We start from the raw sequence: 57,671 nt of genomic DNA, 5'->3' as shown, positions 1-57,671 counted from the left end.
AAGAAACGTGATATTTCTTCCCTGCTGGTTTATCAACACGTTCAAAGGTATGTGCCCCAAAGAAGTCCCTTTGCCCCTGTAACAAGTTCGCTGGCAAAACCTCGCAACGCATAGAGTCATAATAAGACAGCGCTGACGATATAGCGCCGGTTGGAATGCCCATTAGGGCAGAGTTTGCTACTGCTTTACGCCAATTTAATTGATGCTTACATAATTGTTCAGCAAAAAATTCATCAAGCAAGAGATTGTCTAGTTCTGGATTACGCTCAAAGGCTTGTGTAATTGACTGAAGAAATACTGCACGGATAATACAACCAGCACGCCAAATCTTAGCAATACTAGCAAAATCAAGTTGCCAATTATGTTCTTTCTCAGCTAATTTCATTAATTGAAAACCTTGTGCGTAGGCACAAATTTTTGCGCAATAAATAGCGTCATGAAGTTGCTCTATAAATTCAGCTTTTTCTTGGTCAGTGTGATCGTGCGCAACAGGGCCAGATAATACACCTGCCGCTTGCACACGTAAGTTTTTAAATGATGAAATCGAGCGCGCATACACAGCTTGTGCAATTGTTGGCGCTGGGGTGCCTAGTTCTAAACTGCTCATGGCCGTCCATAAACCTGTGCCCTTTTGCCCCGCTTTATCTAAAATTAAATCAACAAGGGGCGTATTTTCTTCAGCCACTTGCTGACGTAATACCTCAACTGAAATTTCCATAAGATAACTATCTAATGGACCTTTATTCCATTGCTCAAAAATATCTGCAATATCTGCACTTGTTAAACCTAAACCATCACGTAACATTTGATAGGCTTCACAAATAATTTGCATATCAGCGTATTCAATACCGTTATGTACCATTTTAACGTAATGACCAGCACCCGCAGGGCCAATATAAGCAGCACACGGTTCACCTTGGTTCACAACTTCGCCAGGTTTTGTACGTTCAATTGGTTTGCCGGTTTCGCCATCAACTTTCGCAGCAATCGCTTGCCAAATAGGTTTGATACGTGTCCACGCATATGGTGAACCACTCGGCATTAGCGCAGGTCCGAATCGAGCCCCTACTTCACCACCTGAAACCGCTGACGAGAATAGAATAAAATTGTTTTTATATTGCTTTTCTCTTGCAACGGTATCTACCCACAAGCTGTTACCGGTATCGATAACAATATCGTCTGGTTGAATACCAGCGCCAATTAAATTTTCACACACTTGATCAACAGGCGCGCCAGCAGGAACTGACAACACGATCAAATGAGGAGGTTTTAAACAAGACAACAATTCCGTATATGAAGAACAGCCAATAACACGAGCTGTTGATAAACCACTTTCTGCTTTGTCTTGTGCAATAGCATCTTCCACTTTGGCGTTATCTAGGTCAAAGGCAGCAATGCTAAAACCATTATCAGCCAAGTTTAGCACTAGGTTTTTTCCCATTACACCTAAGCCAATAAAACCAATGTCACATAAGTTATTGTTCTGTGTCATAAAAGATCCACATAAAAGAAAGGTAAATGCACTAATTCATGGTTAATTTTACTGAATACGTGCCTAATTAAAATGTCATTATCACAACATTTTATCACTAATGATTTTAATTGCCGATATTTTAGTAACAATACGCAATAAAACAAGCGTTAAATCAATATTTATTCTCTTATGTTGATTTATTACTTGTAATTTACGAAAAATGATGTAATTTTACTACATAATTTTATAAGAGGTTTGATTATGACAATTAGAGTAGGAATTAACGGTTTTGGTCGTATCGGCCGATTCGTATTTAGAGAAGCATTCGCAAGAGCAGATGTAGAAGTAGTCGCTATTAATGATCTTATTGATGTTGATTACATTGCGTATATGCTTAAGTATGACTCTACTCATGGTCGTTTTGATGGCTCTGTTGAAGTCTCTGATGGCCATTTGCTTGTTAACGGCAAGCATGTACGTGTAACGGCAGAACGTGACCCACTTAACTTAAAATGGAACGAAGCGGAAGTTGACGTTGTGGTTGAGTCAACAGGCTTGTTTTTAACTGACGAAATGGCGCGTAAACATATTACCGCTGGTGCGAAAAAAGTAGTACTTTCAGCCCCTTCTAAAGATGACACGCCAATGTTTGTTATAGGCGTTAATCACACTGAGTATGCTGGGCAAGACATTGTATCTAACGCTTCATGTACCACCAATTGTTTAGCACCGGTTGCAAAAGTATTAAACGACAATTGGGGCATTAAAGACGGTTTAATGACCACAGTTCACGCCACTACAGCAACACAAAAAACGGTAGATAGCCCTTCAGCTAAAGACTGGCGCGGTGGTCGTGGTGCGGGGCAAAACATTATCCCATCATCAACAGGCGCAGCTAAAGCGGTAGGTAAAGTAATTCCAGCCTTAAACGGTAAATTAACCGGTATGGCGTTTCGTGTTCCAACACCAAACGTTTCTGTAGTTGACTTAACAGTGAATTTAGAAAAGCCAGCAAGTTATCAAGAAATTTGTGAAGCAATGAAAGTCGCGGCTCAAGGTGAACTATCAGGCATTTTAGGTTATACAGAAGATGCTGTTGTTTCAAATGACTTTATTGGTGAACGTTGTACCTCGGTATTTGATGCCACGGCCGGTATCGCATTAACCGATTCATTTGTAAAAGTTGTATCTTGGTACGACAATGAAATTGGTTATTCAAATAAAATACTTGATTTAGCAAGCTATATTTCTACCCAGTAACTTATAGTTACGTATAAAATCGCCGACAAAAAGCCAGATTCATTTCTGGCTTTTTCTTATCTACGCCAAAATAAACCCGCCAAGCAAAATTTTATCGCTATTGAATTTCAAAAGTTACATTTTTGATGAGATTATGAAAGTAAGCTACATTAGGCTTTGTTTAAATTACCCAGCGAAGTATAAATTCATTCAGCACATCATAAGTAAAATATTGTTTCACAACGTTATTCCTGACCTTAAAAATCAAGCATAAAAAAACCAAGCACAAGCTTGGTTTATAATCGTTTAGCAAACACGTTAAACAGGTTTAATTTACATGCGTTAATACTTGTTTAGCTAAACGGGTAATTTCCTGCCAATTAGCATTATTAACAATTTCATCTGACACTAACCAAGAGCCACCACAACACGCAACATTTGGCAGCGCAAGGTAATCACGAACATTATTTAAATTAATGCCCCCTGTTGGACAGAATTTAATATCTGGAAATGGTCCACCTATCGATTGAATTGCTTTTACACCACCAGATGCTTCTGCTGGGAAAAATTTCAAATGATCGTAGCCAGAGTCAATACCATCCATTAATTCAGAAATTGAAGAAATTCCAGGGATCAAGGCAGTATTCCCCTCTTTTCCGGCTTGTAACAAATCTTGTGTTAAGCCAGGGCTAATGGCAAATTTTGCCCCAGCATCTGAAGAGCGTTGCAGTAATTCGCGATTAGTTACTGTTCCTGCACCAACAACAGCCTCAGGTAAATGTTTGGCGATGGTGCTGATCACATCCAATGCTGCTGGGGTACGTAAAGTAACTTCTAACACCTTGATGTCTGCTGCTAATAAAGCTTCTGCAATCGGTAAAGCGTCTTTAACATCTTTGATCACTAGCACAGGTACAATCGGCCCCATGGCAAATAGATCACTTGGCTGAACTTGCCAATTATTTGATAACGTCATAATTCCTCTTAATACTCTTTAGTGCTAGTTGCAATATTTTCTGTGGCTGCTATTTGTCTTAGGTAAGCTGAAGCACCTAATAACCCTGGCTGCTCTTCAGTAACGACGAATGTCGCCATAGGTTGATTAAAGCTTGACATACGCCCTTTAGCTTCAAATCTTGATCTAAAGTCACTGCTTTGAAAATAATTAATAAAACGTGGCACAATACCACCAGCAATATAAACGCCACCATAACTGCCAAGCGTTAATGCCAAGTTACCGGCAAAACTGCCGAGAACACGGCAAAATTGGGCTAAAGTCTCTACACATAAGTCACATGAATTAGCTAATGCCAAGGTGGTAATTTCTTTGGCTGGTAACTGTTCAGCTTTACCGTTTTTAATAAACGTTAAGGCTTGATAAATTTGCTCTAAACCTAAACCTGATAACAATTGCTCGTAAGATACTCGGGCATATTTAGTTAATAAGAAGTTTAAAATTGCCATTTCTTGTTGATCGACAGGGGCAAAATCTACATGGCCGCCTTCACCACTTAAACTCATCCAACCTTGCTCTGTTGCTACTAAATTTGCAACCCCTAACCCCGTTCCTGGACCACAAATTGAAATTGGTTTACCAGCCAGAGTTTGACCTTCACCAATTTGAATTTTTTGCTGTTCACTAAGCTGTGGTATCGCATGGGCAATGGCAGTAAAGTCATTGATCAAAATAAGTTTATGTAACTGTAACTTAGCTTTTAGCGCCTGTTGAGAAAATTGCCAAGGCAAATTAGTCATAACAATTAAGTCATTTTCTACCGGGCAAGCAATGGCTAAACAGGCACTTATTTGGTTATTTTGTAAGTGATGTTTTTCGATAAAGTCAGTTAACACTTCCGCTAAACCGGCATAATCAGCGCAAGCATAAATTTCAATGGCTGAAATATCTCCTTGTTCACCAGCAATGGCTACACGCATATTTGTGCCACCAATATCGGCAATAATGTTCACTTGCTTATTTAACATAGCTACACCTCACCTACACTGTCATTATCAAATAGTGAACAAGCGCCCGTTTCAGCAGAGCTTAAGTTGCGGCGCATAAAGCCAAACAACTCACGCCCCATTCCTTGATGATGACCATTGACATTGAATTTAGCATTAGTACGAGCTGCTAATTCACTTTCATCAACCAGCAGTGTTAGAGCGCCACTTTCTCCGTCAACTAACACCATATCGCCGGTGTTAATTTTGGCAATTAAACCGCCGTCTAATGCTTCTGGACATAAATGAATTGCCGCAGGTACTTTACCTGACGCACCTGACATTCGACCATCAGTTACTAAAGCAACTTTAAAACCTTTATCTTGTAAAACGCCTAGTGGCGGTGTTAATTTATGCAGCTCTGGCATACCACGCGCTTTAGGGCCCTGAAAACGTACCACAGCCACAAAATCTTTTTCTAACTCTCCAGCTTGGAATGCAGCTTCGAGTTCATGTTGATCTTCAAAAACAACCGCCGGTGCTTTAATCACAAAGCTACCTTCACGTAATGATGATGTTTTTAATACAGACACACCTAAATTGCCTTTAAGAACTTTTAAACCACCATCAGTTTTAAATGGCGCTTGCGCGGTCGCAATAACTTCAGGATCACCAGACACTTTTGCGCCTTCAACCCATTTTAATTCGCCGTTTTCTAGTATTGGCTGCTGAGTATAACGGCTTAAGCCACGCCCACAAATGGTTTCAACATCTTCATGTACAAGTCCAGCATCAATTAACTCTTTGAACAATAACGCCATACCACCTGCTTGTTGGAAATGGTTTATATCGGCATGTCCGTTAGGGTAAATGCGTGTTAATAGCGGCACGGCATCTGATAAGTCATTAAAATCTTGGAAGTTAATAATGATGCCCGCAGCTTTTGCAAAGGCGATAATATGCATAGTTAAGTTTGTTGAGCCACCCGTTGCCAATAATGCAACAATGGCATTAACTATCGAGCGTTCATCAACCATTCTACCAACTGGCATATAATTACCAGATTGCTGTGTTAAACGAGTCACTTGACGCGCTGCGGCTTTGGTTAATTCTTCACGTAGTGGCGTATTTGGTGCAACAAATGACGCACCTGGTAAATGTAAGCCCATAACTTCAACAACTAGCTGGTTCGAATTTGCTGTACCAAAGAAGGTACACGTGCCAGCACTATGGTAAGAGGCAGATTCAGCTTCTAATAGTTTATCTTCACCGATTTCGCCTTTGGCAAACTGTTGACGAACCCGTGCTTTTTCTTTATTCGGAATACCTGACGGCATAGGCCCTGCCGGAACAAATACAGTAGGTAAGTGGCCAAAAGTCATACTGGCAATCATCAAACCTGGAACGATTTTATCGCAAATTCCCAGCATTAACGCACCGTCAAACATATTGTGTGATAAACCCACAGCGCTTGCCATGGCTATAACGTCACGGCTCATTAAGCTCAAATCCATTCCTGGTTGGCCTTGTGTTACGCCATCACACATGGCAGGTACACCACCAGCAAATTGGGCAACACCACCGGCTTCTTTAACAGCCGCTTTAATGATATCTGGATAGGTTTGATACGGCTGATGGGCAGACAGCATATCGTTGTACGCAGAGACAATCGCAACATCTGAGTGATTAACTCCACGTAAAGCTGCTTTGTCTTCTTTACCACAGGCGGCAAAGCCATGTGCTAAGTTGCCACATGACAAACTAGCACGATGAACTGTCGTTGATTTTTCTGCTTCAATCTTTGCTAAATAGGCTTTGCGACTGTCTTTACTTCGCTCAATGATCCGCTCGGTGATCTCTTTAATTTCTTGCTTCATAATTTACTCAGCCCAATAAACTTGTGTGTTAATATCATCAGCATGTAAAAATGCTCTAATTGGCATTTCTTGGACGTTTTGCCCGGCAATAGCAGTTGCTAAAACTTGCTTCTTGCTGTTGCCGCTGATATGTAAAATAGTATTTTTACTTTGCGCTAATGCCGCAAAGCTAAAAGTTATACGTTGATGTGGTGCCGTTTTCGGAACAACTTTCATTAATGCAACATTGTCGCTAGATAAGCATTGCTCAATTTCATCACTACATGGAAATAATGACGCGGTATGACCATCTTCACCCATACCTAGTATTAAAACATCTAAAGGCAATAATTGCTGCTCAGCAGCAACATTTAAATCAGATAAGGTTTCAGGCGTTAATTCCTTACCCTGCTTTAAATGAAAAAATTTCGCTTTTAACGCTTCATTTTGCAATAAGTTTTCGTGCACTAACTTAGTATTACTATCGCTAGAGTCAATATCTACCCAGCGCTCGTCTGCTAAGGTAATAGTTATGGCATGCCAAGGTAGTGCCTTTTTTGATAAGGCCTTGAAAAAACCTTTTGGTGTAGAGCCCCCTGACACGGCGATGCTGGCTTTACCTTTCAGCTTTACGGCAGTTGCTAAAATATTAGCAACATTGTCAGCTAACGACTCATCAAGTAATTGACGTTGTTCAAATTCAGTTATCTGATACATTATTCCACCCATTGGCGATCGTCACGCGCGATTAAAGAAATTGAAGCAACAGGCCCCCAAGAACCCGCAGCATACGGTTTTGGCGCTTCATTTGTTGATTGCCAAGCTGAAATAATACCGTCAGCCCATTGCCATGCGGCTTCAACTTCATCACGACGCACGAATAGTGATTGGTTACCGTTAATCACTTCTAGCATAAGTCGTTCATATGCATCTACCACGCGCAAATTGTCATAGGCATCTGAAAAGCTCAAATCCAACTTGTTTTCGTGAATTTGCATTTGTGAAGCAATACCGGGAATTTTATTCATCATTTCTAATTCAACACCTTCATCAGGTTGAAGTCGAATGGTTAATTTATTTGATGGTAAATTAGCATAACTTTCGCTGAAAATGTTATGTGGCTGCTGTTTAAAATGGACCACAATTTCACTGTGTTTTTTCGGCATACGCTTACCGGTGCGCAAATAAAATGGCACGCCTGCCCAGCGCCAGTTGTCAATTTCTGCTTTAATAGCAACAAAGGTTTCGGTGCCACTTTGTTTATTAGCACCTTCTTCATTGGTATAACCTGGTACAGCAATGCCATTTAAATAGCCATCTGCATATTGGCCGCGTACGGTTTTTTCTTTCACATTTTGGCGAGTAATAGGTTTTAGCGCTTTAATTACCTTTAATTTTTCATCTCGTACACTGTCAGCGCTTAAGTCCGCCGGTGGCTCCATTGCCAATAATGATAGCACTTGCAATAAATGGTTTTGTACCATATCGCGCATTTGGCCTGCTTCATCATAAAAGCCCCAACGTCCTTCAATACCAACGCTTTCAGCGACGGTAATTTGCACATGATCAATACTGTTACGATCCCAGTTATTGGTAAATAGTGAGTTAGCAAAACGCAGTACTAATAAATTAAGTACCGTTTCTTTACCTAAGTAATGATCAATGCGATAAATTTGATTTTCATTAAAATAGCGAGAGACTTGATTATTAATGATTTTAGATGATTCTAAGCAGTGGCCAATAGGCTTTTCCATAACCACACGATCATGGTCATTTATCAATTTAACTGATTTTAAACCTTCACTAATATCGCCGTATATTGCGGGCGGCGTAGAAAAATAATAAACACGTGCAGATGATTTATTGGCTAGTGTTTGTGCTAAAGCGCTGTAGGATTTAATATCTTTGAAATCGAGTTGTTGATAAACCAAACGTGTTAAAAGTCTGGTAACAACATCTGAATCTAACGTTTCAGAGATAAAGCTAGTTAAGCCTTCTTTTATTTGCTCAGTAAATTGCTCCAGAGTTATGTCATTTCTGGCAACGCCGATAATGCGGGTATCTTGGCCTAATAGCCCCGCCACCTCTAATTGATATAAAGAAGGCAAAAGTTTACGGCGAGATAAATCGCCTAGGGCACCAAAAATAACAATTTCACTGGCTGCTTGGCAATCGATGTTATTCATATCTTATCTACTCAATTATATTTACTTAGTTTTAGTGTAACTAAACTACATTTATGGCTAATTTAGCTGCTATAGCGTCATCAGTAAAGCACTTTCTGTAATATTACTACATATTTTGTGTTTTATTTAAATTCAGCGACTACAGGCAGACTTTATGATAAAAAAGTATTAAAGATTTGCAAATTTCTGCCCTTTTGTTTTATATTAGCGTAAAATATGAAATAAATTTTCATGATTTCTGTTTTTATCGCGAAAATAAATTACAGCAATGTTTGATTTGGTTAATATAAAGATCGACTAATCAACGTCCTAGGGCTTAAACGTAATGAATATATTAGAAAAGATCGCCAACGAATTGGATACCTTCAGTAAATCTGAGCGTAAGGTGGCAGAGGTTATATTATCATCACCAAGTACGGTTATTCATGCCAGTATTGCCGCTTTAGCTAAGCAGGCAAACATTAGCGAGCCAACGGTAAACCGCTTTTGTCGACGCTTAGACACTAAAGGCTACCCTGACTTTAAATTACACCTAGCGCAAAGTTTGGCCAATGGCACCCCTTATGTGAATCGACACGTAGATGAAAATGATTCTGCTGATGAATACACAGCAAAGATTTTTGAATCAACCATGGCTAATCTCGAATTAGCGCGTAAAAGTTTAGACACGTCAACAATCAACCGCTCGGTAGATTTGTTAACCCAAGCTAATAAAATTTCATTTTTTGGTTTAGGAGCTTCTGCTGTTGTTGCCCACGATGCTCAAAATAAGTTTTTTCGCTTTAATGTACCTGTGGTTTATTTTGATGACATATTAATGCAACGTATGAGTGCTATAAATAGTCAACAAGGCGATGTAGTTGTGGTGATTTCTCATACTGGCAGAACAAAATCACTTGTTGATGTAGCCAGTTTAGCCCGCGAAAATGACGCCACGGTGATCGGTATTACTACGGCCGGCACACCACTGGCAAAGGAATGTAACATAGTGCTTTCTGTCGATGTTGCAGAAGACACTGACTTATATATGCCAATGGCTTCACGTATTGCGCAGCTAACATTAATTGATATTTTGGCGACCGGTTTTACCCTACGCCGCGGCACTAAATTTAGAGATAACCTGAAGAAAGTGAAAGACAGCTTACGCAGTTCTCGCTTTGAACGTAAAGATTAATACTATGAATTGGCAATATACATATTGTTAATTGATAACGAATACCCTAAAAAATTGAACACATTTAAGGATTACAATGCCTAGAAGAACGAAAATTGTCGCCACCTTAGGGCCGGCAACTGAAGACAGAGCCGTATTAAAAAAAGTGCTAGCAGCAGGCGTAAACGTTGTTAGATTAAATTTCTCTCATGGTAATCCTCAAGATCATATTGACCGCGCTACAACCGTACGCGAACTTGCGCAAGAGCTTGGCATTTATGTTGGTATTTTAGGTGATTTACAAGGACCTAAAATTCGTGTTTCTACCTTTAAAAATGGCCCAATTAAACTTGCTGTTGGTGACAAATTCGAACTTGATGCAAATTTAGCAAAAGGTGAAGGTTGCCAAGAAAAAGTGGGTATTGATTATAAAAAATTACCGCAAGATGTTGAAACGGGTGACATATTATTACTTGATGATGGCCGCGTGCAATTACGTGTATTAGAAACCAAAGGCCAATCAGTTTTCACCGAGGTTACCGTTGGCGGACCATTATCAAATAATAAAGGTATAAATCGTCAAGGCGGAGGCTTAACAGCACCTGCCCTTACCGACAAAGACAAAGAAGATATTAAACTGGCAGCAAAAATTAATGTCGACTTCCTTGCGGTATCTTTCCCACGAGATGCTGCTGATATGCGTGAAGCTCGTTTATTAGCACAAGAAGCAGGTTGTGATGCACGTTTAGTGTCAAAAATTGAACGTGCCGAGGCTGTTAACGATGCCAAAGTACTTGACGACATAATTCTTGCGTCAGATGTTGTTATGGTTGCCCGAGGTGATTTAGGTGTTGAAATTGGTGATGCTGCCCTTGTTGGTAAGCAAAAGCACATTATTGCACGTAGTCGCCAGCTTAACCGTGTAGTCATTACCGCAACACAAATGATGGAAACCATGATCGAGCAACCAATGCCGACACGTGCTGAAGTGATGGATGTTGCAAACGCAGTATTAGATGGCACGGATGCGGTAATGCTTTCAGCTGAAACAGCCGCAGGTAAATATCCAGTAGAAACGGTTACCGCAATGGCCGGTGTTTGTTTAGGTGCAGAGCAACAAAGCTCAGTAACCACATCAAAACATCGTGTTGAAATGACATTTGCAGAAGTTTCTGAAACTATCGCAATGTCAGCCATGTATGCAGCAAACCATTTAGATGGTGTTAAAGCTATTATTGCCTTAACTGAGTCAGGCCATACCAGCAAAATTATGTCTCGTATTTCTTCTGGCTTGCCAATTTATTCGCTTTCACGCCACACCAAAACCTTAACAAAAACGGCAATTTATCGTGGTGTTTACCCTGTTTCATTCGACTCAACCAACAGTGATAACGCTGAAGCTATGGCAGAAGATGTGTTAGCCGCCGTAGCTAAAGATTCAGAATTAGCTATTGGTGATAAAGTGATGCTAACCCATGGTGACTTAATGGAAACTGTTGGTGCGACTAATACCTTAAAAGTACTAACTTTAGCGAAAAAGCATTTTGCTTAACCTTCTCAAATAATAAGCATTAAAAAAGGTAGCTAAAAGCTACCTTTTTTCTTATCTAACAAAGCCAAGTTAATACTCTTAACGCTTGCCATGTATATTTTTTGCAAAACCTTTTAAATATCGTCCTTTGCTAGATAATCTAGGTCTCCAATAAGTTTATTAAGCCTTTTGTTTATCCGCTTGCGCTGTTTATCACTCGCGTTAGTTGCCATATAAACGAAAATTTGTGCAAAAACCTGATTGTTATGACGGGTAATGGCATTAAACTCTTCACTACGTAAACTACGGCCATTAACAAATAAGCGGTAAAACTCAAATTTAAATTGATGTTCTGGGAGTTTACCATTGAGCAGCTCTGAAAATTGACTTGTCCACTGCAAACGATAATTTATCCAGGGCTCAAATGAACGTTTGTAGTCTTGACTCATAATAGTCACTTGAGCTTTCTGCGCTTTACTTAACTTACCAAACCATTCTTTAAGCTGCTCTTGTTGCTCTTGAGCATTTTCTTCATGCCACTCTTCATCCGAAAGATCTTCATAATCGTCCAAACGTTCTTGATTACTTTCGTTTAGTGCCCGCAATAATTGCTGCTTTTGCTGGTCATTAAAACTAAAAACCAAAGGTTGTAACTTAGGCTCAACCGCATGTAAAAAATTTTGCCAATGTTCGAGAAAATCATCTAAAGCTTGGTTAACTTGTTGTTCGTCAATCCCATTGTTAATAGCTTGCTTTAGTGTTTTAAGTTGCTCACTGTATATAGGTAATTGCGTTCTGCGGTGCCATAAGTGTAGCTGCTCAAACTCCTCATCAAATATCTGTTGTTGCTGTTTATTTAATTCAACATAATCATCTAAATACCAGTTGGTCCACCAATCTAAGTGGTTGTAAACAAATCGAAAACTACAGCCCGATACTAACACCGCGAGCAACATCCATATGCTTAATTGTTTTATTTTTATCATTGTGTGCTTTCCATACTATTTTCCTGTTTAGAATACGCTGAACCTTGAGTTACTTTTATAGTTTTGATTTACATTAAATTAAGCAAAAGTTAATGCAAAATAATTTCACCTTATAAGCATTGACTGCTAATTTAGAAAAATGTTCCAAAAAGCTTTTCGATATCATTGGAGTAGGCTATGCACAACCAAGATATAACAAACTTAAAAAAAATTGCCATTTTAACCAGTGGTGGTGACGCACCAGGAATGAATGCTGCTATTCGTGCAACAGTTATCGCAGCGCAACACTATAAAGTTGACGTTATTGGTTTTATTGCTGGTTTTAATGGCTTGCTTGACGATATATCAACACCGTTAATTACTCAAAAGGTAGCAAATATAATTCATAAAGGCGGCACTATTTTAAAAAGTGCTCGCTGTCCTGCAATGCAAACAGAGTTAGGTATAACACAAGCAGCCTCCACTTTAATGAAAAATAAAATTGATGCCTTAATTGTTGTTGGTGGCGATGGCTCTTTTACTGGTGCGCTCGCTCTTAGCGAGCACTGGTCAGGGCAAATTATCGGTATTCCTGGCACCATAGATAATGATATTGATGGCACTGACTTTACCATTGGCTTTTCCACTGCCATTAATACCGCGATAGAAGCTATTGACAAAATACGTGATACCGCCGAAGCCTTTGAACGTATTTTTATCGTTGAATTGATGGGAAGACATAGCGGCCATATTACGTTTAATGTTGGAATTGCTTGCGCTGCTGAACAGGTGATTTCATTTGAAAACTTCCAACTTGATTGCGACTCAGCAGCTAATGAGGCTAAAAAGCTCTCCTTACTTGCGAAAGAAATAAAGCAAGCACAAGCAAATCGCCATGCCAGTTATATCATAGTTATTGCAGAAAATTTGTGGCGTGGAGGCGCTGCAACGCTAGCGCAACAACTACAAGAAGTGGCTAATATTGATTGTACTGCCTGCATATTAGGACATATTCAACGCGGTGGCTCTCCTGTGGCAAAAGACAGAATATTAGCAACAAAGATGGGCGTTGCCGCAATTCAGGCCTTAATTGAGCAACAGTCAAATATCATGATCGGAGAATGCAACAATGGCATTGTTCATGTACCCCTAGTAGACGCTATTCAACATAAAGACCGTGTCAATAAAAGTTTAGTAGCAGCACAAGATAATATTTTAGCCCTTACCGCTCAGCAACAGTGCTAATGCAAATGATTTATAGACACTTGTTGCTGTTGAAAAAACTGTATTAAAAAATCAATCAACAAACGTAACTTTTTAGCGTTGGCGGCACCAGGAGGAAAAACTCCATAAACATTAATAGCTTGTAGTTGATAATCATCCAAAACTGATTGTAAGCGCCCCGCTTTAATTTTTGGCCAAGCATCATACGTTGGAATGCGCCCTAAACCTTGCCCACCCTCAACAAACGCAGTTCGGGCAGCAGCATTATTAGTCGCTATTTTCCCTTGCACTTCCACACTATAACTACGCCCTGCCTTTTCTAATACCAGTTTATTGCTGGTTAATTTGTATATTACCCAGCTATGCTCGGTTAATTCCTTTGGTTGCGTTGGTTTGCCATAGCGCTCAAAATAATCAGGAGAGCCACATAAACAGGTTTCCAAAACAGCTAACTTTCGCGCTTGTAAGCCAGAATCTGCTAATGGTGCGCCTCGAATAGCCAAATCAATGCCCTCTTTCACAATATTGACCACTTCATCAGTAAGCATCAAATCAAGCTCAATTTTAGGGTATAATTTTCTAAACTTATCCAGTGCCGGCACTATGGTATGCAAACCAACACTGACCGGGCAAGTAACCTTTAACAGCCCTTCTGGTTCATTTTTAACATTTTCAATTTGTTGATTCGCAGCACTGGCTTGTTGGGCAATAATACGACAACGCTGATAGTAATCTTCACCTGCGTGGGTTAACGCAAGAGAGCGAGTTGAGCGATTTAATAATCTTATCCCTAGCTGCTGCTCTAACTTTTTAATATGGTAGCTCACCACAGCTCTAGAAAGCCCGATATGCTTTGCTGCAGCACTAAAACTGCCTTGTTCGACAACATGGGAAAAAACCACCATACTTTTAAGCTGTTCAAATGAAATATCCACTTTCGTACCTGCCAAAATATTGTTTTAAATTAAATCGCACTTATTGTATCAATTATTGAAACAAAGTTATCAATATACTCATCATTGTATAGAAAGAATATAGGAATATAATTACCGCCATAAAATAAAGTCTGCCATCAGCAGGTTTTACCGCCCCTTATAGGAATATAAATATGAGTTCGAACACTAAGCATAATAAAAGCGTTTTAATGGTATTAACCTCTCACGATACATTAGGTGATACTGGTGAAAAAACAGGTTTCTGGCTAGAGGAATTCGCCGCGCCGTATTATCAGTTAATAGATGCGGGCTATTCAGTAACCTTAGCATCACCATTAGGCGGCCAACCACCGCTAGATCCTAAAAGTGCTAGCGATGATTTTCAAACCGAAGCCACTCGTCGTTTCGAACAAGATGAAACAAGCAAAAATGTTTTAGCTAGTACACACAAATTAAGTTTAATGAAAGCAAGTGATTATGCTGCTGTATTTTATCCTGGTGGGCATGGGCCGCTATGGGACTTAACTAGGGATCAAAACTCTATAGCCTTGATCACAGATTTTTTACAGCAAAACAAACCCGTAGCCGTTGTTTGCCACGCAACATCAGTATTACTTAATGTTAAAAATGAACAAGGCGACGCAGTTGTTAAAAATACGAAAGTTACAGGTTTTACTAATAGTGAAGAAGATGCCGTGCAGCTGACAGATGTTGTACCATTTTTACTTGAAGATGAGTTGATAAAGCAAGGGGCAAATTATCAAAAAGCTGAAGATTGGAGCTCATTTGTTGTAGCAGACGGCAACATTATTAGTGGCCAGAACCCTGCCAGTTCACTTGAAACGGCTAATTATTTGATCAAAAACTTAACTTAGTATCGAAAAATGAACCAAGCATACGCTCGCAGATCATAAATAAGCTGTTCATCAGTTCCAAATAAGCAATGATTTGCTAGATTTAAATAACATCACATACATTAGGTGTATAGCATGACTTTATCAGTAGACAACAGTACACAACTTTTACAGCAAAACCGCCAACAAAATCGTCAATTTACATTGGCTTCACGTCCTGTTGGCGCACCAACGGAAGAAAACTTTACTTTCACCACTAACAAGGTTCCAACACCAAAACAAGGTGAAGTGTTAATTCGCACCATTTATTTGTCGTTAGATCCCTACATGCGTGGTCGCATGAGTGACGCCAAGTCTTATGCCGAGCCTGTTGCTATCAATGAAGTTATGGTGGGCGGCGCTGTTTGCCGAGTTGAACAGTCATTTAACGACAATTATCAGGTTGGTGATTTAGTCGTTGCCTATACTGGCTGGCAAGACTACGCCGTATCTAATGGCGATGAGTTACTAAAGTTACCGAGAGAACTTACTTCTCCTTCTTACGCGCTTGGCGTATTAGGTATGCCTGGCTTAACAGCTTATATGGGACTTTTAGATATTGGTCAACCGAAAGCGGGTGAAACCGTTGTTGTCGCGGCTGCAAGTGGCGCGGTCGGTAGTTTAGTCGGTCAAATTGCTAAGTTACAAGGTTGTCATGTTGTTGGTGTTGCTGGCAGTGAAGAAAAATGTCGCTATGTTACAGAAACATTAGGTTTTGATGCCTGCATTAATCATAAAGACGCTAACTTAGCAGAGCAACTTGCCCAGCACTGTCCTAAGGGTATTGATGTTTATTTTGAAAATGTTGGTGGCGCGGTATTTGACGCCGTCATGCCATTACTTAATGCCAGCGCACGTGTGCCTTTATGTGGCTTAATATCTCAATATAACGCTATCGAGTTACCTTCAGGGCCTGACAGAATGTCACAATTAATGGGCTTATTATTGGTTAAGCGCATTAAAATGCAAGGTTTTATTGTTTTTGATGACTATGGTCATCGTTATAACGAATTTAGCCAGGCAATGGCACAATGGCTTGCACAAGGTAAAATTATTTTCCGTGAGGATAAGGTTCAAGGCTTAGAACAGGCAGCTAAAGCATTTATCGGTCTATTGCAGGGGGAAAACTTCGGCAAACTTGTTGTTGAGGTGGGACCGCTTGAATTAGCCGAATAATTTTCATTACTCGGTGCTAATATCAGAGGTAAAAAAAGGTAAACATTAGCTGTTTACCTTTTTATATTTCCAACATAACATTGATTTTTAGCACAGATAAAATTGCTTAAGCAACAACGGCCTTTTTCACTTTATCTTTATAACTACGACTAACTTTAAGCTCTTTGCCATTTGACATCACTAAATAGTATTCACCATTTAGCTGACTACAAAACTTATCAATATAATGTTTATTGACTATGGTCGAACGGTGACTGCGTAAAAACTGTTTAGGATCTAAAATTTCTTCTAGCTGTTTCATAGTTTTACGTAAAATATGGGTATTATTTTCGGTATGAACACACATATAATCACCCGCAGCGTCAATCCATAAAATGTCTTTTACCGGCACCCGACTTACTTCGCCAGCATCCTTTATTGCTAAAACGTCTGAATAACTAGAAATACTGACTGGCTCATTGTTTTCTAGTTCTTGCAGAATTTTTTCACAATCGTTACCCGTAACATCGCTAACTAAGCGCACTAGTTTGGACTTATGAAGTGCATTTACTTCGCTACTTACATTTTGGCGAATCTTATCGAGTGTTTGTGCTAAACGTTGTTCATCAGCTGGCTTTAACAAGTAATCTTGCGCGTGTACTTCAAATGCTTGCATGGCATATTGATCAAAAGCCGTTACAAACACCACCATAGGTAGTGCTAATCCCTGCTCTATAATCGCTTCAACCACCTCAAAACCGTTTAAACCCGGCATTTGAATGTCTAAAAAAATTAGATCTGGTTGATAAGCTCTAACCGCTTCCAGCGCTTCACGGCCATTAGTACATTGAGCAATAATCTCAATATCTTTGTGTTCTTCCAGACGTACTGCTAGGCCCTTTCTTGCCAAGGGTTCGTCATCAACTATGATTGTAGAGAGCTTCTTGCTCATACTCGACTACCAATTTCGTAAGGAATTCGTATGCTGATTTTAACACCAGATGGTGTATTGTTGGCAACAACTAAAGAAAAATCATTCTGATACAGTGCTTGCAACCTTTCACGTGTGTTCGCTAAGCCTACGCCATTTTCTCTAAATAAGTTACCATTTTTAATTTCCGCACCTGGGCCATTATCAGATAGCTCAACCAATAAATCATTGCCAAATCTATGCACTGAAACATGAATATTGCCACCTGCCTCTTGTACAGCTATAGCGTATTTTATCGAGTTTTCAGCTAATGGCTGCAATACCATGCTAGGCACTAAGGCCAAATTACAATCTTCGGCAATATCAAAGCTCACTTGCAATCGTTCTTCAAAACGTACTTTTTCAATGTCTAAATAAAGCTTCAAGGCATGAAGTTCACTGTCGAGTGTGACACGCTTCATCGGATCTTTATCTAGTGAGTATCGCAGAAATTCACTAAGTTTGGTCACCATGCCATTGGCGGTTTTATTTTCTTGCACCAGTATAAGCGTGGAAATGGCATTTAGCGTGTTAAACAAAAAATGAGGATTAAGCTGATAACGCAACATTTTCAATTGCGCTTGATGCGCTACGGTATTGGCACGTAGAACATTTTGCTTTTCTTTTTGCAGCATTTGGTAGTATTTAGTACCAAAATATAAGCCACTCCAACTTAAAATAATAAAGAAAGATAGCAAACTATTTTTAGTGTAATACAAAATAAAGTCGGGACGATAACCGTGTTTGTAGATTTCCCAATAGTTAATGTTCTTAACAATTTGCCAAAGAACGCCGGTAAAATAGGACGTTAAAATTACCACTATTGCAATTTTTAAAGGGGTGAAATTCCATATACGACGATAGATGTATCTTAATGGAATTGTGAATAACCAGCCGGCATATGCATTTAGTAAAATGATCACTAAAAAAATATCACGTAAATCGTGAAGTAATGAACCTAGATAATGAACCAAGGCAAAACCACACCAGCCAGCAGTATGCACTAGCCAAAATAAGCGATTTCTATTTTCTATAAATTCTTTCCAATTCACACAATACGACCAATAAGTGAGGTTAGTTTAATTATGCGCTATGCTGGTCATTCACGCACTACCACTAATCGTAAGATTTCAGCGCCTTATCTCATTTCATCAATAACAATTTGTGTCTTAGGGTGTTGCTTTTTAAGTAAGGAAAACTGTTTTACAGCACGTTTTTGATAGCTGGCACTCTTATTTAACTGATAATAAGATAAATACCACAAACCATTGATTATTAAAGATAATGAGTAGTAACACGTAACCGTCAATATGTGTGAATCCATAGATGTTTGGGTATTACCTGCCAGATTGTCGACAATTTCATTACCATAAAATGACCTAGTATTAGCTGCTGTTGTCGTTTCAATATTCTTTTGTTTTTCTCTCTGCGATAAGGCCAAATTTTGTGCTAATTGCTGCTGATAATACAGTGAAGTTATTAACCTTATATGCTCTGCTTCGAATTCATTAACGGCCAATAGCATGGCAAGATCATATTCAATAGGTGCTATACAAGCACTGTCAAAATCAATTAATTTAAACGCAGTTTCATGGTTATTTTTGCCATTAACTAAATTCTTGCTAACAGCAATGGCATTAGTAAAGTTTGCGTCGCCATGGCAAAAAATATTTTGGCTATTAGTTACTTTTATTACATCAGTTAAGCGTGATTGTTCGTATGTGATAACAGTTTTTAATGCTTGATATGACGCCCTAGGAAGCTGAACCTTATTTAATAAATTAAAGAGCAAATCATTAATTGATAATTTTACTAGCCTGAACGATTTAACTTTAGTGCTTGATGTATAGTCGATACCGTGACATTGAGCTAATAGGTTTACCATAATGCCCATTTTGTCGTTTTGGCACATTAACGAGTCATCTAGTGAGTTGCCAGGTAGAAATTCATTAATGAGCCAATGTGCATCACTATAAAATATGTTCGCCGCTATACCCTGCTCACTTGCCAATATATTAGCCGCAAGCTCACCCTTGTTGTCGGCAATACATTTTGCTGCATAATAACGTCCTTGGTATTTAACTTGAAAGCAAGGTTGGCTAAGCCCTGCTTCAAATATTTTAATCTCGGTAACCGAGCACGATGCAAAGCATGGTAGTAATAACAAACGCTCAATTAAAGCGAATTCATTCTTATTAGGCTTTTTATTGATGCAAATGTCATTTGTCCCGATCTGCAAGCTTAAGATAGCTTTTGTATTAAATTGGCCAAACAATTACCTGCCCCTAAGCCACAACAGACGTGGTATCAGTAACTAGATTATTATTTTGCTGTTGATACATTTTACGCCATTGCCAATAACCATAAGCAGCAAGTATCACATAACATGCAAATAAGGCTGCGGTTGGCACCAGTGACTTTTCGATATAAAGATAGATAGAAACAAAATCAATAACGATAAAGTATAACCAGTTCTCAAGCACTTTTTGTGTAATTAAGTAGGTAGCAAATACTGCAAAAACTGTAGTGGCACTATCAAGATAAGGAAAATGTGTCGGCGTATAGGTTGCCATTAGCCAACCAAGAACCAGTGACAATAGCGATAATGCAATAATTGCTATGCTATGGCGTTGCAGCGACCATTGGCTATACGGTAACGCTTGATTATTAACCTTATCAGCTAAATTTTCATTACCGCCATCATCACAAGCCTTCGCCACATTTTTTTGCCAGCAATACCAGCCATATAAAGCCATGACTAGATAATAGAGTTGTAACGCACTGTCCATCCATAAATAAACATCGTAAAAAATAACAGTATATAAAATGGTACTTAATATTGCCGCTGGCCAGCACCAAATATTACCTTTTGCCGCCAATAACACATAAAGTAAGGAGGCTACTACAGCGATTAACTCTAACACTGGTAAAGTGGTAAAATATGTCACAATTTCAGAAGCAGCGCTGATAGAATTAGTCATTACGACTCCGCTTCAACAACAGAGCGATCACCACCGATAAATTTACAGACAAATACCGCCGCATTTAAGGTTTCATGTACGTGTTTTATTTCTGCCATCACATGTCTGGTGGCTAAGTCGTAATCACCAAAAACTTGCGTGCTCATACCGTTTGTCACAACATTTAACCCTTCAACTAAACGTAAACGTTTAATAAAAGCCCAAATTTCAGTTTTAAATTTTTCTTCTGCTAGTGGATATAAACTAATTTCAATTGAAATTTTCATGTTTTATTCTCTTATTAATATTAAAGGCAATATATAACACTTTGCGGCGATATATTGCCTTAAACCACTCAAAAAGTTGATTAAAAATTATAGTCTAAAGTAACACCAACTTGTCTTGGAGCGCCATAGCGTACGTACTTTTTCGCAGCCCAGCCTAAATCAGGTTCATTACCAAAGTAAAAACCGCGTGTAGCGACTTTTTCATCAGTTAAATTACGTGCCCAAAGTGATACTGACCAATCGGAAAATTCATAACCAATTTTGGCATTAAGTAGTTTTGAACTTGCAGACTTTTCATCATGACTATCAGAAAAATAGAACGCATCTTTGCCCGACCAATTAATATTAGCCACTAAGCCATCATCATTACGATAGGTAGCACCTAAGCTAAAAGTATATTTAGGCGCATGGGCGAGCTCTCTGCCTGAAATATCAATAGTAGCGCCATATTTATCTTTATAAGCATAATTATCATAGGTGGCATTTAGATAGCCTAGTGTTGTATCTATAGTTAGATTATTCGTCATTTGATAATTCAGCTCTAACTCCAAACCGTAGCTACTCGAGCTCGCTGCATTTGCCGTGTAAATTGTAAATTGTTGAGGTTTGTCAGGATTTTGCTGTGATGCGTTAACTTGCTGATCTTTCCTGTCCATGTAAAACACAGCTAAACGGCTAACCAAGTTGTTATCAAGTAAGCTAGATTTTAAGCCTAACTCATAGTTTACTAAGGTTTCTGTATCAAACTCTTTGTACTGAGCTAATTGCTCAGGTAAGCCCATGTTGAAACCACCAGCTTTGTACCCTCGAGCAATTCGCATATAAGCTGAATGTTCATTGTTAATTGCACGACTAAGTGCAATATGCCCACCCCACATAGTTTCAGAAGGATCAAAACTATCACCAGCACTATCAGAATAATCTGTTGTACGTTTTTCAACGCGCAAACCTACAGATAATTCATGTGCTTGTGGTAAAATGCTATCTAACTGTCCAAAAACAGCATAATTGTTTGCTGAGTATATTGAATCAAGAATTTCATCTGGCCAACCATTGTATAATGAATCTAAATCATTACTTTCACTTAAGCGACTAATATAAGTACCTAGTAACCAAGCCGTGGTATGGTCAAAAATTCGTGATGAATCATTCGAAGAAAGTCTAAATTCTTGTGACCAAACATCACGGTCGGCTTTTTTAGCCCATAAATAGCTGTACTCGCACGGTTCATTATTGGCTTCATCACCACAGTTTTTACTTGCCCAATAATCAGCATTTGCCCAGTCACCATCATAAGCGTGTTCATGCTTTGTTGTGGTATAACTGCTGATCGCCTCTAATTTAGCAAAAGATAAACCATCATAGCTGAACTTAAGCGCGCCGCCGTGAGATTTTTGGTTATCAACACCAGGATTATCGGTCAGGGTATTAAAACCGTTATTATCTAGTGTCCAGGCGTCAAAACCATTGTCGTTATCAGCAAAAATATAAGTAAAGTGTACAGTTAGATCTTCTGTTGCTGTGTAGTGAAGCTTAAACCTTCCTGAGAATTCATCAATACCGTTGGTATCGTCTTTACCTAAAAAGCTGTTGTCTCGGTAACCATTTTGTTGGTGTTGCTCTACTGATACGCGATAGCTTAAATCTTCTGAAATAGCCCCTGAACTGTAACCAGCTAAATTAATGAGGTCGTCATTACCTGCAGTGGCTTTAAAACCATGTTCAGAGGTTTGTGTCGCTTCATTAGACTTAACATAAACTAAACCTGCTAACGCATTAGCACCAAACCTAGCACCTTGTGGCCCTCTAAGCACTTCAACTTGTTGTACGTCGTACATTGACGCTGCCATACCTAAACCTGAAAGGTCAATATCGTCAACGATAAAACCAACTGATGAATTAGGCGCTCCGCGATATTCAGAGCGTTCACCAACGCCACGAATTTGCAGGTATTTAGGACGTGAAGTACCACCAGAAAAATTAAAGTTCGCTATATTTTGGATGACTTCTTCAAAGTGCTGAATAGCTTGGTCATTAATTTTTTGTTCGCCAATTACAGCGACGCTTGTTGGAACTTGAGCGAGTGACTTTTGATTAAAGCTTGAAGTAACTGTAATTGTTTCAATATCTTGGTTTTCATTAGCATTAGAGGTGCTAGCAAAAGATATTAAGTATGATGTTACTGCGATTGAAATGGCAGATTTAGAAATATTCATTATGATCTCATAAATTCTATTAAGAATACGTTATGGGATCCGGCATGGAGAAGTTAGAAAGCGGCTCGTTAACAATCTGTAAAATTATTATCAACCGCTAACATACGTTACACGGTAAAATTTAATTTTACAAAATGGTATGCGATTAGCGTAACCATTCCTACGCCGGTACTATCCGGTTCAGGTTCTAAGGGTTCGCTAAGTTATATTCACTAATAACAGCGCATCTCAGCCTTTGAAATCGTTGTCGATTTTAAGGCACCCCTTGGTTCGGTGTGCATACTAACAATATTTATTTAAAAGTACAGCGTAAAGCTTAAATTTACGCTGTATATATTAGAAATGTTGCTTATAAGGCAATAAAAGCTATTGCGCAGCCAGCATTCGCCCTAAAGGTTGCCCACCAACTAAGTGCATATGGATATGATAAACCTCTTGGCCACCATGTTGATTACAATTCATGATCAAACGATAACCGTCTTCGGCTATGCCCTCTTCTTTGGCCAATTTTCGCGCTACCGTGAACATACGACCAATGGTAAGTTCGTCTTCTTGCTCTATATGGTTAACCGTTGGAATAAGTTTATTCGGCACAATTAATATATGACTTTTAGCTTGCGGGGTAATATCACGAAAAGCAGTCACAAGCTCATCTTGAAAAAGTAATGGTGTTGGTATTTCTTGGCGAATAATTTTTGAAAATATGGTTTCTTCTGGGGAGTTTTGTTCAGCCATAACAATGTCATTATCTGGTAAAGTTTAACTGTAGTTTAACGATAACTCAGCGAATAACAAAATAAATTGTTATTCGCTGTCATCATATGACTTATCAACTTAACTGCGTAATAAGCTTACGTTTACCTCTTACGGTTAAAGACTTTACATCTTCAACAAGCAAGTAGTTTACCGGCACCAGTATTAAGGTAATAAAAGTTGCGAAGATAATACCAAACCCTAATGATACTGCCATAGGGATCAAAAACTGTGCTTGTGTCGCTTTTTCAAACAATAATGGCATTAAACCAATAAAGGTGGTTAATGAGGTCAGCATTACCGGACGAAAACGTGACTGTGCAGCGATTAATACTGCCTCAAATACCTTCTCTCCAGCGCGCACTTTGCCATTAATAAAATCGACTAAGACTAAACTGTCATTTACCACTACGCCAATAAGCGCCATCAAGCCAAGTATACTCATAATGGTTAAATCCATACCCATGATCCAATGGCCGATAATAGCGCCAATAGCACCGAATGGAATAACTGACATCACGATAATCGGTTGTAGGTATGACTTAAACGGTATCGCCAGTAAACAGTAGATAATAAAGAATACAAATAATAGCCCCCACGCCAAGCTATTAAATGATTCTGCTTGTTCACGTGCTTCACCTTCTAAAGTGTACGAAACGCCAGGGTATTTGTGCATCAATTCATCTAAAAACAAGGTAAGATCGGCATTTAACACTGTCATATTGGTGGTGTTTTTATCTACATCTGCGGTTACATTAACCGTGCGATATCTATCAATACGTTTTATTGCCGATGGACTTTTGCCAGGTTGCAATTTCGCAACATGAGACAAAGGCACTTTGCCGCCCGTTGGTGTGTTAATTAGCATGTCGTTTAGCTTGGCTATCGATTTTCGCTCTGACAACGGAAAACGTAACATCACTCTAACATCATCACGCCCTCTTTGTATCCGCTGAATTTGTGCGCCAAAATAAGCATCTCGTACTTGGCGGGTGATCCACGAATTACTCATCCCCATAGCATAACCTTGTTCGGTTAATTCTATCTGTAATTCTTCTTTACCATCTGAGAGACTATCGGTAATTTCAAACGCTGTTGGATAGGTTCGAATGCGCGCTTTTACTTCTTCAGCCACTTGCTCTAAAGTTTTCAAATTAGTTGCAGAAAGTTGTATATCGAGAGGATCTCCTCCACGACCAAATTCAGCTCTAAAGGTGACACTTTCAGCACCTGGTAATGGCCCAATTAGCGCTCGCCATTCTTTAACTAATTGCGCAGTACCAATGCCAGTATTGTTTTTATCCGCTGGAATAATTTCAAAACGTACACGGCCTTTTTCTTCGCTAGTAATTGCAAGGGTATTTAAAATAATGCTATTGCCTTCTTCGTCACGGTACTTATCTTGTAATGTTTTCGCCGCATTAGACATTTTCTCAACATAGGCATCAACAACATCAAAGTTGGTACCAACCGGCATCGTAATATTGCCTCTTGCGGTTTCACTTGGTATACGAGGGAAGAAGACAAATTTTGTCCACCCACTTAAGATAAAAGCTAAGATCAAAATAAACACGCCAACAAATAAAGAGATGGTGGTGAACCTATTGCGAATAGCTAACGACAATAAAGGCTTGTAATAACGCAATATTGAGGCTTCAAATCCATCAGCAAAGCGCTGTTGCCAAACACTGAATTTTGATTGTTGAGTTTTTTCACTACGTAGTCGTAAGTTTTTTAAATGTGACGGTAATACAAATTTAGATTCAATCAAGCTAAACAACAATACTGGAATGACTATTACAGGAATTTGCGCAAATAATGCTCCACGCTGCCCTTCAATAAACGCCAAAGGTAGAAACGCGGCGACTGTGGTTAAAATACCAAAGGTTACTGGGGTTGCGACTTCTTGTGTGCCTTTAATTGCAGCTTCTATACCGCTAGATGCGGTTTGGGTGTGGCGGTATATATTCTCCCCGGTCACAATGGCATCATCTACCACAATACCTAACACTAAAATAAAACCAAATAAGCTCATGATATTTATGGATATATCAAAAAAAGGCATTATAAGAAACGCGCCCATAAAACTTACGGGGATGCCAATCGAGACCCAAAAAGCAATGGAAGGACGTAGAAATAACGTTAATAACAACAGAACAAGAAAACCGCCTTGTAACGCGTTTGTGATCAGTGTGTTTAAGCGACTTTTTACGATTTCTGAATCGTCATCCCAGTAGCTTAAAATAAAACCTTCAGGTAAAGTAGCTTGGCGATTATCAATATACTCTTTTACAGCATCCGCAACATCAATGGCACTTTGATTGCCAATACGAAAAACATCAATTAGCGCCCCTTGCTGGCCATTAAAACGCGCTCGTAAAGGTGTTTCTTCAAAACCGTCATTTACTTGAGCAATATCTTCAAGAAGTAAAAAAGTGCCATCGGTATCGGTTTTTATTACTACCTTTTCAAACTCATCTTTACGATAAGCTTGTCCTATATTTCTAACTAAAACATCGCCGCCGTCAGTACGCACATTACCTGCTGAAATATCAACCGAGCTATTGCTAATGGCTGTTGAAACTTCAGATAAAGTTAGTTGGTACTGGTCAAGTTTGCTTTGGTTAATGTCAATACTGATTTCATAATCACGTACCGCATCTAATGAAACTTGCGTAACTTGTGGTAAACGTAGCAAATCATCACGTACTTGCTCAGCAAACTCACGTATTTCTTTTTCACCATAATCAGAGGCGATAGTAACCGATAGCACATCTCGAATACGTTGTGCTATTGCAATTACCGGTTTTTCTGCATCAACAGGAAAGGTATTTATCGCGTCAACACGGCTTTTAATATCGTTTAATAGGTCACGCACATCTGTAGATGAGTCGGCTTCAATACGCACGGTAGCCGCCCCTTCCACAGAAGTACTGGTAATTTTCTTAATACCTTGTAGATCTTGCACCGCTTCTTCGATACGTATTGCCACACCCTGTTCAGCATCTTCAGGAGTCGAACCACGTAAAGCGACAGTGACATTGACAATTTCAGATTCAAAAGAAGGAAATACTTCTAACGGAATGCTGCTTTTAATTGAAAATATACCAGCCAACAAAATGGTGATCATAAGTAAGTTGGCAGCAACATGATTTTTTGCAAACCAGGCGATCATGACTCAACTCCCTTATTGTTCTTTAATTTTTGCGTATCAGAGTCTCTGCGTTGATCATTGCCAGCTTTGTTTCCTCTTTTTACGCCTTTATTTTCTCTAACATTTTTAGAAACAACCGCTTTGCCATCAATACTGCTAATATTAACAATCGTACCCGAGGTAACTTGGCCTAATGGAGTTAAAACCAATAATTGTTGAGGCTCTAATCCCGATTTAATGACTGCTACATCATCGTTTTGCCAAGCGACGGAAATATTTTTCCGTTTCAGAATATTGCCTTCAACTATATATACATAACTGCCTTGATAAATGGCTTTATTAGGTATGGTTAATGCCTTTTCAATCACTTTGCCAGTTATTTTAGCGCTAACATATTGGCCAATTTTTAATGGCAAACTGCCACTTTCATGCTTGCCATACGGGTCATCTATTTGCGCTACAACAAACAGCTGTTGCGAATTTTGATCAAACGCTCCTTCGGTACGCACCACTTTACCTTGCCAGCTTTGACGCGCAGCCAAGTCAGAATATATGGTAACCGCAGGCTGCTTTTGCTCACTATCATTTTGATAACGGCTACTTTCAGGTAACACCATATAGGGTAAGTCTTTGTTTTTTAATGGCAACCGAACTTCAACATAATCAACAGCATAAATTTCTGCAAGCTGAGTGCCTGAATTTACCACTTGCCCAACATCAACTGACTTACTTAAAACTCGCCCTGTATATGGTGCAACAATATTGCTACGTTCTAATGCTAATTCCGCCTTTGCTAAACTTGCTTCGGTAGAATATACCGAAGCTTGTGCTGCCATTAGTTGTGGTTTACGAAGTACTAAATCTGGCGCAGTTTCACTATTACCTAACCGGCGCCAGTCTTGCTTTGCTTGCTCAACCCGTGCTTGTTCTTCACTAAAATTCTGCTTAGCACTAAATAAGCTTGCTTGAGCTATCTTTACTTCTGCCAGCAAATCTCGTTGATCAAGCTGCACCAAAACATCTCCTTGTTCAAAGAAGCCACCAGCTCGAAATTTAGGACTAATACTAATTATTTGTCCTGATACTTGCGGCAGTAGCACACTTTGTGTTCTGGGTTTAATGGTGCCATAGCTATCAATGGTAATATTGAGGTCAGCATGAGTAAGTTTTTGTACCTGCACATTTAATTGCGGTGCCATACTTGGCCGACCACGCTTTGCTGACGGTGGATTACTTGTTACAACATAAGCGGCAAATATCAGTGAAGATAAAACGATTATTGGAAGTAGTTTTTTTATTTTAACAGCCATTACTTGTCCATATTTGTTCGGTGATTAGTTGCTACATGTAACTCACTACTATGTTTTTGTGAGTTTTGCCGCTCTTGCTTTGTTGGCGCTAGGTAATTGCCTCCTAAGGCGCTATATATATCAACACGGTTTTGTAGTAATTGATTAGTTAGTTCGATCACTGTGGTTTGTGCATCAAATGAGCGCCTTTGTGACTCTAATACTGTGGTATAAGTGACTAAACCACGTAAATATTGATCGAATGAGAGCTTTTCAGCTGCTAGTGCATTTTCCTGGGCTTTTAAGTAATAGGTATAACGTTGTTCCAGTGACGCTCTGGCACTCAAACTATTTTCGACATCGGAAAATGCTTGATAAACTTGCTGTAAATATTGCTGCTCTTTTTGCTCAACATTTAACTTGGCTTGTTGCTCCAATGATTTAAGTCGACCAGCGTTGAAAATAGGTGCTGATATATTCCCCAGTAATGACCAAGCTAATGCCCCGCCATCAAGTAAATCAGCAATGTCGGTATCGCCATCACTGATATTGGCCGTTAAGTTCATACTTGGAAAACGCTGCTTATGCGCAACCGCTAGTCCAGCATCTAATGCTAGAAGCTGTAACCAACTCGCTTGAATATCAGCTCGACGTGTTAATAATTGTGCAGGTAGTCCGACAGAAATTTCACTGTCAATTATGGGTAAATTCTGCTCAGAAGTTATTTTGGCAAGCGGATATTCACCCAGCAATAATTCTAAAGCACGACTTCTCTGTTTTAGTGTTTGCTGTTGTTGTGCTACTCGTGCCAACTCTTGATTAACATTGTTTTTGGTCAAATATACATCTAGCGCATCATTGAGCCCTAGCTGGTAGGATGATTGAATCATCACTAAATTTCGTTGTAGGTTATCAGCTCGCTCTTGATACAAAGCAAGTAACTGCTGCGCTTGCGTTAAGTCAAACCATGCTTTGGTGATATTTACAACTAAATCTAGCTCACTTTGCTGGTAGTTGGCCTGTGCAGCAGCGTAGTTTAAACGGTTTTGGTTTTGCTCATCAGACAATTTTCCCCACAAATCTAGTTCATAGCGTAGGTCTGCACTAATAGTCGCGTTAGTTTGATAACTTATGGTGCTATTGGCTACTTGCTTACGTCTTGAATTATCGAGTGATAATGATAATTCAGGAAAATCAGACGCCTCACTTACCTTTAAATGCGCTTTTGCTAATTCAACATTAACCCGCTCTGCTTGTAATTGATAATTGTGTTGCAAGGCATAGCTGATCATTTGCTCTAAAGCACTGTCGTTAAAGCTTTTCAGCCAGCCATTTTGTAAAGCGCTTGCTTCGCTTTTTTCATCCGGTGCTGATTGCCACTTTAACGGCGTATTTTGTTCTATATAACGTAAGGCATTTTGCTCTGTCATACCACTTGGCGTACTACAAGCACTCACAACAATAGCTATAGTCATAACCGCGCTGCAATTTATCATTTTTGCTTTATTGGCTGTATATCGCGAAGCTTTATGTACACTATTTTGATTGTTGATTTCGCCATTACAATTTGCACGAACTTTCAAAACCTTCCCCAGTAAAACTCTAATTAGGTTAACTATAGTATGAGTTGATATTATGGGGAACAATGTTCTTTACACTGCTTTACACTAGCGCGGAGTGAGTTCGATAAGTGGCGTTTTTTTTACGACGAACTACTAAATAACGATTAAGAACAATCGCTAATGGAAGTTTCTAGCAGCAATTTTTAGCTCTTTAATGCAATCAGATAAGTCGACTAATCTTCCAGCAATAACATGAATCACATCACCTTCTCGCTCAATAATGCCGGTAACCTTTAAAATTTTAGCCGTCAAAAATGCACTTTTTTGAGCATTAGCCGTTGCTTGCCATACCACTACATTGGTGTTGCCAGTATGATCCTCTAACGTAATAAATGTCACGCCGGAAGCTGTACCTGGGCTTTGCCGGCCGGTAACTAACCCGACAACAGAAACTACGCTGTTACTAGCCGTGCTGAATAAGTCGCTTGCTAGCGTGCACTGTTGCAAGTATTGCTGCTGCTCTTTATCTGCAAGCAATAAAGCAATGGGGTGTTGATTAACACTAACCCCAGTACTGGCGTAGTCTTCAAGTAAATTATCCATTGCGCTAGGTGCAAAGCTAAACTCATTTTGTATTATCAATTCCGGCATACTTTTTTTAGCCGCTTGCCACAAAGGCAAATGATGCTCTGAGTTCATTAGCTGCCAACGTGCTTGATAACGATTATCTGCCAATGACTTTAAAGCATTGGCACTAGCCAGTATATTCATGTCTTGGGCTCTTAACGCACGACAAGTTAACTGGGTAAAGTCTTGATAGCCCTGCTGAGGTTTTTGTTTTAACAAATGCTTAGCACTCTTTTCTGACAGCCCTTTCACCATAGTCAAACCCAATTGAATATCATAGCTATTTGTTATTTTTTGGTACTGTATACTGTGCTCAAATGCTGAGTAATTAATGTCGATCTCATTAATCGTAATACCGTGGCGCTGGGCGTCTTGTATTAATTGTGATCGGGAATAAAAACCCATTGGGTAACTGTTTAATAAGCCAGTATAAAATGCCACAGGGTAATAATACTTTAGCCAGGCAGAAACATAAGCGAGTACCGCAAAGCTCGCCGAATGGGATTCAGGAAAACCGTATTCACCAAAACCACATATTTGCTGGTAAATACGCTGTGCGAAGTTTTCTTGGTAACCTCGCGCTTTCATACCTGAAATAAGCTTTTCGCGAAATTGTGCTAATTCACCATTACGTTGCCATTTTGCCATAGCGCGGCGCAGTTGATCGGCCTCCCCACCACTAAAGCCTGCGGCAACCATAGCAACTTTAATCACTTGCTCTTGAAATATAGGTACGCCTAAGGTACGACTCAGTACATCTTTAATCGCCTGTGACGGGTATTCTATTGCCTCAATACCTGCTCGGCGGCGTAAGTATGGATGTACCATATCACCTTGAATTGGCCCTGGTCGTACTATGGCAATTTGCACGACTAAATCATAATAGCATTGAGGTTTTAGCCGAGGCAACATACTCATTTGAGCACGCGACTCTATTTGAAAAACACCAACAGTATCAGCCTGTTGTAACATATTATAAACTTGAGGGTCTTCTGGTAAACGGGTAATATCAGCAATACTTAAGGTATGCTGGTAATGTTGCTCAATATAACTAAAAGCACGACGAATAGCCGTTAACATACCGAGCGCTAATATATCAACTTTTAACAGCCCAAGCGTTTCTAAATCACATTTATCCCACTGAATAACAGTTCGCTCCGCCATAGCGGCATTTTCCACAGGCACAAGTTCATATAAAGGCCCAGAGGAAATAATAAAACCACCAACATGTTGTGATAAATGTCGAGGAAAACCAATTATTTCTTCAACAAGCTGGATAAATAGCTGAGTAAGCTGGCTGCTTTTATCTAAACCAAGCTCAAAAACTTGCTCTTGCCAGGGGATTTTTCGCTGACGGCGATTTATGTTTTTAATGAAAAAGCTTAACTGGCTGTCATTAAAACCAAAAACTTTACCTACTTCCCTAATAGCACTCTTAAGTCGATAAGTTATTACGGTTGCCGCTATGGCTGCGTGCTCTCGCCCATATTTTTGATAGATATACTGAAAAATTTCTTCACGACGTTGATGTTCAAAATCAACATCAATATCAGGTGGTTCATTTCTTTCTTTTGAAATAAAACGTTCAAACAATACTGATATTTGTCTGGGGTCAACTGAGGTGATCTCTAAGCAATAACAGACTATAGAATTAGCGGCCGAACCTCGCCCTTGATAGAGTATTTTTTGTGATTTTGCATATTGAACTATGTCATAAATGGTTAAAAAAAAGTACTCATAACCTTGCTCTGTAATTAACGTGAGTTCCTTATCTATTATTTGTTGAATATCATGTGGAATATCGCCCGAAAAACGTAACGCGATACCTTTTCCAACAAGATGTTTCAAATAAGAACTTGCAGAAAAACCTTTAGGTACAAGCTCTGTAGGATATTCATATTGCAAGCTGGATAAACAAAAGTGGCATTGATTCGCTAACTCAATCGCCGCAACAATATGCTCACTGGCATGAATTTTTAATAATTTCTGCAGTGGTCTAAGCGATTTTTCAGCATTTTGCTCAAGTAATACCCCCATATTTTTTAGCTGCTTTCCATGTCGTATTGCCGACAAAACATCTTGTAATTTTTGTCGTCCTGCAACGTGCATTAGTACACCTCCACAAGCCACAATAGTTAGCTGAAACTGTGAGGCTAAATTTTGGCAATGACGGTTAAAAGCAATCTCATTACTGTGTAAAAAACGTGTATAAGCTAGTGAAAGTCGAGTGCGATGATAGCGTAATAAAACTGAAATATATTGCTTATCTTTGGCCATATCACCACTGGGTAGCCAAAGCACAAAGCAATGTTTAATAGAGTGTAAATCCCAGTAGGTAAATTTGTAATTCCCTTTATCACAACGCCGACGAGCATTAGTGATCACACGACATAATTCAGCATAACCTTGTCGGTTTGGCGAGAGTAAAATAACTTTGAGACCATCTTCTAGTTCAAAGCTTGCACCAACAATAAGTTTAATGACTAACGCTTTATCTTTTATTTCTCGATAAGCTCGAACCACACCTGCTACCGAGCATTCATCGGTAATTGCCAGTGCGCTATAACCCAGTTTACACGCTTGCGAGATTAATTCTTCCGGATGAGAGGCGCCTTTTAAAAAAGAGAAATTAGATTGGCAATATAGTTCGGCATAACTCATTTTTCTAAAACACCCAAGTTAAATCGTTAAGAAAAATAACCATGAACAAACCACTGCTCATTACACTCTTTGTATACCCAGCAATACTGCCCTTGCTTATTACGAGCAACAAAATAATCACGGTGATATGTCGCCATCAACGCTGGAGTAGACGCTTTTTTAACGGTATTTATGGTTGATGACTCCCACCAAGCTGTCATTATTCTTTCTGGCCCATGTAAAATACTTACATCGTAATGAAGAGGCTCAGGCTCTGACAAAACAAAACTTGGTCTTAATAATGCCTTTTCATCACAATAAATATGCTGATAAGTGCCAGTTCGTGTAACTTCTGTGCCAATAGCTTGCTTTTGGTATGTTGCCTCACTCACTGAGCCACTTTGTTGAGGAATAACGGGTAAATAAGTAGAAGCAAACTCAACTCGATGGTCATTTCCAGCTTGTAAGGCGAGTACTTTTTCAGTGCCTAACTTATTCACTAATAACGAGGCTAGCTGAGTAAGTGATAATTGCCCTCGCTTGCCCAAAAACATATCTGCTACCTCCCCAGTGTTGTTTTGAAAGTGTTGAACACATAAGGTAATTTTCGTAATTGCAGCTTGTAGTTGAATACTGCTTAGCTTTAATACCACTAAATTTAGCCATTGAGTTGCTAAATATTCACCAGCTACACTACTAACAACAAAGGATTGCTGAACCACATGATTCAGCCCTTCCATTCGATGATACAAAATAAACTCAAGCGTTAAACAGGTATAATCACGTCGAATTAAAAAAACCTGTAACAGCTTTAATAGTTGCCTTATTGGCTGTAAAAGCGCATCCACATGAGTCATTTCATACAATAACTCAATACTATGCTCAAAGCTGTGTTTAGGCTGATAGAATGATAACGGTGTATTATGTTTACCTGTAAGTTGCATTAAGTAATCTATACAGTTTTTATCTAATCGTTTTGCTAACTCTTCTACTGGTAACGACTGCAGCTGAGCTAAAGTTTTAATGCCTAAGCGCTTTAACGTTTGCTTACTTTTATCGGCAATAAATAGTTCTTCAATGTCTAATGTCGCCATTTTTTCTGCGATGACACTTTTATCTGCCGTCAGCATGTTTGTACCTGAACAAGCAAGTAATTGCGCTGACATAGGGCTATAACCATAAGCAAATGCAGTATTAAGATTGAAAGGCTGAAGCACAGATTTTACCGCTGCCATATAGGTTTCTATGTGTTGATAAAGCTTTAGCATATTGCCAACTTTTAGTGCTAAACCCTGTGGTGGGAATAAAGCAATATTGGCAGTAACACTGTATAACTGCTCTGTAATATTGAATAGATGAGCCTCTTGCTCTTCATGCTGATATGGCAAAACTTGCAGCGTGTCCGTTAAAGATGCTGCCATAGCTAAGCCCATGCCCAACTGTATACCTTCAGCCTTCGCCCTTTCATTTAATTGCACAATGCAATTTTTTTTACTATCAACAATTACAATGGCTTGTTTATCATCCCCTTTCCCTCGCACAGGCTTTAATTGGCTAGCCTGCAAACAATCAAGCTGTAAAGATGGAAAATTTATGTATAACCACAACATTAATATTTTTTAACCATGAAAACGGCGATCAGTAACCGCTATTAATGCGCTCTAAATCGCTGATTTAATCTACTTTTACTTGAATAGCTAGGCCTTTGCTTAGTTGAGAGCGGTACCACCACATTGCTGATTTCATCATCACTACATTTAATCCCAGCATCAGCTTCAGCTAGACTCGGCCATTGCTTATGCATGTTGAGCAAAAAAGGCTTACAAGGCCAGCCACCTAATTGTTTTTTTATATGAACGGTTAGGCCTGTCTTTTGTGGTTGAAGTGCTAAAGATAAAGACACAGGTAAAGCCAAATCAACATTGTATGGCGCCCGAAAAATAATTTGTACTGCATCACCTGTAACAGCAGCTTGCTTTAAGCGCTTAATTTGATGCACAGCAAGAAATTGTTGCCATAGCAACACGGCAAAACAACAACCGCTTTTTAAGCATTGCTCTGCCGCCCACAGCGACTCTTCTGGCTTTTGAGAAGTAATTATTAAGACATTTTCAAGCGGTATGGCAGCTTTTAGCAACATTAAAGCATTTACTTGTGCTGGCGGCGCAATAAAAACAACCTGTCGACTATGCTGCTTTTGTGCTAGTTCAGTTTGTAATATATTTAAGAGATAAGGTAAGAAAAGTCTTAATTCACCAATACCATTTAATGTTTGTACTTCAATAACACCTTGTTTAGGCAAGCCGCCATTTAATTGCGTATTTAGCTCTTGATAGCCACTATCAACTGTTTCAACAACATTTTTTACTTGATCAGCACGCCAAACTTTACCTTGGCGGTGTAATTGTTTAAGCACTTTATTCATATTTGCCACACAACTATACTGTATTTTCATACAGTATAGTTGTGTGGTTATAAATTAACAACCTACAGAGGCAAAAAAGCCCATTAATAAATCAAAAAATAAAGTAACATATTGATAATAAATTAAACTTTTTAATGATAAAAAAAAAGCAGGCTACCTGCCTGCTTTAAATACTGATGTGCGACTTAAATGATTAATTATCTTGCTCGACGTTGGGCGACCGCCTGATCCAACTCTGATAATAAAGTCTCTGTATCTTGCCAACCAATACAAGCATCAGTGATACTTTGTCCATAAGTAGCCGCAATACCATTAACTAAGTCTTGACGGCCTTCAACTAAATGACTTTCCACCATCACACCGAAAATATTACTATTACCATCGCGCATTTGCTGACACACATCACGACAAACAAGCATTTGATTTTCAAACTTCTTACTGCTGTTAGCGTGGCTAAAGTCAATCATGATGTTAGTATTTAAGCCTGATTTATCTAACTGCTCAGTAACCGTTTTAACACTATCCGCGTCAAAGTTTGTCGTTTTACCACCACGCAAAATAATATGACAATCTTCATTTCCTGTGGTTTCTACAATCGCTGAATGACCGTATTTTGTGACTGATAAAAAATGATGTGACGCACTGGCAGCTCCTATAGCGTCAATAGCAACTTTAATGGTGCCATCAGTACCATTTTTAAAACCTACAGGACAAGACAAACCAGAAGCAAGTTCACGGTGTACTTGGCTTTCTGTGGTACGAGCACCAATCGCTCCCCAGCACATAAAGTCAGCCATGTATTGTGGTGTGATCATATCTAAAAACTCACCTGCGGTTGGCAAGCCTAAATTGTTTAAATCAAGCAATAACTTACGTCCAATACGCAGACCGTCATTCAATTTAAAACTATTATCCATATAAGGGTCATTAATCAACCCTTTCCAACCAACTGTAGTTCTTGGCTTTTCAAAATAGACTCGCATAACAATTTCTAGCGTGTCTTGGTATTTCTCTCGCAATTTAACTAAACGCTCACCATATTCCAACGCTGCCTTTGGATCATGTATAGAACATGGACCAATGACAACGAGTAAACGATCGTCTTGATTATTAAAAATTTTACTAATGGCTTGTCTGCCAGCAAAAACCGACTTTGTTGCTTGTTCTGATGAAGGAAATCGCTCAAGTAACGCGATTGGAGGTAAAAGTTCTTTGATTTTGTTAATACGAACGTCGTCGGTTTGATAAACCATAATGTTTTCTCTTTATACTGCGAATAATTTCTATTTAATATTTACGTCTAGACACCTAGATGATTAGTCCCGCAGTTAATTTATCAGTGTTCTGACGCTAATAGCAACATAAAATACGAAAAAAGCGGTATAATAGAATTATTCGACATCAAAGAAAGATAAATAAATTTATTCTATAGTGCTTTGGTCGTATTTTTATTAGACATATTTACAAAGGTTACCATTTCACATGATCAACTCTGCTATACCACTGATTGACTTACACCGTCATTTAGATGGAAATATTCGCCCAAAGACTATTTGGTCTTTAGCACAAGAACATAAGATCGCTTTACCTGAAACAAACTTTGAAGCTTTTGTTCCTCACGTTCAAATTCAAGAAAGTGAAAGTGATCTACTCGCTTTTCTTAGCAAACTCGACTGGGGTGTCGCTGTACTTAAAACCTTAGATGACTGTAAACGCATTGCTTTTGAGAATGTTGAAGATGCATTCAACGCAGGTATAAACTACGCAGAATTACGCTTTTCGCCATATTACATGGCAATGAAAAACAATCTAGTGGTAGAAGATGTCGTTGCCGCCGTTATCGATGGTGTAAAGGCAGCCTGCAAAATCTATGACGTTAAAATTAATCTTATTGGTATTTTAAGCCGTACTTTCGGCGTGGAAAAATGCCAAGCCGAACTAGAAGCATTACTAGCACATAAACAACACCTTATTGCCATAGATTTAGCAGGTGATGAATATAACTTTCCTGGTGAGCTATTTGTTGAACATTTTAAACAAGTACAGCAGGCAGGCTTGAATGTAACAGTACATGCCGGCGAAGCTGCGGGCCCTGAAAGTATTTGGCAGGCAATAAATGATTTGCATGCTCAACGTATTGGCCATGGTGTTGCTTGTTATCAAGATGAAAAGTTAATGGATTATATGCGTGAGCACAATATTGCCATAGAGTCATGCTTAACATCGAATTATCAAACAGGCACGATAAAAGATTTATCACAGCACCCTATTAAGCAATTTCTAGCACGAGGTTTATTAGTTTGTCTCAATACTGACGATCCAGGTGTACAAGGTGTGGAGCTCAAACATGAATACAGTGTTGCTCGTAATACCTTAGGCTTTACTGAACAAGATATTCAACAGCTACAAGAGAACTCACTAAAAGCTAGCTTTTTATCAGACAACGAAAAACGTGTACTAAAAGATAAAATAGCAAATAAATAGCGCAGGTAATGTTGCTGTTGTTAATATTAGGTTAAAATGTTCGATTAACAACTCACTAGGAGAACGCATGTTTGAAGTGCTTATTGCAACAATTACTGGCATTATTGTCGGATTAATATTTTCACTATTGAAATTACCTATACCTGCTCCCCCTGTTTTATCAGGAATTGCTGGTATTTTTGGTATTTATTTAGGTGGCGTCGGTTATCACTGGATCATCGAACGCTTTTTCAGTTAGAATTCACTTTCAAATTTATAAAAGACACATCAGTAAAACACCCTTGATAGCGACTGAACTTTTCAGCAACGGCTAGAAACTTACTGTGATTGAACACCACTAAAAAAGGTTAACACTCATGGCAACAGCACATATAGAAGCAAACAACGGCGATTTCGCAAAAACGGTTCTTATGCCGGGCGACCCATTACGCGCAAAATATATTGCAGAGAATTTCTTAGATGATGCAAAATGCGTCACACGTGTACGTAACATGTTTGGTTACACTGGCACATATAAAGGTAAGCCCGTTTCAGTAATGGGTTCAGGTATGGGCGTACCATCCATTTCAATTTACGCGACAGAATTATATAAAGATTACGGCGTAGAAAATATTATTCGCATTGGCTCATGTGGCGCAGTACGCGATGATATCAAAGTACGTGATATCATCATTGGTATGGCTGCGAGCACAGATTCAAATGTAAACCGCTCACGTTTTAATGGCTATGATTTTGCCGCAACCGCCGATTTTGACTTACTACACAAAGTTGTAGCAACAGCAGAAAAAACAAGCAAAGCTGTACGTGTCGGGAACATTTTTACCGCTGATTTATTTTACACTCCACAGCCTGAAATGTTTGCTTTAATGGAAAAGTACGGCATTTTAGCCGTTGAAATGGAAGCTGCTGGTTTATACGGCGTTGCCGCTGAATATGGCAAGAAAGCCTTAACGGTATTAACGGTAAGTGACCATATTAAAACCGGTGAACAAACCACTGCCGATGAACGTGAAACCACATTCAAAGACATGATGGAATTAACACTGGATAGCTTGTTGTAAGCCATAAAAATAATTCAATAAAAAGCCAGTCTCACGACTGGCTTTTTTACAGCTTTGTTTCTACCGTCTAACATCACAACTTAATTCTACCCTTATTAAGTTGTAACATTCGCTCACCAACACCCTTAACATTAAGTAATTCATCAAGTGAATTAAATTCACCGTGTAATTCACGGTAAGTAATAATGGCTTGTGCTCGCTTTTCACCAACACCTTTTAATAGCGCTAAAGTATTAATATCTGCTTTATTAATATCAACCACTTGCAATGTTTGTTCAGCGCTAACTTCTGTGGATTCGTTATAACCGACAGCTTCAAAAGGTAAAACAATAGAGAGCATTAATACGGTGAGAATACAATAGACATGCTTGTTCATAGTACTTTCCTTCTATAATTAATATCCATATAAGCGAATTACCCGTACGACATAGCAAGAGATAATTCGCTTCATTAGGTTTAGAAGTTACAGCACTGTTTGTCAAATTGTGTATTAAAAAATAAAAATGCTAATGACTTAGCAAATAGATTGATTAATGTCTTGCAATACCGCGTGTGGATCTTCAGCTTTGGTAATTGGACGCCCAATAACCAAATAATCAACACCAACATCAACGGCTTGTCGTGGAGTCATAATACGCTTTTGGTCATCCGCATTAGCACCGGCAGGTCGTATACCTGGTGTAACAAGCTTAAATTCTTGACCTAACAATTGCTTTAATGATTCAGCTTCTTGTGCCGAGCACACCACACCATCTAAACCTGCTTGTTTAGTTAAAGAAGCTAAATGTTGCACTTGCTCAGCTGGTGATTTAGTAATGCCTAAGCCGGCTAGGTCTTCTTCACTCATGCTAGTTAACACAGTCACTGCAATCAATAATGGCGCTTTATCACCGTATGGCAGTAAAGCCTCTTTTGCTTTTTCCATCATTTTAAGACCGCCCGAAGCATGTACGTTCACCATCCAAACACCTAATTCAGCCGCAGCAGTTACTGCTTTTGCAACAGTATTTGGAATATCATGAAATTTTAAATCAAGAAAAACATCAAAATCACGGTTAACAAGTTCTTTTACAAACTCAGGGCCAAAATGAGTAAACATTTCTTTGCCTACTTTTAATCGACATTCACTTGGCTCAATTCTATCTACAAAAGATAACGCCTCATCTTTATTATCAAAATCTAAGGCGACAACAACTTTTGCATCTCTCATGCTGGTTTCCTCAATAGGTAATATTTTTACAAAACTTTTTGTGCTAATAATTAAAAGCACGATATTTCTTAACAGGATTAACCTTTATCTAAGGCTAAACTATTCACCATCTAAGCCACGAACCGGCTTAAGCTGCTCCCAATCATGGCATGACGGACAAGACCAATAATGTGTGCCGGAATTAAAACCGCAAGTTCTGCAGCTATAGCGGTGTTTTACATTTAAATATGCAGCAACAAGTTCACGAATAACTTCCAAGTTTTCTGAGGTGTTCTCTGAGTCACTATCAGTCATCTGCATTTTAACAAAATGTTTAAAACCACGAATGGTTGGTCGACGTTTTAATGCTGACAAAATAAAAGCTTTTGCATGATTAACGCCTTTAGTACTTTCAACGTGACTTAAGTACTTTATCAATGCACTCGTGCTGCCAGTTTCATCATACACTTTCTTAATAAACTGAAAAAATTCATCTTCAGCATCCAATGCCTGATAACAGATAAACATTTTTTCAATAACGTCAGGAAAGAATTCTTTATCTTGCTCATAGATAGCTTTGTAGCACTGGCACGCTTCATTGAATTGTTGATGATTCTCATAAATTTGTGCCATTAACCAATTAGCACGAGATGAATTAGGATCATGACTTAATGCATGTTCCAACAGTTCAATCACTTCAATAAACTCATCTTTTTCTAACGCTGTAGATGCAAGTTCACAATAAAAATTTGCTAAGGTATGTAGCAGTTTTTTATCACGTGTTTTGACAATTGCCTTTTTTAAGGCAATTCCCTGCTGCCAATCTTTTGTTGACTGGTAAATTTGCAGCAATGAAGTTAAAGACTTTAAGCCATAAATTTTTGACTTAAGTAATTTATGAAACATAGATTCAGCGCGATCGTACAAACCAGCACTAAGAAAATCTTTAGCAAGTTCAAAAACAGCTTGTTGTTTGGCGCTATTGGGTAAATGTTTTTGTCGAACTAAATGTTCATGAACTTTTAACGCTCTATCAAGTTCACCACGACGTCTAAAAAGATTCGCCATGGCAAAATGAGCTTCAACGGTATCATCTTCAACTTTTAACGCTTCAAGCAAGTAATCAATGGCTTTGTCTTGCTGATTTGATAACAAGTAATTTAAGCCGGTAGAATATTTAATTGAAAGCTCTTGCTTAGCAGAGTGATCGTTTTGTTTGACGCTATTGCGCCCCATAAACCAACCATATCCCATAGCAACAGGCAGTAATAAAAACAATAAGCCTAACATGTTATGACTTCTTCGCTGTAACTATTGCCGAGCTTCTAGTTTTTTTAACCAAAGCAAAGAACTTCCAGAATAAAGCGAATAATAGCCCTAGTACAAACCCTATCGCTGTAAATAAACTCACCGCCGTCGCAACAGGCATTTCTGCTTTTGCTATTAAGTAATTAAGCGTCAGCACTTGATCATTTTGACTGCCAAAAATAAAGGCAATAGCAAGAAAGATAAGAAATAGAATAACAGTTATATAAAGGCGCATGGTAGTTCATCCAAAACAACACAAAAAAAAGGCATGCTGATAGCATGCCGTTTATTCACAAATTCTGCAATTACGCGAGTGAAAGATTTACTCTCTCACGTAACTCTTTACCAGGTTTAAAATGCGGAACATATTTACCGTCAAGCTCTACAGACTCGCCAGTTTTTGGGTTCCGTCCCACGCGAGGAGCACGATAATGCAACGAAAAGCTGCCAAAACCTCTAATTTCAATACGTTCACCTTTTGACAAGGTTTGCGCCATCATTTCAAGAATTTCTTTAATAGCTTGTTCTACATCTTTCGCAGCTAAATGATTTAATTTTTCTGCTAATCTTTCAATGAGTTCTGATTTGGTCATTTGACCTCCAGTGTTCACTATAGCTTCGCGCCATCGGATTTAAACATTTAAGAAGAACTGCGCTTTGCAGTTCTTCTTCACTTGGTATTGCTAGGATTTAGCTTTTAGCGTTTTTAAACGCTTCTGCCATTGCACTCAAGCCAGAAGTATCTTCTGCAGCTTGGTTCAAGTTATCCATAGCTTCACGCTCATCTGCTTGATCTTTCGCTTTGATTGATAAGCTGATAGTGCGGTTCTTACGATCAACACCAACAAACTTAGTTTCAACGCTGTCATCAACAGATAATTCAGTCGTCGCATCTTCGATACGCTCACGTGAAATATCAGCAACACGAAGGTAACCTTCAACGCCGTCAGCTAATTCAATTTTAGCGCCTTTCGCGTCTACTTCAATAACCTTACCTGTAACAATAGCACCTTTTTTGTTATCTGCAAGGTATTGATTAAACGGATCATCTTCAGTTTGTTTAACACCTAAAGAGATACGCTCACGCTCTGGGTCAACTTGAAGTACAACAGCTGAGATTTCATCACCTTTCTTGTATTCACGAACAGCTTCTTCGCCGCCAGCCCATGAAATGTCAGATAAGTGAACAAGACCGTCAATGCCACCGTCAAGACCAATGAAGATACCAAAGTCAGTAATTGACTTGATCTTACCTGATACTTTGTCACCTTTGTTGAAGTTCTTAGCAAACTCTTCCCAAGGGTTCGGGATACATTGCTTAAGACCAAGAGAAATACGACGACGTTCTTCGTCAATTTCAAGAACCATAACTTCAACAGTGTCACCCAAGTTAACAACTTTAGATGGGTGGATGTTTTTGTTAGTCCAATCCATTTCAGAAACGTGAACAAGACCTTCAACACCTTCTTGGATTTCAACGAAACAACCGTAGTCAGTTAAGTTAGTTACGCGACCAGAAAGTTTAGCACCTTCAGGGTAACGCTTAGCGATAGCTACCCATGGATCTTCGCCTAATTGCTTCATACCTAGAGATACACGAGTACGCTCACGGTCGAATTTCAATACTTTAACTTGGATTTCATCACCAACATTTACGATTTCACTTGGGTGCTTAACACGTTTCCAAGCCATATCAGTGATGTGTAGTAGACCGTCAATACCACCTAAGTCTACGAATGCACCGTAGTCAGTAAGGTTCTTAACGATACCTTTAACTTCAATGCCTTCAGCAAGAGAAGCTAATAGCTCATCACGTTCAACACTGCTTTCTGATTCGATAACAGCACGACGAGATACAACTACGTTATTACGCTTTTGGTCAAGCTTAATAACTTTGAATTCTAAATCTTTACCTTCAAGGTGAGTAGTGTCACGGATTGGACGAACATCTACTAGTGAACCAGGTAAGAAAGCACGGATGTTGCTAACTTCAACTGTGAAACCACCTTTAACTTTACCGTTGATAACACCGATAATAGTTTCTTTTTCTTCGTATGCTTTTTCAAGCACTTGCCATGCTTCATGACGTTTAGCATCATCGCGAGAAAGAATTGTTTCACCGAAACCATCATCAGTCGCTTTTAAAGATACGTCGATTTGATCACCAACAGCAACTTCAACTTCACCTGCTGCGTTTTTAAATTGATCAATTGAAACAACAGATTCTGATTTTAAGCCAGCGTCAACAAGAACATTGTCTTTTTCAATACGTACAACTGTACCTTTGATAATTGAACCAGGGCGGGTTTCGATTTCTTTTAAGCTTTCTTCAAAAAGCTGCGCAAAATTTTCCATCATAACTTGTATATTAAACTCAGTTATTAATCCAATCCACTTACATGTGTCATGGGGTTGTTAATAAGACCTAACGCATCCTTACCTTAGGTTGATTTTAAGCATTATTGCTTTTTACACTAGTTTTTCATTACTAAATGAAAGGATTTTACCAACCACTTCATCAATAGAAAGTTCGGTAGAATCAATAACTAATGCTCCTTCTGCAGGTATAAGCGGCGCCACCTTACGGTTTTGATCTCGCTCATCTCTTTGACGTATGTCATCCAAAAGGCGCCCGATTTTAACATCAAAGCCCTTTTCTTTCAACTGATTAAATCGTCTTTGTGCCCTTTCTTCGGCGCTTGCCGTTAAAAACACTTTAACAGGGGCGTCAATGAAAACAACCGTTCCCATATCTCGACCATCTGCCACTAAACCTGGGGTAACTTTAAAAGCACGTTGACGCCTTAACAAGGCTTCTCGTACACGAGGAAACGCGGCAACTTGTGAAGCAAGCGCGCCAACTTCTTCTGTGCGAATGGCATTAGAGACATCTTCGCCTTCTAAGATAACCTGACCTTCACCATCATCGGTAATTTTAAACTGCACATCTAAATGTGCGGCTACTGGTAATAACGACTCTTCATCGTCAGCAGCTATATTGTGATGTTCTGCAGCCACAGCCAAGACACGATAAATAGCACCGCTATCTAACAAGTGCCATCCCAACTGTTCTGCAACAATGCGTGCAACGGTTCCTTTACCTGCTCCACTTGGTCCATCAATAGTAATTACTGGAACGCTTTCCTGCATACATTTTCCTCCTAAAGTCGAAAATCGGCGGCATTATACGGGATTTAATTTTCAAAATCGCGTAAAAAATATTATGTAACATCTTTATATCAAGTAAATGATGTTCTAATACTCTCTCGAAAACTCAAAAACACCATGCTTAGACATAAACGCAGGTAAAAAGTTTTCCTTAATGTCATATAAAATCTACTCATGCTGCGTTTTGATAACAGATAAGAAAAAAGCAGTGGATATTTATAATAACCCACTGCCTTTTTACTTGTGAACTAGACTTGCTCTTAGTTAGAAAGCTGCGCTAATTTGTCAAAATAATCAGGAAAAGTTTTTGCGGTACATTTAGGGTCGTTAATAGTGACCGCGGTATCACTTAGTGCCACCAAAGAAAAGCACATGGCAACACGATGATCATTATAGGTATCAATAGCGGCATGTTTTAACGACGTAGGGGGTGTTACTGATATATAGTCCTCTCCTTCAACAACTTCAGCTCCAACTTTTCTTAACTCGGTTGCCATAGCCGTTAAACGATCGGTTTCTTTTACTCGCCAATTGTAGATATTGCGGATAGTCGTTGTGCCTTTAGCAAAAAGTGCCGTAGTCGCTATCGTCATGGCAGCATCCGGTATATGGTTCATGTCCATATCGACTGCATTAAGTGGCTTTCCAACAACTGTGATTGACTCATCATGCCAAATAACGTCTGCACCCATTTTTTCAAGCACATCAGCAAAGTGTTTATCACCTTGCACACTCAATTTTCCGACACCATGAACAGTAACCTCTCCGCCCTTAATAGCGCCTGCTGCTAAAAAGTACGACGCAGAAGAGGCATCCCCCTCTACCATATACTTTTCAACAGCCTGATAACTTTGATTGCCTGTAACCGAAAATGATTGATAGTCATTGTTTTGCACAGTAACGCCAAACCTCGCCATAATATCAAGGGTAATATCAATATAAGGTTTCGAAACTAACTCACCTTCAATAATGATTTGCGTGTCAGTTTTCAACAATGGCGACACCATTAAAATTGCCGTTAAAAATTGGCTAGAAATAGAGCCATCAATAGTTACCGTATTACCAGTTAAAGCCTTACCCTTAATTTTCACCGGCGGGTAATCTTTATTTTCCAAGTATTCAACGTCAGCATCAAGTTGATATAATGCCTCAACCAAGTGACCAATAGGTCGCTCTTTCATTCTAGGCTCACCAGTTAAAACGAACTCCCCTGTACTTGCTGCAAGCGCTGCACATAAAGGCCGCATTGCAGTGCCGGCATTGCCTAGGTATAACTCTAAGGTTTCATTGCAACTAAAAAAGCCATTATTACCAATAACCGTACATTCAGTACCGCAGTCACTTAACGTATATTGAACACCTAAGCTTTTTAATGCATTTAACATATGCTTAATATCGTCACTAGCCAATAAGTTAGTAATTTTCGTTTCGCCATTAGCAAGGGCGGCAATTAATAAAGCACGATTAGATAAGCTTTTTGAGCCAGGTAAAAACACTTCACCATTAATTTTATTAATGGGATTTAAGGTTAATTGCTCCATATTACTTAGCTCCCTCGGCGAATTTTTTCATAAAATCAACTAACGCTTGCACACCTTCTTTTGGCATAGCATTATAAATACTTGCGCGCATTCCACCTACCATACGGTGACCTTTTAACGCCATTAACCCATGCTTTTCTGCTTGTGCTAAAAAGCTTGCTGATAAGGAATCATCAGTCAACCAGAATGGAATATTCATTAAGCTACGATTTTCTGACACTATCGAATTTTTATAGAAATCACTCTTATCTATATAGTCATAAAGTAATTGTGCTTTTTGGACATTAATTTTAGCAACAGCATCAACCCCACCTTTAGCCAACAGCCAATCAAAAACTAGCCCGGCTAAATACCAAGCATACGTTGGTGGCGTATTGTACATAGAGCCATTTTTAGCTAATACCTGATAATTCATAATTGATGGTGTATCAATATGTGCATTACCTAATAGGTCCTCACGCACAATCACTAAGGTTAATCCTGATGGGCCAATATTTTTTTGCGCACCTGCATAAATAAGAGCAAATTTACTGACATCAAATTCACGTGACAAAATCGTCGATGACATATCAGCTACCAAGGGAATATCACCAGTATTAGGCACTTCAAAAATTTCAATTCCATCAACGGTTTCATTTGGACAGTAATGCACATACGCAGCATCATCGCTAATAGGCCATTCAGTGCTTGGCTTAACTCGTTGAACTCCACCAGCATTGTCAATGGCATTGATAATGTTAATATCGCCATAATGACTTGCTTCTTCTGCGGCTGATTTCGACCAAGCACCGGTAACGATATAGTCTGCTTTTTTTGCTGCGCCTAATAAATTCAACGCCACAGCGGAGAATTGCCCGCGGCCACCACCATGACAAAAGAGTACTTTATAATTTTCAGGGATTGCCATAAGCTTTCGTAAATTCGCTTCTGCACTTTCAGCTACGGCGATAAATTCTTTACTACGGTGGCTAAGTTCCATTACTGAGCTACCGGTATCAGCAAAATTTAAAAACTCACTTTGCGCTTTTTTCATGACATCAACAGGTAACATAGCCGGACCTGCGCAAAAATTATAAACACTCGACATTTAACTCTACACCCTTCTTCAATTAACTTGATAAGTTGGCTTGTACTTCACATCAGCAAATAACAGCCCTGGAGATCTCTAACACGGAACTATTTAACAATTAACACTACCAAGGTATTTTATTTTTTATGTCTTGGCTGTAAAAACTACTGCTAGCATACCGTTTTGGCGTCTAGCATCAATTCTTTATTAAACTTTAATATAACTTTTTTCTTCAATCACTTTTTTAAATTTAACCAATAAAATTCAGCCATAAAAAAAGGCGGTAAATACCGCCTTTTTATTATGTTAACAACGGTTACTCTGCAGTATCGCCATTTTCGAGTGATGAATCTTCATTGCCACCATCGGTATCAGGTGTGTCAACTTTATCACCTTCAACTTGAGCTGTAGCTTGTTCGCCACCTTCGGCTTCTTCAAAAACTTCCGGCTCTTCAATTTCATCAATACGTTGTAAGGCAACCACATGTTCACCTTCAACAGTGCGAATAATACGAACACCTTGAGTATTACGACCAATAACACTAACTTCATTGACGCGGGTACGCACCAAAGTACCATTATCGGTGATCAACATAATTTCGTCTTGTTCTTCTACTTGAACAGCGCCAACAACAGGACCATTACGTTCACTCACCTTGATAGATACCACACCTTTAGTTGCACGGCTCTTAGCTGGGTATTCTTCTAATGCAGTACGCTTACCAAAGCCATTTTCAGTAACAGTTAAAATTGGACCATCATTCTTAGGAACAATCAATGAAACAACTTTTTGCTCACCTTCTAACTTAATACCACGAACACCAGTACCAGTACGGCCAATAGGTTTTAACGCCCATTGCTGTTCGCCCGTTTCAGGATCAATTTTTATTTCGCCCGTTTCACTGTCGCGTTTCTTCTCATTAAAGCGTACTACTTTACCGGCATCTGAGAACAACATAATATCGTTTTCGCCGTTAGTAATATCAACACCAATTAAGGTATCATCATCGCGAAGATTCAAAGCAATAATACCGTTAGCACGTTGGTTCTTGTATGCCGTAAGTGCTGTTTTCTTCACTGTACCTGAGGCTGTCGCCATAATAATGAACTTGTCTTCTTCATATTCACGTACAGGTAAAATAGCGGTAATACGTTCATCATCTTCTAATGGTAATAAGTTAATAATTGGACGACCACGAGCAGTACGGCTAGCCAAAGGTAATTGGTAAACTTTCAACCAATATAACTTGCCGCGGTTAGAGAAACACAAAATTGTATCGTGCGTGTTAGCAACTAGCAGGCGCTCAATGAAATCTTCATCTTTCATCTTAGTCGCTGCTTTACCTTTACCACCACGACGCTGAGCTTCATAATCTGATAATACTTGATACTTAACATATCCTTCATGAGAAAGCGTTACCACAACATCTTCTTCATTGATCAAATCTTCTAATGCTAAATCATGTGAAGCATTAGTAATTTCGGTACGACGCTCATCACCAAAGTCATCACGGATAACTTCTAATTCTTCACGAATTACTTCCATTAAACGTGCAGGACTTGCCAAAATATGTAGCAACTCAGCAATAACATCTAATAATGCTTTGTATTCGTTTAGAATTTTCTCGTGTTCTAAACCGGTTAACTTATGCAAACGTAAATCTAAAATTGCTTGCGCTTGTTGTGCGGTTAAGAAGTACTGGCCATCGCGAATACCAAACTCAGCTTCTACCCATTCAGGACGAGCAGCATCATCACCCGCAGCGCTAAGCATTTCAGCAACATGGCCTAAATCCCAACCGCGTGCAAGTAACTGCTCTTTTGCTTCGCTAGGTGTCGGCGAGTTTTTAATTAATTCTATGATAGGGTCAATATTCGCTAAAGCGATTGATAAACCTTCAAGTAAATGCGCGCGTTCACGAGCTTTACGTAATTCGAAAATGGTTCTGCGAGTTACCACTTCACGACGATGCAAAATAAAGGCATCGAGCATTTCGCGTAAGTTGAATAGTTTCGGCTGGCCATTACTTAGGGCTACCATATTCAAACCAAACGACACTTGCATTTGTGTTAACTTATACAAATTGTTTAAAACAACTTCGCCCACTTCGCCACGCTTCACTTCTATTACCATGCGCATGCCGTCTTTATCAGACTCATCACGTAGGGCCGAAATACCTTCCAAGCGTTTTTCTTTAACCAAGTCAGCCATTTTTTCAATTAAACGAGCTTTATTAACTTGGTACGGAAGTTCATGAACAACAATGGTTTCTTTACCTGATTTTTCATCAACTTCAATTTCTGCACGGGCACGAATTTTAATTTTACCACGGCCAGTTTTATAAGCTTCTTGAATACCTGCACGACCACTGATAATACCTGCCGTAGGGAAGTCTGGGCCTGGAATATATTCTAGTAACTCTTCGAAGCTAAGATCTTCATTATCAATAACAGCTAAACAGCCATTAATCACTTCAGTTAAGTTATGTGGTGGAATATTCGTGGCCATACCTACCGCAATACCAGACGTACCATTAACCAGTAGGTTTGGAATGCGTGTTGGCATAACGGCTGGGATCATTTCAGTGCCATCATAGTTGGCTACATAATCCACAGTCTCTTTGTCTAAATCGGCTAAAATTGAATGAGCAATTTTTGCCATTCTAATTTCGGTATAACGCATTGCCGCCGCTGAATCGCCATCAACAGAACCAAAGTTACCTTGGCCGTCAACCAACATATAGCGTAGTGAAAATGGCTGCGCCATACGAACAATCGTATCATAAACTGCTGTATCACCATGTGGGTGATATTTACCAATAACGTCACCAACAACACGTGCTGATTTTTTATACGGCTTGTTAAAGTCGTTACCTAGCACATTCATTGCAAATAGTACGCGACGATGCACTGGTTTTAAGCCATCACGTACATCTGGTAATGCACGACCTACAATTACACTCATCGCGTAATCTAAATAGGAGCTTTTTAGCTCATCCTCAATATTGACAGGAGCAATATTATTCGCCAAATCGGTCATAAATTGATGGTATCCCTTAACGTAAATCTAATTCAGAAAATTTCGAAATTATTATTTTTAATCAACACGGCATACTAACATAAAACATTGTTATGCCCTACCGCTTTATATTGCTTCATTTTGCCGTTAAAAAGATAAAGTTTCAAGTGCATGTTACTATTAACATTTTTTATAGTTATATAACTGTTTTTATTTGCTTTTATAGTTTTTAAATGGCTTGATAATATATTAACAAAAGCGCATTGTTCGCATTTTAAACACATGTCAGCAAAAAGCGTTTATTTTATCAACATACTTTTCATCTCCATGTCTATTTATACCGAGTAAAACTTTACTTATATATAAGCAAAGCCAAAAAGAACGCCAAAAATTCTTATCATTGACTTTTATTTAAGTTGAATCAATTTTCTCACTGGGCTTGCTGGAAATATTGGTTTAGAATCGCCAACATCAACAAGACAAATAATGATAATGCCATGTCAAAGCCTTTAAATGTTAATCAAGATGAAATAGCCAAATTTGAACAAGTTGCTAGCCAGTGGTGGGAACTTGATGGTGATTTCAAACCACTGCATCAAATCAACCCTTTACGTCGACAATTTATTTGCCAACATGTTGGGAATTTATTCAATAAAGAGATTATTGATGTTGGCTGTGGTGGCGGTATTTTAGCAGAGAGCCTTGCTCAACTTGGTGCTAAGGTAACTGGCATCGACATGGGTCAAGAACCACTAAATGTTGCCAAGCTGCATGCCTTAGAAGCGGGTGTTGAGGTTAACTACCAAAAAATTACTGCTGAAGAGCAAGCCCAGCAGCATCCACAGCACTATGATGTGGTTACCTGTATGGAAATGTTGGAGCATGTGCCCGATCCGGCGTCTATCATCAGTGCTTGTGCGCAGATGGTTAAACCGGGCGGCTACGTGTTCTTTTCAACATTGAATAAATCATTAAAAGCTTATCTATTAGCGATAGTGGCTGCTGAAAAAATATTGAAACTTGTACCAGACGGCACACATGATCATAACAGCTTTATTCGTCCTTCTACGCTAATTTCCTGGGCAGAGTCTGTTGACTTAAAATGTATTGACGCCGCAGGCATTCACTACAATCCATTAACAGAGAATCACAAATTAACTTCATCACTTGATGTAAATTATATTCTTTGCTGCCAACGTGTATAAATAAATTACTTAATACCACTACGTCGATACCTAGGCAATCAGGCATCGACGTCATTCTCGTCACAATAACAACAATGCTATCGAGCGATATTATGTCTACTACCACTAACTCAAAAACTCCTATTGCCGCCGTACTTTTCGATTTAGATGGTACATTATTAGACACCGCTGACGACTTAGGTGCGGCGTTAAATCATGTCTTGGCAAAATATGGAAAACCAACAGTTGCCGCGAGAGACTACCGACCAATTGCATCAGATGGTGCATTAGGATTGCTAAACTTAGGTTTTGGCGAAAGTATTAAGCAATACAATTATGATGATTTACGCCACCAATTTTTAAGTTATTACGAAAATAATATTGCCACGCATACCTGCCTTTACCCGGGCGTTGCACAATTACTACAACAACTTGAAAGCGACAATATCCCTTGGGGTATTATTACCAATAAGCCCGAAGGCTTAACCCAAAAATTACTGCCCCACTATCCTGAGTTTGCAAACTGTGCAGTTATGGTTGGCGGTGACACGCTTGAAAAACGCAAACCCGATCCCGAGCCAATATTACATGCCTGTCAACAAATCAATGTTGATAATCAACAGTGTTTTTATGTCGGTGATGCCCTACGTGATATTCAAGCGGGTAATAGCGCAATAATGAAGACCTTTGTGGCTAAATGGGGTTATATCTTAGCTAATGAAAATTGCCAAGCATGGCAAGCAGATCATATTATAAATAGCCCTACGGATTTATTGGCGTTTATCAAATAGTATCAATGTAAGTAAAATGAAGCCTTTTACGAACCTTTTTCAAAAAGATACACGGACAATAATAAATGGGTGATTAAGCGTGAAAGACTAATGCCTTACCTGTTAACGATAATTTAACTTTTTATCGACAAAGTAGCCTTACATTTTATAGGTACTCTTAGTTGACGATCTTAAAACGATCATTAAATGATGATTAAATAAACACTCGTCAATTGTCTTGTATAAGAATTACACTAAAAACATAACGTATTGATTTTTAATATAAATAAGTCACATATATTCTTTAGTCATATAAACCCCTAAAATTAACTTAAAATAATTTAGCGGTGAAAAAAAACTTAAAATAAGCGTTGCGTTTTAGAAAAATCAAAATTAAAAAGCGCTACTAAGTTAGTTGTTACTAACAGAACTTTTACTCTAAAAAAATCAACTAAAATTCAACATTTTTTATCGCTTGCATTGTCAGGCAAACCTCACTATCTTGTGATTAGTTTTTTTAAAACCCCAAGATATAGTGCATTTTTCATTCAGCAACTTTTGAATGACTTACGACTCTTCTCGTAAAGTTGCCATCTTGAGGTCATTAACAATATGAACACCTATTGTAGGTGATTAAAACAATAAATAGATTTACAGGTCTTTCATGAATAACAACCTCTTTGTTACAAAGCGTAATGGCTCAAAAGAACCCATCGATTTAGAAAAAATCCACCAAGTAATTGCTTGGGCTGCTGAAGGTCTAGATAATGTTTCAGTTTCTCAAGTTGAGCTAAAATCTCATATTCAGTTTTATGATGGTATTAAAACTGCGGATATTCATGAAACCATTATTAAATCTGCCGCTGATTTAATTTCAGAGGAAACACCTGACTATCAATACTTGTCAGCTCGTTTAGCTATTTTCCATTTACGTAAGAAAGCCTATGGCCAATTTGAGCCACCTAAACTTTACCCGCACGTGGTAAATTTAGTTGAAGCGGGAAAATATGATCAACACCTTTTAAGTGACTATAGTGAAGCTGAATTTGAAGAGATGGAAAGCTTTCTTGATCATCGTCGTGATTTAGATTTTAGCTACGCTGCGGTAAAACAGTTAGAAGGTAAATACCTAGTACAAAACCGTGTCACTGGTGAAATTTATGAAAGCGCCCAATTCTTATATATTTTGGTGGCCGCCTGTTTATTTGCCAAGTACCCAAAAGAAACACGTTTAGACTATGTGAAAGGCTTCTATAACGCAATTTCAACCTTTAAGCTTTCTCTGCCAACGCCAATTATGGCGGGTGTTCGTACGCCAACACGCCAGTTCTCTTCATGTGTATTAATTGAATGTGGCGACAGCTTAGATTCAATTAACGCAACATCAAGTTCAATTGTTAAATATGTTTCGCAACGTGCGGGTATTGGTATTAATGCCGGTCGAATTCGCGCATTGGGCAGCACTATTCGTAACGGTGAAGCATTTCACACTGGTTGTATTCCATTTTACAAGCTCTTTCAAACGGCTGTTAAAAGCTGTTCACAAGGTGGCGTTCGTGGTGGTGCAGCCACCCTATTCTACCCGCTTTGGCATTTAGAAGTTGAAAGCTTACTGGTCCTTAAAAACAACCGTGGTGTTGAAGAAAACCGTGTTCGCCACTTAGATTACGGCGTACAGTTTAACAAGCTTATGTATCAACGCTTGATCAAAGGTGAGTCAATCACTTTATTTAGTCCAAGCGATGTACCTGGCTTATACGATGCGTTCTTTGAAAACCAAGAAAAGTTTGAAGAACTATACGTTAAATATGAGGCAGATGACTCTATTCGTAAAAAGCGTATTAAAGCCATTGAATTATTTACCTTATTCGCTCAAGAACGTGCAAGTACAGGCCGTATTTACTTACAAAATGTTGACCACTGTAATACTCATTCGCCATTTGAGCCAACGGTTGCACCTATTCGCCAAAGTAACTTATGTTTGGAAATTGCTCTACCAACAAAACCAATGGAAGATGTTAACGACCCAACTGGTGAAATCGCTTTATGTACGTTATCAGCATTTAACTTAGGTGCTATCGACAGCCTTGATGAATTAGATGGCTTAGCAGACTTAGCCGTGCGTGCCCTAGATAGCCTATTAGATTACCAAGACTACCCAGTTCCGGCTGCACATAACGCCACTATGGGACGACGTACCTTAGGTATAGGCGTAATTAACTATGCCTACTATCTAGCTAAAAATGGCGTATTCTATTCAAATGGTAGCGCAAATAATTTAACACACCGTACCTTTGAAGCGATTCAATACTACCTATTGAAAGCCTCAAACCAGTTAGCTATTGAACAAGGTGCGTGTCCTAAATTTAATGAAACTCGTTTATCAAAAGGTATTTTACCTATCGATACATACAAAAAAGAAATCGATAATATTACCGGTGAGCAACTGCATTTAGATTGGGAAAGCTTACGAGCCAGCATTAAAGAGCACGGCGTGCGTAACTCAACAGTTTCAGCATTAATGCCGTCAGAAACGTCTTCTCAAATCTCTAATGCGACCAATGGAATTGAGCCACCTCGTGGCCTAATTAGTATTAAAGCCAGTAAAGACGGTATCTTGAAACAAGTTGTACCTGAGTACCAAAGATTAAAAGATAACTATGAATTACTTTGGAATATTCCAGACAACGAAGGTTACTTACAACTAGTAGGTATTATGCAGAAGTTTATTGACCAAACAATATCGGCCAATACCAACTATGACCCATCACGATTTGAAGGTGGCAAAGTACCAATCAAGCAAGTGTTAAAAGATATTCTAACTGCCTACAAACTAGGTGTTAAAACTATGTATTACCACAATACTCGCGATGGCGCTGACGATAGTCAAACCGAAGTTGAAGACGATGGTTGTGCCGGTGGCGCTTGTAAAATTTAGCGCCAGCAAAGAGGAAAACGCTAGGTTTTCCTCTTTTTTTGCATCAAATAATAAACATTAAATAATTATAAAACTCACTCAATAACCACTAAGTGACGAAATATAGCTAACGCAAGCCGTATTTCAAGGAGATATAAATGTCGTACACTACGTTTAACCAAACACCTAACAACGCCTTGTTAGAGCCAATGTTTTTGGGAAACAGTGTTAATGTTGCACGATACGATCAGCAACGTTTTGTTGCCTTTGAAAAACTAATTGAAAAGCAATTATCATTTTTTTGGCGTCCAGAAGAAATTGATGTATCAAAAGATCGCGCTGATTGGCAAAGCCTGACTGCATCTGAAAAGCATATTTTCATTTCTAATTTGAAATACCAAACCCTACTCGACTCAATGGCAGCCCGCTCTGTTAATGCGGTATTATTGCCATTAGTATCATTACCGGAAGTTGAAACTTGGGTTGAAACTTGGGCCTTTAGTGAAACCATTCACTCACGCTCATATACACATATTTTACGTAACTTATTTACCGACCCAAGTGAAGTGTTTGACGATATCATGGTGAACCCAGCGATATTAAAACGTGCTTCAAGCATCGCAAAATATTTTGACGCCGTGATCATCACCACACAATTGTTACAATCTCAAGGCGCAGGTAGCTACGAAGTTGATGGTGAAACAATTGAAGTAAATGAACGTAAGTTAAAAGAGCGCTTATTCTTAGCAATATGCTCGGTTAATGCTTTAGAGGCCGTTCGTTTTTATGTCAGTTTTGCTTGTTCATTTGCCTTTGCTGAGCGTGAATTACTTGAAGGTAATGCAAAAATCATCAAGTTAATTGCCCGTGATGAAGCCTTACATTTAACGGGTACTCAACACATTCTTAATAACTGGATGTCAGGTAAAGACGACCCTGAAATGCAAGAAATAGCTACCGAGTTACGCGACCAAGGTAAGCAAATATTTTTAGATGTTGTTGAACAAGAAAAAGAATGGGCGCAGTACTTATTTAAAGACGGCTCAATGATAGGCCTTAATGCGCAAATTTTGAATCAATACATCGAATATATCAGTAACCAGCGCTTAGCTGCCATTGGCTTTGAAGCGCCATTTGATATCAAGAGCAATCCACTACCTTGGATGAATGCTTACCTTGTAAGTGATAACGTGCAAGTTGCGCCACAAGAAACAGAAATTTCTAGCTACCTTGTTGGTCAAGTTGACTCATCAGTATCAAGTGATGATTTCGACGATTTTGATTTATAATCAAATATTGCCCATATAAATCAAATGTTAGTCACTAACCTATCTAAAGCTATCGGATAATTTATTATGTCGAAAGATTTAGATAGCGTTAGTGACGAAAAATCATCAGCTGAAAATAAAGAAAAAACGCCCATCAAAATTTCTGTTGCCGATCAAGAAATCATCTACCTAGATTCACATAAAAACCTATTAGAATGTTTAGAATCATCAAATGTAGAAGTACACTACCATTGCCGAGATGGTTTTTGTGGCGCTTGTCGCGTTGCCCTTAAAAGTGGTGAAATCAATTACCCGCAAGGAGAGCCTTTAGCCTTTGTTGGTGACGGTGAAATTTTACCTTGTTGCTGTATTCCAACGACAAGCATCGAAATTGAAGTTGAATAACAAGAAAATACAAAAAACTAACCAAAAACAATAAATTCAATCGAATTCGCGACTGACGTGCATAATAGTTGGCTAAAATAACGAACGAAGTGAGACTAGCCAACTGTTTTTAGTCCTGCTTGATAGGCAAATTTTGACTCACACTATAAGCAAAATATATAAACCATAAATATATCATCAAATCCAGAGAACGTTGATAAACACCCACCACTAGTGAATTAGGGTCTAGATTTAAGAAAGCGTAAATGCAAATGCCGCCGATGGTAAAGCTTACAAATTTATAAACTTTAAGTTGCCCAATGAATGATGAACCGGATGACAAAATAAATATTGAAATTATCCCGCATAAATAACCAGGAAAAGCAGACAACATATGAATGTTATGGGACATCGTAGGCTCATCTGGCCTACATTCAAAATCACATGGATATAATGCAGAAATGCCAAGAGTTACAGCATAAACAATAATAAAGCTAAGTCCTATTATATTTCTCTTTGTTTTAGGGACTACTAAAAAGCAAGTAAATACAAATGCAAGTATAAAAAGCTCTGTAGGAATAAAGCCTAAATAATTTACATATTCACCATGTGGAGCACCTGTTGCTCCTAGTTCACTGATAAACTGAGATATATGACTATATTCAGGATAATATAAGCCTCCAATAATAATTGTCCCAGCAAACCAAACAAGGCTCAATATTGGAAAAGCTAAAAGTAAATTTTGTCGATTCAACAGCCGTACCTCTGATAGTTTGCCTAACGCCTCATTAAGAGGCAAAAAATTGTTGGCTAAAATATGCGAGGAACGAAAACAGCCAACTATTTTTTGTCCTGCTTGAACAGCTTGTTATAC

Annotated in this window: 47 protein-coding genes and 1 riboswitch (1 of these 48 running past the window's edge); of the genes, 14 read left to right on the top strand and 33 right to left on the bottom strand. The window is 38.9% G+C overall.

Annotated elements, in window-relative coordinates; genetic code table 11:
• A protein-coding gene (gene gndA / locus AC27HL_RS18350; RefSeq protein WP_487082511.1) for an NADP-dependent phosphogluconate dehydrogenase crosses the window boundary here: on the bottom strand, positions 1-1,492 show its 5' portion. 38 nt of this gene lie to the left of the window's left edge; 1,492 of the gene's 1,530 nt are visible here — the first part of the coding sequence; it begins with the start codon at positions 1,490-1,492; its stop codon lies beyond the left edge, outside the window.
• Positions 1,493-1,735: 243 nt separating this feature from the next.
• Between gndA and gap the strand changes: the two genes are divergently transcribed.
• Positions 1,736-2,734: a type I glyceraldehyde-3-phosphate dehydrogenase gene (gene gap, locus AC27HL_RS18345; protein WP_487082510.1), complete on the top strand. Its 999-nt coding sequence runs from the start codon at positions 1,736-1,738 to the stop codon at positions 2,732-2,734.
• Positions 2,735-3,041: 307 nt separating this feature from the next.
• Here gap and AC27HL_RS18340 read toward each other — a convergent pair whose 3' ends face one another.
• From AC27HL_RS18340 to zwf, 5 genes are read right to left on the bottom strand one after another with little or no spacing between them, the layout of a single operon-like run.
• Positions 3,042-3,689, bottom strand: a complete 648-nt coding sequence (locus AC27HL_RS18340) for a bifunctional 4-hydroxy-2-oxoglutarate aldolase/2-dehydro-3-deoxy-phosphogluconate aldolase (protein WP_487082509.1) — start codon at positions 3,687-3,689, stop codon at positions 3,042-3,044.
• 8 nt (positions 3,690-3,697) lie between these two features.
• Positions 3,698-4,696 carry a glucokinase gene (locus AC27HL_RS18335; RefSeq protein WP_487082508.1) on the bottom strand — a complete coding sequence of 333 codons (999 nt, stop codon included), beginning with the start codon at positions 4,694-4,696 and terminating at the stop codon, positions 3,698-3,700.
• A gap of 2 nt (positions 4,697-4,698) precedes the next feature.
• Positions 4,699-6,531, bottom strand: coding sequence for a phosphogluconate dehydratase (gene edd / locus AC27HL_RS18330; RefSeq protein ID WP_487082507.1), 1,833 nt, complete (start codon positions 6,529-6,531; stop codon positions 4,699-4,701).
• A gap of 3 nt (positions 6,532-6,534) precedes the next feature.
• Positions 6,535-7,227 (bottom strand): 6-phosphogluconolactonase, encoded by a 693-nt coding sequence (gene pgl, locus AC27HL_RS18325; protein ID WP_487082506.1) that lies wholly within the window; start codon positions 7,225-7,227, stop codon positions 6,535-6,537.
• Entirely contained in the window at positions 7,227-8,696 is a 1,470-nt protein-coding gene (gene zwf, locus AC27HL_RS18320) for a glucose-6-phosphate dehydrogenase (protein ID WP_487082505.1), read from the bottom strand. Before zwf ends, pgl begins: the two co-directional genes overlap by 1 nt.
• A 325-nt stretch (positions 8,697-9,021) precedes the next feature.
• Here zwf and AC27HL_RS18315 point away from each other — a divergent pair, with 325 nt between their 5' ends.
• Together AC27HL_RS18315 and pyk are read left to right on the top strand one after the other, a co-directional pair.
• Positions 9,022-9,870, top strand: a complete 849-nt coding sequence (locus AC27HL_RS18315; RefSeq protein WP_487082504.1) for a MurR/RpiR family transcriptional regulator — start codon at positions 9,022-9,024, stop codon at positions 9,868-9,870.
• A gap of 76 nt (positions 9,871-9,946) precedes the next feature.
• Positions 9,947-11,401, top strand: coding sequence for a pyruvate kinase (pyk, locus tag AC27HL_RS18310; protein ID WP_487082503.1), 1,455 nt, complete (start codon positions 9,947-9,949; stop codon positions 11,399-11,401).
• 113 nt (positions 11,402-11,514) lie between these two features.
• Here the strand turns inward: pyk and AC27HL_RS18305 are convergent, their stop codons facing one another.
• Positions 11,515-12,366 carry a DUF6279 family lipoprotein gene (locus AC27HL_RS18305; RefSeq protein ID WP_487082502.1) on the bottom strand — a complete coding sequence of 284 codons (852 nt, stop codon included), beginning with the start codon at positions 12,364-12,366 and terminating at the stop codon, positions 11,515-11,517.
• 177 nt (positions 12,367-12,543) lie between these two features.
• Here AC27HL_RS18305 and AC27HL_RS18300 point away from each other — a divergent pair, with 177 nt between their 5' ends.
• Positions 12,544-13,590, top strand: a complete 1,047-nt coding sequence (locus AC27HL_RS18300) for an ATP-dependent 6-phosphofructokinase (protein WP_487082501.1) — start codon at positions 12,544-12,546, stop codon at positions 13,588-13,590.
• On the opposite strand, the gene AC27HL_RS18295 is transcribed toward AC27HL_RS18300, so the two are convergent.
• Entirely contained in the window at positions 13,587-14,504 is a 918-nt protein-coding gene (locus AC27HL_RS18295; protein ID WP_487082500.1) for a LysR substrate-binding domain-containing protein, read from the bottom strand. The genes AC27HL_RS18300 and AC27HL_RS18295 overlap by 4 nt on opposite strands.
• A gap of 173 nt (positions 14,505-14,677) precedes the next feature.
• On the opposite strand from AC27HL_RS18295, the gene AC27HL_RS18290 reads away from it, so the two are divergent.
• Both AC27HL_RS18290 and AC27HL_RS18285 read left to right on the top strand, forming a co-directional pair.
• Entirely contained in the window at positions 14,678-15,379 is a 702-nt protein-coding gene (locus AC27HL_RS18290) for a type 1 glutamine amidotransferase domain-containing protein (protein ID WP_487082499.1), read from the top strand.
• Positions 15,380-15,493: 114 nt separating this feature from the next.
• Positions 15,494-16,573 (top strand): NADP-dependent oxidoreductase, encoded by a 1,080-nt coding sequence (locus tag AC27HL_RS18285; protein WP_487082498.1) that lies wholly within the window; start codon positions 15,494-15,496, stop codon positions 16,571-16,573.
• A gap of 106 nt (positions 16,574-16,679) precedes the next feature.
• On the opposite strand, the gene AC27HL_RS18280 is transcribed toward AC27HL_RS18285, so the two are convergent.
• The 14 genes from AC27HL_RS18280 to aroG form a co-directional block, all read right to left on the bottom strand.
• On the bottom strand, positions 16,680-17,504 hold the full coding sequence (locus tag AC27HL_RS18280; protein ID WP_487082497.1) for a LytR/AlgR family response regulator transcription factor: 825 nt from the start codon (positions 17,502-17,504) through the stop codon (positions 16,680-16,682).
• The gene (locus AC27HL_RS18275) at positions 17,501-18,574 is read right to left on the bottom strand and encodes a sensor histidine kinase (RefSeq protein WP_487082496.1); all 1,074 of its coding nucleotides are present in this window, start codon (positions 18,572-18,574) and stop codon (positions 17,501-17,503) included. The genes AC27HL_RS18280 and AC27HL_RS18275 overlap by 4 nt, the downstream gene beginning before the upstream one ends.
• Positions 18,575-18,660: 86 nt before the next feature.
• Positions 18,661-19,797 carry a phosphotransferase gene (locus AC27HL_RS18270; protein WP_487082495.1) on the bottom strand — a complete coding sequence of 379 codons (1,137 nt, stop codon included), beginning with the start codon at positions 19,795-19,797 and terminating at the stop codon, positions 18,661-18,663.
• 10 nt (positions 19,798-19,807) lie between these two features.
• Positions 19,808-20,503, bottom strand: coding sequence for a nicotinamide riboside transporter PnuC (pnuC, locus tag AC27HL_RS18265; RefSeq protein ID WP_487082494.1), 696 nt, complete (start codon positions 20,501-20,503; stop codon positions 19,808-19,810).
• The gene (locus tag AC27HL_RS18260) at positions 20,503-20,769 is read right to left on the bottom strand and encodes a hypothetical protein (RefSeq protein WP_487082493.1); all 267 of its coding nucleotides are present in this window, start codon (positions 20,767-20,769) and stop codon (positions 20,503-20,505) included. Before AC27HL_RS18260 ends, pnuC begins: the two co-directional genes overlap by 1 nt.
• An 80-nt stretch (positions 20,770-20,849) precedes the next feature.
• Positions 20,850-22,985, bottom strand: coding sequence for a TonB-dependent receptor (locus AC27HL_RS18255; protein WP_487082492.1), 2,136 nt, complete (start codon positions 22,983-22,985; stop codon positions 20,850-20,852).
• 140 nt (positions 22,986-23,125) lie between these two features.
• A riboswitch (TPP riboswitch) is annotated at positions 23,126-23,261 on the bottom strand.
• A 90-nt stretch (positions 23,262-23,351) separates the two neighbouring features.
• A complete protein-coding gene (locus tag AC27HL_RS18250; protein ID WP_487082491.1) occupies positions 23,352-23,720 on the bottom strand; it encodes an HIT domain-containing protein in 369 nt (122 codons plus the stop codon).
• A gap of 94 nt (positions 23,721-23,814) precedes the next feature.
• On the bottom strand, positions 23,815-26,913 hold the full coding sequence (locus AC27HL_RS18245) for an efflux RND transporter permease subunit (protein WP_487082490.1): 3,099 nt from the start codon (positions 26,911-26,913) through the stop codon (positions 23,815-23,817).
• Positions 26,910-28,202: an efflux RND transporter periplasmic adaptor subunit gene (locus AC27HL_RS18240; protein WP_487082489.1), complete on the bottom strand. Its 1,293-nt coding sequence runs from the start codon at positions 28,200-28,202 to the stop codon at positions 26,910-26,912. The genes AC27HL_RS18245 and AC27HL_RS18240 overlap by 4 nt, the downstream gene beginning before the upstream one ends.
• Entirely contained in the window at positions 28,202-29,764 is a 1,563-nt protein-coding gene (locus tag AC27HL_RS18235; protein WP_487082488.1) for an efflux transporter outer membrane subunit, read from the bottom strand. The genes AC27HL_RS18240 and AC27HL_RS18235 overlap by 1 nt, the downstream gene beginning before the upstream one ends.
• 156 nt (positions 29,765-29,920) lie before the next feature.
• Positions 29,921-33,031 carry an error-prone DNA polymerase gene (locus AC27HL_RS18230; RefSeq protein WP_487082487.1) on the bottom strand — a complete coding sequence of 1,037 codons (3,111 nt, stop codon included), beginning with the start codon at positions 33,029-33,031 and terminating at the stop codon, positions 29,921-29,923.
• Positions 33,032-33,057: 26 nt separating this feature from the next.
• Positions 33,058-34,620: a Y-family DNA polymerase gene (locus AC27HL_RS18225; protein ID WP_487082486.1), complete on the bottom strand. Its 1,563-nt coding sequence runs from the start codon at positions 34,618-34,620 to the stop codon at positions 33,058-33,060.
• Positions 34,621-34,661: 41 nt separating this feature from the next.
• Positions 34,662-35,435: a translesion DNA synthesis-associated protein ImuA gene (gene imuA / locus AC27HL_RS18220; RefSeq protein WP_487082485.1), complete on the bottom strand. Its 774-nt coding sequence runs from the start codon at positions 35,433-35,435 to the stop codon at positions 34,662-34,664.
• Between the two features lie 197 nt (positions 35,436-35,632).
• Positions 35,633-36,688, bottom strand: a complete 1,056-nt coding sequence (aroG, locus tag AC27HL_RS18215; RefSeq protein ID WP_487082484.1) for a 3-deoxy-7-phosphoheptulonate synthase AroG — start codon at positions 36,686-36,688, stop codon at positions 35,633-35,635.
• 229 nt (positions 36,689-36,917) lie between these two features.
• Here aroG and add point away from each other — a divergent pair, with 229 nt between their 5' ends.
• The 3 genes from add (at position 36,918) to deoD (ending at position 38,980) form a co-directional block, all read left to right on the top strand.
• A complete protein-coding gene (add, locus tag AC27HL_RS18210) occupies positions 36,918-37,919 on the top strand; it encodes an adenosine deaminase (RefSeq protein ID WP_487082483.1) in 1,002 nt (333 codons plus the stop codon).
• A gap of 67 nt (positions 37,920-37,986) precedes the next feature.
• A complete protein-coding gene (locus AC27HL_RS18205; RefSeq protein WP_487082482.1) occupies positions 37,987-38,157 on the top strand; it encodes a XapX domain-containing protein in 171 nt (56 codons plus the stop codon).
• A 118-nt stretch (positions 38,158-38,275) separates the two neighbouring features.
• A complete protein-coding gene (gene deoD, locus AC27HL_RS18200; protein WP_487082481.1) occupies positions 38,276-38,980 on the top strand; it encodes a purine-nucleoside phosphorylase in 705 nt (234 codons plus the stop codon).
• Positions 38,981-39,053: 73 nt separating this feature from the next.
• Here deoD and AC27HL_RS18195 read toward each other — a convergent pair whose 3' ends face one another.
• The 10 genes from AC27HL_RS18195 to gyrA all read right to left on the bottom strand — a co-directional run bounded on the left by AC27HL_RS18195 (position 39,054) and on the right by gyrA (position 50,295).
• Complete coding sequence (locus tag AC27HL_RS18195; protein ID WP_487082480.1) at positions 39,054-39,356, bottom strand: ComEA family DNA-binding protein; 303 nt, start codon at positions 39,354-39,356, stop codon at positions 39,054-39,056.
• Positions 39,357-39,494: 138 nt separating this feature from the next.
• Positions 39,495-40,190, bottom strand: a complete 696-nt coding sequence (gene pyrF, locus AC27HL_RS18190; protein ID WP_487082479.1) for an orotidine-5'-phosphate decarboxylase — start codon at positions 40,188-40,190, stop codon at positions 39,495-39,497.
• A 99-nt stretch (positions 40,191-40,289) separates the two neighbouring features.
• Positions 40,290-41,459 (bottom strand): lipopolysaccharide assembly protein LapB, encoded by a 1,170-nt coding sequence (gene lapB, locus AC27HL_RS18185; protein ID WP_487082478.1) that lies wholly within the window; start codon positions 41,457-41,459, stop codon positions 40,290-40,292.
• Between the two features lies 1 nt (position 41,460).
• Positions 41,461-41,712, bottom strand: coding sequence for a lipopolysaccharide assembly protein LapA domain-containing protein (locus AC27HL_RS18180; protein WP_487082477.1), 252 nt, complete (start codon positions 41,710-41,712; stop codon positions 41,461-41,463).
• A 70-nt stretch (positions 41,713-41,782) separates the two neighbouring features.
• Positions 41,783-42,088 carry an integration host factor subunit beta gene (gene ihfB / locus AC27HL_RS18175; RefSeq protein ID WP_487082476.1) on the bottom strand — a complete coding sequence of 102 codons (306 nt, stop codon included), beginning with the start codon at positions 42,086-42,088 and terminating at the stop codon, positions 41,783-41,785.
• 79 nt (positions 42,089-42,167) lie between these two features.
• A complete protein-coding gene (gene rpsA, locus AC27HL_RS18170; protein ID WP_487082475.1) occupies positions 42,168-43,835 on the bottom strand; it encodes a 30S ribosomal protein S1 in 1,668 nt (555 codons plus the stop codon).
• A 111-nt stretch (positions 43,836-43,946) separates the two neighbouring features.
• Positions 43,947-44,627 (bottom strand): (d)CMP kinase, encoded by a 681-nt coding sequence (cmk, locus tag AC27HL_RS18165; RefSeq protein ID WP_487082474.1) that lies wholly within the window; start codon positions 44,625-44,627, stop codon positions 43,947-43,949.
• Between the two features lie 278 nt (positions 44,628-44,905).
• Positions 44,906-46,186, bottom strand: coding sequence for a 3-phosphoshikimate 1-carboxyvinyltransferase (aroA, locus tag AC27HL_RS18160; RefSeq protein WP_487082473.1), 1,281 nt, complete (start codon positions 46,184-46,186; stop codon positions 44,906-44,908).
• A 1-nt stretch (position 46,187) separates the two neighbouring features.
• Positions 46,188-47,273 carry a 3-phosphoserine/phosphohydroxythreonine transaminase gene (gene serC, locus AC27HL_RS18155; RefSeq protein WP_487082472.1) on the bottom strand — a complete coding sequence of 362 codons (1,086 nt, stop codon included), beginning with the start codon at positions 47,271-47,273 and terminating at the stop codon, positions 46,188-46,190.
• Between the two features lie 298 nt (positions 47,274-47,571).
• Positions 47,572-50,295, bottom strand: a complete 2,724-nt coding sequence (gene gyrA / locus AC27HL_RS18150) for a DNA topoisomerase (ATP-hydrolyzing) subunit A (protein WP_487082471.1) — start codon at positions 50,293-50,295, stop codon at positions 47,572-47,574.
• A 476-nt stretch (positions 50,296-50,771) separates the two neighbouring features.
• Between gyrA and ubiG the strand changes: the two genes are divergently transcribed.
• The 5 genes from ubiG to yfaE all read left to right on the top strand — a co-directional run bounded on the left by ubiG (position 50,772) and on the right by yfaE (position 56,818).
• Positions 50,772-51,479 (top strand): bifunctional 2-polyprenyl-6-hydroxyphenol methylase/3-demethylubiquinol 3-O-methyltransferase UbiG, encoded by a 708-nt coding sequence (ubiG, locus tag AC27HL_RS18145; protein WP_487082470.1) that lies wholly within the window; start codon positions 50,772-50,774, stop codon positions 51,477-51,479.
• Positions 51,480-51,571: 92 nt separating this feature from the next.
• Positions 51,572-52,249: an HAD family hydrolase gene (locus AC27HL_RS18140; protein WP_487082469.1), complete on the top strand. Its 678-nt coding sequence runs from the start codon at positions 51,572-51,574 to the stop codon at positions 52,247-52,249.
• Positions 52,250-52,892: 643 nt separating this feature from the next.
• Positions 52,893-55,166 carry a class 1a ribonucleoside-diphosphate reductase subunit alpha gene (gene nrdA / locus AC27HL_RS18135; RefSeq protein ID WP_487082468.1) on the top strand — a complete coding sequence of 758 codons (2,274 nt, stop codon included), beginning with the start codon at positions 52,893-52,895 and terminating at the stop codon, positions 55,164-55,166.
• Between the two features lie 137 nt (positions 55,167-55,303).
• Positions 55,304-56,434, top strand: coding sequence for a class Ia ribonucleoside-diphosphate reductase subunit beta (gene nrdB, locus AC27HL_RS18130; protein ID WP_487082467.1), 1,131 nt, complete (start codon positions 55,304-55,306; stop codon positions 56,432-56,434).
• Positions 56,435-56,500: 66 nt separating this feature from the next.
• The gene (yfaE, locus tag AC27HL_RS18125; protein WP_487082466.1) at positions 56,501-56,818 is read left to right on the top strand and encodes a class I ribonucleotide reductase maintenance protein YfaE; all 318 of its coding nucleotides are present in this window, start codon (positions 56,501-56,503) and stop codon (positions 56,816-56,818) included.
• Between the two features lie 109 nt (positions 56,819-56,927).
• Here yfaE and AC27HL_RS18120 read toward each other — a convergent pair whose 3' ends face one another.
• Positions 56,928-57,551: a DUF998 domain-containing protein gene (locus AC27HL_RS18120; protein ID WP_487082465.1), complete on the bottom strand. Its 624-nt coding sequence runs from the start codon at positions 57,549-57,551 to the stop codon at positions 56,928-56,930.
• Between the last annotated feature and the right edge of the window lie 120 nt (positions 57,552-57,671).

The sequence above is a fragment of the Colwellia aquaemaris genome (assembly GCF_057548755.1).
This window is presented reverse-complemented; position numbering and strand designations above follow the sequence as displayed.

Coding starts and splice junctions, on each gene's coding strand:
- gap (WP_487082510.1), top strand. CDS start 1,736: ATGACAATTAGAGTAGGAATTAACGGTTTTGGTCGTATCGGCCGATTC.
- AC27HL_RS18300 (WP_487082501.1), top strand. CDS start 12,544: ATGCACAACCAAGATATAACAAACTTAAAAAAAATTGCCATTTTAACC.
- serC (WP_487082472.1), bottom strand. CDS start 47,273: ATGTCGAGTGTTTATAATTTTTGCGCAGGTCCGGCTATGTTACCTGTT.
- nrdB (WP_487082467.1), top strand. CDS start 55,304: ATGTCGTACACTACGTTTAACCAAACACCTAACAACGCCTTGTTAGAG.
- AC27HL_RS18290 (WP_487082499.1), top strand. CDS start 14,678: ATGAGTTCGAACACTAAGCATAATAAAAGCGTTTTAATGGTATTAACC.
- AC27HL_RS18340 (WP_487082509.1), bottom strand. CDS start 3,689: ATGACGTTATCAAATAATTGGCAAGTTCAGCCAAGTGATCTATTTGCC.
- pgl (WP_487082506.1), bottom strand. CDS start 7,227: ATGTATCAGATAACTGAATTTGAACAACGTCAATTACTTGATGAGTCG.
- gyrA (WP_487082471.1), bottom strand. CDS start 50,295: ATGACCGATTTGGCGAATAATATTGCTCCTGTCAATATTGAGGATGAG.
- cmk (WP_487082474.1), bottom strand. CDS start 44,627: ATGCAGGAAAGCGTTCCAGTAATTACTATTGATGGACCAAGTGGAGCA.
- AC27HL_RS18230 (WP_487082487.1), bottom strand. CDS start 33,031: ATGAGTTATGCCGAACTATATTGCCAATCTAATTTCTCTTTTTTAAAA.
- AC27HL_RS18255 (WP_487082492.1), bottom strand. CDS start 22,985: ATGAATATTTCTAAATCTGCCATTTCAATCGCAGTAACATCATACTTA.
- AC27HL_RS18180 (WP_487082477.1), bottom strand. CDS start 41,712: ATGCGCCTTTATATAACTGTTATTCTATTTCTTATCTTTCTTGCTATT.
- deoD (WP_487082481.1), top strand. CDS start 38,276: ATGGCAACAGCACATATAGAAGCAAACAACGGCGATTTCGCAAAAACG.
- AC27HL_RS18315 (WP_487082504.1), top strand. CDS start 9,022: ATGAATATATTAGAAAAGATCGCCAACGAATTGGATACCTTCAGTAAA.
- AC27HL_RS18305 (WP_487082502.1), bottom strand. CDS start 12,366: ATGATAAAAATAAAACAATTAAGCATATGGATGTTGCTCGCGGTGTTA.
- aroA (WP_487082473.1), bottom strand. CDS start 46,186: ATGGAGCAATTAACCTTAAATCCCATTAATAAAATTAATGGTGAAGTG.
- edd (WP_487082507.1), bottom strand. CDS start 6,531: ATGAAGCAAGAAATTAAAGAGATCACCGAGCGGATCATTGAGCGAAGT.
- pyk (WP_487082503.1), top strand. CDS start 9,947: ATGCCTAGAAGAACGAAAATTGTCGCCACCTTAGGGCCGGCAACTGAA.
- AC27HL_RS18225 (WP_487082486.1), bottom strand. CDS start 34,620: ATGTTGTGGTTATACATAAATTTTCCATCTTTACAGCTTGATTGTTTG.
- yfaE (WP_487082466.1), top strand. CDS start 56,501: ATGTCGAAAGATTTAGATAGCGTTAGTGACGAAAAATCATCAGCTGAA.
- aroG (WP_487082484.1), bottom strand. CDS start 36,688: ATGGTTTATCAAACCGACGACGTTCGTATTAACAAAATCAAAGAACTT.
- AC27HL_RS18240 (WP_487082489.1), bottom strand. CDS start 28,202: ATGGCTGTTAAAATAAAAAAACTACTTCCAATAATCGTTTTATCTTCA.
- AC27HL_RS18285 (WP_487082498.1), top strand. CDS start 15,494: ATGACTTTATCAGTAGACAACAGTACACAACTTTTACAGCAAAACCGC.
- nrdA (WP_487082468.1), top strand. CDS start 52,893: ATGAATAACAACCTCTTTGTTACAAAGCGTAATGGCTCAAAAGAACCC.
- AC27HL_RS18195 (WP_487082480.1), bottom strand. CDS start 39,356: ATGAACAAGCATGTCTATTGTATTCTCACCGTATTAATGCTCTCTATT.
- AC27HL_RS18280 (WP_487082497.1), bottom strand. CDS start 17,504: ATGAGCAAGAAGCTCTCTACAATCATAGTTGATGACGAACCCTTGGCA.
- pnuC (WP_487082494.1), bottom strand. CDS start 20,503: ATGACTAATTCTATCAGCGCTGCTTCTGAAATTGTGACATATTTTACC.
- pyrF (WP_487082479.1), bottom strand. CDS start 40,190: ATGAGAGATGCAAAAGTTGTTGTCGCCTTAGATTTTGATAATAAAGAT.
- lapB (WP_487082478.1), bottom strand. CDS start 41,459: ATGTTAGGCTTATTGTTTTTATTACTGCCTGTTGCTATGGGATATGGT.
- AC27HL_RS18335 (WP_487082508.1), bottom strand. CDS start 4,696: ATGTTAAATAAGCAAGTGAACATTATTGCCGATATTGGTGGCACAAAT.
- ubiG (WP_487082470.1), top strand. CDS start 50,772: ATGTCAAAGCCTTTAAATGTTAATCAAGATGAAATAGCCAAATTTGAA.
- rpsA (WP_487082475.1), bottom strand. CDS start 43,835: ATGATGGAAAATTTTGCGCAGCTTTTTGAAGAAAGCTTAAAAGAAATC.
- AC27HL_RS18260 (WP_487082493.1), bottom strand. CDS start 20,769: ATGAAAATTTCAATTGAAATTAGTTTATATCCACTAGCAGAAGAAAAA.
- imuA (WP_487082485.1), bottom strand. CDS start 35,435: ATGAATAAAGTGCTTAAACAATTACACCGCCAAGGTAAAGTTTGGCGT.
- AC27HL_RS18245 (WP_487082490.1), bottom strand. CDS start 26,913: ATGATCGCCTGGTTTGCAAAAAATCATGTTGCTGCCAACTTACTTATG.
- add (WP_487082483.1), top strand. CDS start 36,918: ATGATCAACTCTGCTATACCACTGATTGACTTACACCGTCATTTAGAT.
- AC27HL_RS18140 (WP_487082469.1), top strand. CDS start 51,572: ATGTCTACTACCACTAACTCAAAAACTCCTATTGCCGCCGTACTTTTC.
- AC27HL_RS18205 (WP_487082482.1), top strand. CDS start 37,987: ATGTTTGAAGTGCTTATTGCAACAATTACTGGCATTATTGTCGGATTA.
- zwf (WP_487082505.1), bottom strand. CDS start 8,696: ATGAATAACATCGATTGCCAAGCAGCCAGTGAAATTGTTATTTTTGGT.
- AC27HL_RS18250 (WP_487082491.1), bottom strand. CDS start 23,720: ATGGCTGAACAAAACTCCCCAGAAGAAACCATATTTTCAAAAATTATT.